This is a genomic window from Acinetobacter sp. 24-47-64 (assembly GCF_057737055.1).
The window spans coordinates 806,435-864,105 of sequence record NZ_CM173215.1; the positions used below are offsets into that span (position 1 = coordinate 806,435).

The 57,671-nt window shown below is 38.9% G+C and carries 51 protein-coding genes and 1 pseudogene (2 of these 52 running past the window's edge); 26 read left to right on the forward strand and 26 right to left on the reverse strand.

All coding sequences use genetic code 11. The features are described from left to right. The 4 genes in view from AC1M85_RS03890 to pcaG are tightly spaced (at most 47 nt apart) and all read left to right on the forward strand, a layout consistent with a single transcriptional unit that may run on beyond the window. Positions 1-458, forward strand: partial view of an alpha/beta fold hydrolase gene (locus AC1M85_RS03890; RefSeq protein WP_488213848.1) — the 3' portion only. 325 nt of this gene lie to the left of the window's left edge; the window shows 458 of its 783 coding nt (coding positions 326-783); its start codon lies off the left edge, out of view; it ends in the stop codon at positions 456-458. A 47-nt stretch (positions 459-505) separates the two neighbouring features. Then, the gene (pcaC, locus tag AC1M85_RS03895; protein ID WP_488213585.1) at positions 506-904 is read left to right on the forward strand and encodes a 4-carboxymuconolactone decarboxylase; all 399 of its coding nucleotides are present in this window, start codon (positions 506-508) and stop codon (positions 902-904) included. 35 nt (positions 905-939) lie between these two features. Next, positions 940-1,665 carry a protocatechuate 3,4-dioxygenase subunit beta gene (pcaH, locus tag AC1M85_RS03900; RefSeq protein ID WP_092766916.1) on the forward strand — a complete coding sequence of 242 codons (726 nt, stop codon included), beginning with the start codon at positions 940-942 and terminating at the stop codon, positions 1,663-1,665. A gap of 14 nt (positions 1,666-1,679) precedes the next feature. Further along, positions 1,680-2,309, forward strand: coding sequence for a protocatechuate 3,4-dioxygenase subunit alpha (pcaG, locus tag AC1M85_RS03905; RefSeq protein ID WP_092766915.1), 630 nt, complete (start codon positions 1,680-1,682; stop codon positions 2,307-2,309). 119 nt (positions 2,310-2,428) lie between these two features. Here pcaG and AC1M85_RS03910 read toward each other — a convergent pair whose 3' ends face one another. The 8 genes from AC1M85_RS03910 to AC1M85_RS03945 all read right to left on the reverse strand — a co-directional run bounded on the left by AC1M85_RS03910 (position 2,429) and on the right by AC1M85_RS03945 (position 11,601). Continuing rightward, positions 2,429-3,778, reverse strand: coding sequence for an MFS transporter (locus tag AC1M85_RS03910; protein WP_488213586.1), 1,350 nt, complete (start codon positions 3,776-3,778; stop codon positions 2,429-2,431). Positions 3,779-3,792: 14 nt separating this feature from the next. Continuing rightward, positions 3,793-4,179, reverse strand: a complete 387-nt coding sequence (locus AC1M85_RS03915; protein WP_481595796.1) for a PaaI family thioesterase — start codon at positions 4,177-4,179, stop codon at positions 3,793-3,795. A gap of 22 nt (positions 4,180-4,201) precedes the next feature. Continuing rightward, positions 4,202-4,735 carry a DUF3237 domain-containing protein gene (locus AC1M85_RS03920; protein WP_488213587.1) on the reverse strand — a complete coding sequence of 178 codons (534 nt, stop codon included), beginning with the start codon at positions 4,733-4,735 and terminating at the stop codon, positions 4,202-4,204. A gap of 52 nt (positions 4,736-4,787) precedes the next feature. Further along, positions 4,788-6,041: an OprD family outer membrane porin gene (locus AC1M85_RS03925; protein ID WP_488213588.1), complete on the reverse strand. Its 1,254-nt coding sequence runs from the start codon at positions 6,039-6,041 to the stop codon at positions 4,788-4,790. Between the two features lie 48 nt (positions 6,042-6,089). Next, entirely contained in the window at positions 6,090-7,229 is a 1,140-nt protein-coding gene (locus AC1M85_RS03930) for an acyl-CoA dehydrogenase family protein (RefSeq protein ID WP_481590586.1), read from the reverse strand. Positions 7,230-7,301: 72 nt separating this feature from the next. Next, complete coding sequence (locus AC1M85_RS03935) at positions 7,302-9,188, reverse strand: feruloyl-CoA synthase (RefSeq protein ID WP_488213589.1); 1,887 nt, start codon at positions 9,186-9,188, stop codon at positions 7,302-7,304. Between the two features lie 78 nt (positions 9,189-9,266). Next, positions 9,267-10,718: an aldehyde dehydrogenase gene (locus AC1M85_RS03940; RefSeq protein WP_488213590.1), complete on the reverse strand. Its 1,452-nt coding sequence runs from the start codon at positions 10,716-10,718 to the stop codon at positions 9,267-9,269. A gap of 49 nt (positions 10,719-10,767) precedes the next feature. Continuing rightward, positions 10,768-11,601: a p-hydroxycinnamoyl CoA hydratase/lyase gene (locus tag AC1M85_RS03945; protein ID WP_035270071.1), complete on the reverse strand. Its 834-nt coding sequence runs from the start codon at positions 11,599-11,601 to the stop codon at positions 10,768-10,770. A gap of 271 nt (positions 11,602-11,872) precedes the next feature. Here AC1M85_RS03945 and mhpT point away from each other — a divergent pair, with 271 nt between their 5' ends. The 3 genes from mhpT to AC1M85_RS03960 all read left to right on the forward strand — a co-directional run bounded on the left by mhpT (position 11,873) and on the right by AC1M85_RS03960 (position 14,444). Beyond that, positions 11,873-13,105: a 3-(3-hydroxy-phenyl)propionate transporter MhpT gene (gene mhpT / locus AC1M85_RS03950; protein WP_481953836.1), complete on the forward strand. Its 1,233-nt coding sequence runs from the start codon at positions 11,873-11,875 to the stop codon at positions 13,103-13,105. A gap of 64 nt (positions 13,106-13,169) precedes the next feature. After that, complete coding sequence (locus AC1M85_RS03955) at positions 13,170-13,628, forward strand: MarR family winged helix-turn-helix transcriptional regulator (RefSeq protein WP_092766907.1); 459 nt, start codon at positions 13,170-13,172, stop codon at positions 13,626-13,628. A 126-nt stretch (positions 13,629-13,754) separates the two neighbouring features. Continuing rightward, positions 13,755-14,444 (forward strand): GntR family transcriptional regulator, encoded by a 690-nt coding sequence (locus tag AC1M85_RS03960; protein WP_180028003.1) that lies wholly within the window; start codon positions 13,755-13,757, stop codon positions 14,442-14,444. A gap of 50 nt (positions 14,445-14,494) precedes the next feature. Here AC1M85_RS03960 and AC1M85_RS03965 read toward each other — a convergent pair whose 3' ends face one another. From AC1M85_RS03965 to AC1M85_RS03975, 3 genes are all read right to left on the reverse strand, one after another. After that, complete coding sequence (locus AC1M85_RS03965) at positions 14,495-15,436, reverse strand: PDR/VanB family oxidoreductase (RefSeq protein ID WP_481612901.1); 942 nt, start codon at positions 15,434-15,436, stop codon at positions 14,495-14,497. A gap of 51 nt (positions 15,437-15,487) precedes the next feature. Continuing rightward, complete coding sequence (locus tag AC1M85_RS03970) at positions 15,488-16,552, reverse strand: aromatic ring-hydroxylating dioxygenase subunit alpha (protein ID WP_035269112.1); 1,065 nt, start codon at positions 16,550-16,552, stop codon at positions 15,488-15,490. A gap of 268 nt (positions 16,553-16,820) precedes the next feature. Next, positions 16,821-17,021: a hypothetical protein gene (locus tag AC1M85_RS03975; protein WP_035269110.1), complete on the reverse strand. Its 201-nt coding sequence runs from the start codon at positions 17,019-17,021 to the stop codon at positions 16,821-16,823. A gap of 353 nt (positions 17,022-17,374) precedes the next feature. Here AC1M85_RS03975 and AC1M85_RS03980 point away from each other — a divergent pair, with 353 nt between their 5' ends. Next, complete coding sequence (locus tag AC1M85_RS03980) at positions 17,375-17,824, forward strand: hypothetical protein (RefSeq protein WP_488213591.1); 450 nt, start codon at positions 17,375-17,377, stop codon at positions 17,822-17,824. An 8-nt stretch (positions 17,825-17,832) separates the two neighbouring features. Here AC1M85_RS03980 and AC1M85_RS03985 read toward each other — a convergent pair whose 3' ends face one another. Then, positions 17,833-18,729 (reverse strand): alpha/beta hydrolase family protein, encoded by an 897-nt coding sequence (locus AC1M85_RS03985; RefSeq protein ID WP_481591916.1) that lies wholly within the window; start codon positions 18,727-18,729, stop codon positions 17,833-17,835. Between the two features lie 22 nt (positions 18,730-18,751). Next, entirely contained in the window at positions 18,752-19,543 is a 792-nt protein-coding gene (locus tag AC1M85_RS03990) for a crotonase/enoyl-CoA hydratase family protein (protein ID WP_488213592.1), read from the reverse strand. A 173-nt stretch (positions 19,544-19,716) separates the two neighbouring features. On the opposite strand from AC1M85_RS03990, the gene pnuC reads away from it, so the two are divergent. The 8 genes from pnuC (at position 19,717) to AC1M85_RS04030 (ending at position 27,125) form a co-directional block, all read left to right on the forward strand. Continuing rightward, positions 19,717-20,298: a nicotinamide riboside transporter PnuC gene (gene pnuC, locus AC1M85_RS03995; RefSeq protein ID WP_488213593.1), complete on the forward strand. Its 582-nt coding sequence runs from the start codon at positions 19,717-19,719 to the stop codon at positions 20,296-20,298. A gap of 101 nt (positions 20,299-20,399) precedes the next feature. Continuing rightward, entirely contained in the window at positions 20,400-20,666 is a 267-nt protein-coding gene (locus AC1M85_RS04000) for a hypothetical protein (protein ID WP_481591919.1), read from the forward strand. A 358-nt stretch (positions 20,667-21,024) separates the two neighbouring features. Beyond that, positions 21,025-22,158, forward strand: coding sequence for a GGDEF domain-containing protein (locus tag AC1M85_RS04005; protein ID WP_488213594.1), 1,134 nt, complete (start codon positions 21,025-21,027; stop codon positions 22,156-22,158). Between the two features lie 151 nt (positions 22,159-22,309). After that, positions 22,310-22,798, forward strand: coding sequence for a peptide deformylase (gene def / locus AC1M85_RS04010; protein ID WP_488213849.1), 489 nt, complete (start codon positions 22,310-22,312; stop codon positions 22,796-22,798). Positions 22,799-22,854: 56 nt separating this feature from the next. Continuing rightward, positions 22,855-24,015: a GGDEF domain-containing protein gene (locus AC1M85_RS04015; RefSeq protein ID WP_488213595.1), complete on the forward strand. Its 1,161-nt coding sequence runs from the start codon at positions 22,855-22,857 to the stop codon at positions 24,013-24,015. A gap of 227 nt (positions 24,016-24,242) precedes the next feature. After that, entirely contained in the window at positions 24,243-25,460 is a 1,218-nt protein-coding gene (locus AC1M85_RS04020; protein WP_488213596.1) for a GGDEF domain-containing protein, read from the forward strand. A 41-nt stretch (positions 25,461-25,501) separates the two neighbouring features. Continuing rightward, positions 25,502-26,761, forward strand: a complete 1,260-nt coding sequence (locus AC1M85_RS04025) for a glutaminase (RefSeq protein ID WP_488213597.1) — start codon at positions 25,502-25,504, stop codon at positions 26,759-26,761. A 70-nt stretch (positions 26,762-26,831) separates the two neighbouring features. After that, entirely contained in the window at positions 26,832-27,125 is a 294-nt protein-coding gene (locus tag AC1M85_RS04030; protein WP_481586536.1) for a cold shock domain-containing protein, read from the forward strand. 72 nt (positions 27,126-27,197) lie between these two features. Here AC1M85_RS04030 and dhaK read toward each other — a convergent pair whose 3' ends face one another. Further along, positions 27,198-28,928: a dihydroxyacetone kinase subunit DhaK gene (gene dhaK, locus AC1M85_RS04035; RefSeq protein WP_488213598.1), complete on the reverse strand. Its 1,731-nt coding sequence runs from the start codon at positions 28,926-28,928 to the stop codon at positions 27,198-27,200. A 318-nt stretch (positions 28,929-29,246) separates the two neighbouring features. Here dhaK and AC1M85_RS04040 point away from each other — a divergent pair. Then, a pseudogene (locus AC1M85_RS04040) lies at positions 29,247-29,608 on the forward strand (endonuclease domain-containing protein). 91 nt (positions 29,609-29,699) lie between these two features. Here AC1M85_RS04040 and AC1M85_RS04045 read toward each other — a convergent pair. Beyond that, complete coding sequence (locus tag AC1M85_RS04045) at positions 29,700-30,530, reverse strand: TIGR02391 family protein (protein ID WP_488213599.1); 831 nt, start codon at positions 30,528-30,530, stop codon at positions 29,700-29,702. Positions 30,531-30,784: 254 nt separating this feature from the next. After that, positions 30,785-34,471: a methionine synthase gene (gene metH / locus AC1M85_RS04050; RefSeq protein ID WP_488213600.1), complete on the reverse strand. Its 3,687-nt coding sequence runs from the start codon at positions 34,469-34,471 to the stop codon at positions 30,785-30,787. Between the two features lie 458 nt (positions 34,472-34,929). Here metH and AC1M85_RS04055 point away from each other — a divergent pair, with 458 nt between their 5' ends. After that, positions 34,930-36,552 carry an inorganic phosphate transporter gene (locus AC1M85_RS04055; RefSeq protein WP_035269616.1) on the forward strand — a complete coding sequence of 541 codons (1,623 nt, stop codon included), beginning with the start codon at positions 34,930-34,932 and terminating at the stop codon, positions 36,550-36,552. Positions 36,553-36,626: 74 nt separating this feature from the next. On the opposite strand, the gene AC1M85_RS04060 is transcribed toward AC1M85_RS04055, so the two are convergent. The 3 genes from AC1M85_RS04060 to AC1M85_RS04070 all read right to left on the reverse strand — a co-directional run bounded on the left by AC1M85_RS04060 (position 36,627) and on the right by AC1M85_RS04070 (position 40,055). Next, complete coding sequence (locus AC1M85_RS04060; protein ID WP_488213601.1) at positions 36,627-38,168, reverse strand: hypothetical protein; 1,542 nt, start codon at positions 38,166-38,168, stop codon at positions 36,627-36,629. 159 nt (positions 38,169-38,327) lie between these two features. Continuing rightward, positions 38,328-39,281 (reverse strand): ABC transporter substrate-binding protein, encoded by a 954-nt coding sequence (locus tag AC1M85_RS04065; protein ID WP_488213602.1) that lies wholly within the window; start codon positions 39,279-39,281, stop codon positions 38,328-38,330. Between the two features lie 156 nt (positions 39,282-39,437). After that, positions 39,438-40,055 (reverse strand): rhomboid family intramembrane serine protease, encoded by a 618-nt coding sequence (locus AC1M85_RS04070; RefSeq protein ID WP_179997692.1) that lies wholly within the window; start codon positions 40,053-40,055, stop codon positions 39,438-39,440. A 159-nt stretch (positions 40,056-40,214) separates the two neighbouring features. Here AC1M85_RS04070 and nfuA point away from each other — a divergent pair, with 159 nt between their 5' ends. From nfuA to AC1M85_RS04085, 3 genes are all read left to right on the forward strand, one after another. Beyond that, a complete protein-coding gene (gene nfuA, locus AC1M85_RS04075) occupies positions 40,215-40,853 on the forward strand; it encodes a Fe-S biogenesis protein NfuA (protein WP_481591928.1) in 639 nt (212 codons plus the stop codon). Between the two features lie 222 nt (positions 40,854-41,075). Beyond that, a complete protein-coding gene (locus AC1M85_RS04080; RefSeq protein ID WP_488213603.1) occupies positions 41,076-43,334 on the forward strand; it encodes a TonB-dependent receptor domain-containing protein in 2,259 nt (752 codons plus the stop codon). A gap of 91 nt (positions 43,335-43,425) precedes the next feature. After that, positions 43,426-44,676 carry a class I SAM-dependent methyltransferase gene (locus AC1M85_RS04085; protein WP_488213604.1) on the forward strand — a complete coding sequence of 417 codons (1,251 nt, stop codon included), beginning with the start codon at positions 43,426-43,428 and terminating at the stop codon, positions 44,674-44,676. Between the two features lie 28 nt (positions 44,677-44,704). Here the strand turns inward: AC1M85_RS04085 and AC1M85_RS04090 are convergent, their stop codons facing one another. Then, complete coding sequence (locus AC1M85_RS04090) at positions 44,705-45,706, reverse strand: hypothetical protein (protein WP_488213605.1); 1,002 nt, start codon at positions 45,704-45,706, stop codon at positions 44,705-44,707. A gap of 17 nt (positions 45,707-45,723) precedes the next feature. After that, positions 45,724-46,734: an alpha/beta fold hydrolase gene (locus AC1M85_RS04095; RefSeq protein WP_488213606.1), complete on the reverse strand. Its 1,011-nt coding sequence runs from the start codon at positions 46,732-46,734 to the stop codon at positions 45,724-45,726. A 321-nt stretch (positions 46,735-47,055) separates the two neighbouring features. Here AC1M85_RS04095 and AC1M85_RS04100 point away from each other — a divergent pair, with 321 nt between their 5' ends. Further along, positions 47,056-47,670 (forward strand): carbonic anhydrase, encoded by a 615-nt coding sequence (locus AC1M85_RS04100; protein ID WP_035266649.1) that lies wholly within the window; start codon positions 47,056-47,058, stop codon positions 47,668-47,670. Between the two features lie 76 nt (positions 47,671-47,746). Here the strand turns inward: AC1M85_RS04100 and AC1M85_RS04105 are convergent, their stop codons facing one another. Next, positions 47,747-48,391, reverse strand: a complete 645-nt coding sequence (locus AC1M85_RS04105) for an arylesterase (RefSeq protein ID WP_481586523.1) — start codon at positions 48,389-48,391, stop codon at positions 47,747-47,749. Between the two features lie 41 nt (positions 48,392-48,432). Between AC1M85_RS04105 and AC1M85_RS04110 the strand changes: the two genes are divergently transcribed. Together AC1M85_RS04110 and AC1M85_RS04115 are read left to right on the forward strand one after the other, a co-directional pair. Next, positions 48,433-49,146: an ABC transporter ATP-binding protein gene (locus tag AC1M85_RS04110; RefSeq protein WP_481590640.1), complete on the forward strand. Its 714-nt coding sequence runs from the start codon at positions 48,433-48,435 to the stop codon at positions 49,144-49,146. After that, positions 49,143-51,629: an ABC transporter permease gene (locus tag AC1M85_RS04115; protein WP_488213607.1), complete on the forward strand. Its 2,487-nt coding sequence runs from the start codon at positions 49,143-49,145 to the stop codon at positions 51,627-51,629. Before AC1M85_RS04110 ends, AC1M85_RS04115 begins: the two co-directional genes overlap by 4 nt. Positions 51,630-51,660: 31 nt before the next feature. On the opposite strand, the gene AC1M85_RS04120 is transcribed toward AC1M85_RS04115, so the two are convergent. Continuing rightward, positions 51,661-52,473, reverse strand: coding sequence for a rhomboid family intramembrane serine protease (locus AC1M85_RS04120; protein WP_481588885.1), 813 nt, complete (start codon positions 52,471-52,473; stop codon positions 51,661-51,663). 76 nt (positions 52,474-52,549) lie between these two features. Here AC1M85_RS04120 and mtgA point away from each other — a divergent pair, with 76 nt between their 5' ends. Together mtgA and ppk1 are read left to right on the forward strand one after the other, a co-directional pair. Then, positions 52,550-53,224 carry a monofunctional biosynthetic peptidoglycan transglycosylase gene (gene mtgA / locus AC1M85_RS04125; protein ID WP_035266660.1) on the forward strand — a complete coding sequence of 225 codons (675 nt, stop codon included), beginning with the start codon at positions 52,550-52,552 and terminating at the stop codon, positions 53,222-53,224. 124 nt (positions 53,225-53,348) lie between these two features. Further along, complete coding sequence (gene ppk1 / locus AC1M85_RS04130; protein WP_035266707.1) at positions 53,349-55,427, forward strand: polyphosphate kinase 1; 2,079 nt, start codon at positions 53,349-53,351, stop codon at positions 55,425-55,427. Between the two features lie 51 nt (positions 55,428-55,478). On the opposite strand, the gene oxyR is transcribed toward ppk1, so the two are convergent. From oxyR to AC1M85_RS04145, 3 genes are all read right to left on the reverse strand, one after another. Then, complete coding sequence (oxyR, locus tag AC1M85_RS04135; RefSeq protein ID WP_035266662.1) at positions 55,479-56,384, reverse strand: LysR family transcriptional regulator OxyR; 906 nt, start codon at positions 56,382-56,384, stop codon at positions 55,479-55,481. 16 nt (positions 56,385-56,400) lie between these two features. Continuing rightward, a complete protein-coding gene (locus tag AC1M85_RS04140) occupies positions 56,401-57,336 on the reverse strand; it encodes an alpha/beta fold hydrolase (protein WP_488213608.1) in 936 nt (311 codons plus the stop codon). Between the two features lie 61 nt (positions 57,337-57,397). Beyond that, positions 57,398-57,671 carry the 3' portion of an NAD(P)/FAD-dependent oxidoreductase gene (locus AC1M85_RS04145; RefSeq protein ID WP_488213609.1) on the reverse strand. 905 nt of this gene lie beyond the right edge of the window, so 274 of the gene's 1,179 nt are visible here — the last part of the coding sequence; the start codon falls outside the window, past its right edge; it ends in the stop codon at positions 57,398-57,400.

Here is a 57,671-nt window from a genome sequence, read left to right on the forward strand (position 1 = left end):
CACCAGAGCGTTTTAACTCTATTACGATTGCAAATTCAGCAGCAAAAATTGGAAATGCCGAGGCATGGTTGAGTCGTGCAGATGCGGTTGAACAAAATGGTTTGGCTGATATCGTCAGTACTACACATACGCGTTGGTTTAGTGAACAGTTTGATTATTTACACGATGTGACAGCTCAAAAAACCATTCAGAGTTTGTCTGTCACTCAGCCTAAAGGCTATGCAGCCTCTTGTCGTGCTTTAGCTCAGACGGATTTACGCAATCAACTTGGAAAAATTATTGTGCCTTGTTTGGCATTATGTGGCGGCTTAGATCCTGTGACCACAGTGAATGATGGTGAGTTTTTAAAACAACATATACCTGACTGTCAACTTGCAGTCATAGATGCATCGCATTTATCCAATATTGAGCGACCAGTTGAATTTAACCAAGCATTGTTTGCTTTTATTCAGTCTTAAGCACATCTGAACATCAAATAATTTCAATTTTAAAGAGGAACAACCTCATGAATGATGAAGAACGTTATAAGCAGGGGCTAGAAGTCCGTACTGAAGTCTTGGGTGAAGCCCATGTCGGGCGTTCACTTGAAAATTTAAATGAATTTAATGCTGATTTTCAAAACTTCATTAGTCGTTTTGCATGGGGTGAGGTTTGGTCACGACCAGGATTGCCAAGACATACACGTAGTTTGGTGACGATTGGAATCTTACTTGCATTGGGGCGTGAAGCAGAGCTCAGAATGCATATTCGTGCTTGTTTCAACAATGGCGTTACTAAAGATGATCTTAAAGAATTATTTTTGCATGCGGCTTTATATGCAGGACTTCCTGCAGCCAATGCTGCAATGCATATGGCAGAAGAAGTATTTGCAGAGTTAGGCATTTCGCCTGAGAAAATTAAATAAACGGACGATATTTTAAATTGAATAAGGAGAGATTCATGTCTCAAATTCTGATGGGTGCTTATGCACAGCGAAATACAGATGATCATCCACCAGCATATGCACCGGGATATAAAACCAGTGTATTACGTTCCCCGAAAAATGCACTGATTTCGATTGCGCAAACATTAACCGAGGTTACTGCACCTCACTTTAGCGCAGACTTATTGGGTCCTAAAGACAATGATTTAATTTTAAATTATGCAAAAGATGGTTTACCTGTTGGTGAACGCGTCATTATTCATGGTTATTTACGTGATCAATTTGGTCGTCCTGTTAAAAATGCTTTGATTGAAGTATGGCAAGCGAATGCCTCAGGACGTTATCGCCATCCAAATGATCAGTATGTGGGAGCTATGGACCCTAACTTTGGTGGTTGCGGTCGAATGCTCACAGATGAAAATGGATTCTTCATTTTTAGAACGATAAAACCAGGACCTTATCCGTGGCGTAACCGTATCAATGAGTGGCGTCCAGCACATATCCATTTTTCTGTGATGGCAGATGGCTGGGCACAGCGTTTGATTTCCCAGTTTTATTTTGAAGGCGATACATTAATTGATAGCTGTCCAATTTTAAAAACTGTTCCTTCAGAACAACAGCGAAGAGCTTTAATTGCGCTCGAAGACAAGAGCAACTTTATTGAAGCAGATAGTCGTTGCTATCGTTTTGACATTACTTTACGTGGTCGTCGTGCGACATATTTTGAAAATGATTTGACTTGATAGGGAGCATCAGGATGAATGGCTGGAAATTTGAAGAATTACATGAAACACCATCTCAAACAGGTGGTCCATATGTCCATATTGGATTAATGCCTAATCAAGCTGGTATAGAAGTATTTGAGCATAGCTTCAATAATCAAATGGTGAAAGATGGCACTCAAGGTGAACGTATTCGCCTCGAAGGGCAAGTTTTTGACGGTTTGGGTTTACCACTTCGCGATGTACTCGTAGAAATTTGGCAAGCTGATGCCAATGGTGTTTATCCAAGTCAGCAGGATACGCAAGGGAAGCAGCCAGATCCAAACTTTTTAGGTTGGGGTAGAGCGGGTGCGGATTTTGACACTGGTTTTTGGAGCTTCGATACGATCAAACCAGGTGCTGTTCCTGGACGTAAGGGTTCACAGCAAGCACCACATATCGCGCTGGTTATTTTTGCGCGTGGTATCAATTTAGGTTTACATACTCGAGTTTACTTCGAGGATGAAGCTGAAGCGAATGCGAAAGACCCAATTTTGAATGGTATTGAGTGGGCACCACGTCGTCAAACACTCATTGCTAAGCGTGAAGAGCGTGATGGTCAGATCGTTTATCGTTTCGATATTCGTATTCAAGGTGAAAATGAAACTGTATTCTTTGATATTTAAACTTTAAACAAGAAATTAAAAAGGTCAGTGATTTCACTGACCTTTTGTTGTTTCTATCAATAGATTTTGATGAAACAACTTATCTTAACAATACAAAGTTATATATTCGTGAGCATAAATTATTGAGGCTCTTTTTGTAAAACGACATATGGTGTATTTACTACGGATCTTTGTTTTAACTTATAGATGATCAAAATGGCAATAGCTGCTAAAACAAATGCAAAACCAAAATTTCCGTACAATTCTAAAGGCGAGTTTCCTAGGTCTAAAAAGTATCCCGCAATAATTGGAGAGAAAATACCACCAAAACGACCAACACCAGTTGCAATCCCCACGCCTGTTGATCGTACATCTGCCTCATAGAGCTGTGTAGAAATGGCATAGATTCCAGCTAAACAGCCATTAATAAAGAATCCTAGCGTTGTGGCAACGATGATTAATATATTTAAATTATCTGTATTGTTCACAAACAATAAAATACATACGTACGTGAGGATTAAAAAGGCAATTTGATTGATGTATACGCTGACTTTAGAACTAAGAACACCAATGATAAAACTACCTAAAATACCACCCACGCTGATCATCATGGCAGTTTTAATAGATAATGAGTTATCTAGACCAGAACTATTTAGAATTTTAGGTGTCCAGCCCATCACGAAATAAAAACCAAAAAGAATAAAGAATATAGAAACCCATAATACAAGGGATTTAACTAAATACTTGTGGTTAAATATTTCTACGTAAGAAGACTTTTGATTTTCTACATATGCTTTGGGGAGTGTGAGAATTGGTTTTTTATGCATTTTAGAGAAAATTTGATTCAATTTTTCCAAAGCATGTTTTGGTTGTTTCAGCAACAAATAATCGATCGATTCTGGTAAAAATTTCAATGAGCACAGAAAAGCAAATGTAGTAACGAATCCACCAATTAGAAATACTTGTCTCCAACCGATACTTTCTAAGCTATATACAGCAAGTAGTGCTCCGCTAATTGCTCCAATCCCATAACCGGCAGATAATATCCCAACACTAAAACTTTTATATTTAGTCGGAGAATATTCACTGGCCAAAATCATAGCACTGATTTGAACACCACCAATACCAACACCAGTGAAAAATCTGCACAGAACCAATTGCTTAAAATCGGTGGCAAATGCAGATGCAAACATGCTCAAACCACAGATTAATAGACAAAGGTTAATTAAATTACGTCTACCGATTTTATCTGCGAGAGGTGCAAGTAAAAATGAACAGACGGTCATACCAATTAAACCAGCACTAATTAAAGTTCCTATATTAGTACCAGTTAATGAAAACTCATTGGCAACTGAACTTGCCAAATAAGCCATTATCATGAAATCGAATCCATCGATAATGTATAAAATAAAACAGAAAAAAACGACGAATTTTTGATATGAACTTATTTTGTCGTTATCGACACAGTCCTTTAATTTTAAGATATCCATTCTTTTTTTAATCCTTATAGAACCATAAATGCAGCACTGGTTTTTGCCACTAACTTTCCATGCTGCCAAGCTTCACTTTCAATGCTTAAAATTTTACGTCCTTCTTTGATGAACCACGCTTTTGCCAATACTTCACCAACTTCACATGGTCTGAAGAAATCAATTGTTAAATTAATTGTGGCAGCTGGTTTTTCTGTTTGATTTAAGGCAGCTAAAATGCCCATTGCATCATCAAGCATGGCACAGACCATGCCTCCTTCAACACTTCCCCTAGGATTAGTAAAACTTTCAAGAGCAGTATATTGAACTGAAATTTCTCGCTTTTCCTTGTCCCAGTGAAGTTGATGACCACCCAATAAATGATGAATAGGAGGTAAATTAGATAAAACTTGTTCGTCCATTGAAAAGTACTCCTTTTAATATTTATTTCACTGCAAATGCATCATAGATCACGGCTTTTCCGAGACGCATTGCACTTCCAACTGCAATTGTCTGATTTAACCATGCATATTTTTCTGAGCTAGTTTCAAACTGCATGGTTAACTTGAAGTAATATTGAGTGGGATTAACATCTTCACCACGACTTAATTGTTCTAGTACTTGTGGTGAAGCATGGCGATAACCTTTAGTTTGTAAATAAATCAGAGCACCATCATCAGTTTCTAATAAATAGCGCGTATCTATATATGCCAAACCTTTGCTATCGACCTTTTGCCAATCTGCACCATTGTTAAGAATACGCCCCTTCAAACTTGGTCCAGAAAAAGTTCCTCCAGTGATTGGGATAATGCGTCTTTGCCCTAAATCTGAAGTTTTACCGAGTTCCCAAACTGGGGATGTGAGTTCAACATTGAATGTCGCAAGGGGTTCAAGTTTTATGGGTTGTGGTGAATATTGGGTATTTGCCAAACTTAATGTAGTGGTGGTATAGACCAATAAGCCGATTAAATATTTCATACTTATTATCCTTAGAGAGGGTAGGGTTCCTCAGTAAAGAACCCTTTTGTTATTATTTAAATTTCCACGTGTAATCAATATTGATACGAGTTTCATTGGCCGGCTTAATATTGGCGGTAATTGGCATATCATTATCGTAGATCGCGTAACGCGCGCGTAAACCTAAATTTTTTAGTGGGCCATTTTGAACTATGTAAGCTAGATCAAAATCCAATTCATCTTCCGAAAAATCTGTACCACCCAACTGTGGTGCGTAAATATTGCTACCATGGGTATAGCGGGTCATAAAACGAAGACCTGGGATATAGTCTTTAAAATCGTATTCATAACGCAGGCTATAAACACGCTCTTTCGCATTCAAAAACTCACCAGTCCAAGTATCAATTGCTAGTCCAGTTTCTCCTCCAGTTAAGTATGGAAAAGCAGTATCTCCAAAGTGGTGAAATGTAGAAAAGATAAACTTATGGTTTTGGTGTTGAAGTTCTGAATGGCTATGAAGTAAATTATTGTCAACTAAACCCGCTTTAGCAGTCCCATCTTCATCGCTAATGTAGTAACGCAACTGTGTTGTAAAAGTGGAGTGATTTGAGATTGGATATTTATAGGTTATGCCTAACAACGATTGGCGATATAAGTCGTTAACATCCATATGAAATGCAGTCAACCGCAATGGATTATGAGTCAAGTCATAATGTCCACCTAAGTAATACAAATAATCTGTTTCTTCAGAAATATAACGACCATTTACTCCAGAGATCTTTATAGCTTCATAATTTGTAGAATCACGTTGATTGACTTCATCAATATAGGATGCTTGGAGATCCAGACCTTGAATATCTTTAGATTGAACTGCAACACCTCGATACGTTTGAGGTAAAAGTCGTGCTGGAGAGCCGACTAAAACAGGGGTCATGGGTTGAAGAGTCCCTATACGTACCTCGGTTTCAGAAACTTTAGCTTTTAAAGTGACTCCAACTTCACCATATTGATCTGCAGGCTCATTGGTTGCCAAGGAACGAATTAAGTTTCCTGTGCCTCCATATTTAGCATCAGCATCCAGTTTAAAACCTGCGGTCGCTAATAGATCTAAACCAAAACCAATCGTTCCATCGGTGAATCCAGATTGCGCTTTAAAGATAAATCCTTGTGTCCAGTCTCTTAATGCGGGGTATCTATTCTCAACTTTAAAGTCACGGTCAAAGTAGAAGTTACGTGCAGTTAATTCGACTTTACTTTGGTCGATAAAATTATTTGCAAATACTGGAGCGGTACATAATAGAAGTGGTGTGATCCATAATTTTTTCATCTTTATTTCATCCTGAAATAGTATTAATACATAGAGGTAATCTTTGTGTTATTTTCCTAAAAGTTCTCTTGCAACGATTTCTTTCATAATTTCATTGGTTCCCCCATAAATTTTTTGAACACGTGCATCGACATAAAATCGAGATATTGGATATTCCCGCATGTATCCATATCCCCCGAACAATTGCAGAAGTTGATCAATGACTTCACATTGGGTATCAGTGATGAAGCATTTCAATGCCGCAACTTCGCTTACATCCAATACTCCCTGTTGATAAAGCGACTTACATTTTTCGACAAAGGCTTCGGCTGCTAGAGTTTTAATTTTGGCTTGAGCGATTACAAAACGAGTATTTTGAAATTGTGCAATTGATTGTCCAAAAGCTTTACGTTCGAGGACATATTCTTGAGTAATTTCTAAAGCACCTTGCAAAGCGCCTAATGCCATGAGAGAAATACTCAAACGCTCACGTGGAAGTTCTTGCATGAGATAGCTAAAGCCTTGACCTTCCTGACCTAATAATTGGTCTTTAGGAACTCTGACTTGGTCAAAAAATAATTCGGCAGTGTCTTGAGATTGAAGTCCAATTTTTTTTAGACCACGACCTTTTTTTACTCCATCTAAATGAGCATCCACCAATAAAATCGAAATACCTTTAGCTCTTGCTTGAGGATCAGTTTTAGCAATTAAAACTATGAGATCTGCATGTTGACCATTCGATATAAACGTTTTTGAGCCATTTACCACATAATGATCGCCATCTAATAAGGCTTGAGTGCGGATGGCTTGTAGGTCTGAACCTGCATTGGCTTCAGTCATTGCAATAGCTGTAACAACTTCACCGGATACCATTTTAGGTAACCAATATTGTTTTTGATCTTCACTTCCAATATTCTGGATATAGGGTGAAACAAGTTCACTCTGACCACCGATTGCAACGGCTAACGCAGAGAAGCCCGCTCGAGCCGTTTCTTGAACGATCATTTGTGAATAATATATCGGTGCGCCGTAACCTCCATATTGTTCAGGCACATCGACGCATAAAAATCCATTTTGTCCAAGTTGATCCCAAACTTGTCGAGGCATGAGTCCTTGCTCTTCCCATGACTCATAATATGGGGCGACAAACTCTGCTAGGAAGCGTCGATAATTGTCCCGAAACAGCTCAAAATCACTATCTTTCTGCATAGCGTTATCCTAATTTTGAATGCAACTGTCTAAGCAGCGTTTGACTAAACGCTGCTGAATAAAAAAGTTGAGTTAATTTCTAAGGGTTGGAATGCGAATAATGAGAGGATTATTAATGTTTTTTTCGTATAACTCTTCCACCATTGCTATGCGACGTTTCAAGATACCACTTTGATTGAGATTGCCTTTATCAGTGGTTTCTCCTGCATCAAGAAATGGAGGTTCAATCATGAGGTAAAGCATTGAAACAGTGTTTGAACTACCTGTCGCATCTTTGTTGAAATCAATTAAAAACTGCTTAAACCACTGTTGAACTTTAGGGTGTAGAAGCACCTCTTTAGTATCCACTAGACTTAAATCTAATCCTGCATACTCAGCGCAATCTGCAATTTTGGGAAATATTAAAAATCCAATCGCACTTAAATTAGAACCGGTGATACATACATCTTGAATAAGTCGATTACCTGTAATGAGAACTTTATTGCGTAAAGTTCCAACATTGACAAAGGTACCTGTATTCAACTTAAAATCTTCAGCTATACGGCCATCATACATGAGTCCTTGACTCGGGTCGGATGGATCCACTAACTTCACTGCATCCCCAGTGCGATAAAAGCCTTCATCATCAAAGATATTAGCTTGTTGTTCCATAGGCAGACGCCAGTAATGTTTCATGACATTTTTACCACGAACACAAAACTCAAGTTTGTCACCATAAGGAACTAATTTCACTTCACAACCTGGAGCTGGATATCCAATGAACCCAGCCATTACTTTGGGACCAGTTGTAAACACACATGATGGTGCAGTCTCAGTCATCCCCAAACCGCTCATGATACGAATACGTTCTCCACAGTGTGACTGCGCGATTTGATCAAGTCTGTTCCAACCAGCTTCTGATAGTGCAGCACCAGCAAAAAACAAAATTTTAACTCGACTAAAAAATTTTTCGCGTAACTCAGCATCTCGTTCAAGAGCTACGGTTATTTCTTCCCATCCTTTAGGAACGTTTAAATACACAGTAGGTGCAATTTCCTTAAGATTCCTGATGGTTTCTTCCATCTTTCCTGGAACTGGCTTGCCGTCATCAATATAAATTGTGCCGCCGTTATATAATGCGATTCCTACATTATGACTGCCACCAAAAGTATGATGCCATGCTAACCAATCAACTAATACTGGGGGGGTCTCTTCAAACTCAGGGAAGGTCTGAAGCAGCATCTGTTGATTGGTACATAGCATTAGATGCGTTGTAGGTACCGCTTTCGGCATTTTAGTTGAGCCAGATGTAAATAGAAATTTCGCTATTTGATGTTCATCAATGGTCTCATAATGATCTTTAATATCACTAATTTCAGAGGAGAGGAGTGAAGAGAAAGCAAGGCAATTTTTCTCACCAAATTTTCCAGAATTCGTAACGATCACAATATCATCTGTATCACAGCAATGTTCAATCGCTTTAGCAAAAGCTTGACCATCATTAGCAAAAACCAAACCTGGTGTTAGAACATCAAACACATGTTTGAGCTTGCCAAAATCTTTAGAAATAAGTGAATAGGCAGGAGAAATTGCGGAGAATGGAATCCCTGCAAGCATTGCTCCCATTGACAAAGTAAGATGCTCTAGATCATTTCCAGATAGAATGACAATAGGACGTTCAATTGAAAGATGTGAATATTGTTTCAAACTTTGTGCAATACGCCATGCTCGATCTAATGTTTCTGCGTATGTAAGCTTAATCCATTCATCATCATGACCACGTTTTGCTGCGAATACACGATCGGGATGTGTTTGAGCATATTGAATTAAACGGTCAGTAATTTTTTGTGGGTATGGTTTAAGTTGTTCTTTTGGGGAAATATACAAAGTGCCATTTTTAGATTGAAACTCAATCTCGTGACTGCCTAATTTAACAAATCGCTCAGGGTATTTATGCGTATGAACCGTCATATTCGACATTGTTTTCACTCCATGTATTTTTAGCTATTCTTTTCCAACGAAAAGAGCTGACTTCATGTCAACTCTTTGAAATATTCGTTAAATAGGGTAGTGACGAGTTTTGGTTTGCATGGTGATCCAACGCAGCTCAGTGAACTCTGCAACTGAGACTTTACTCCCAAATCGTCCATAACCACTTTGTTTCACGCCACCAAAAGGCATTTGCGCTTCATCATGAACGGTTGCACCATTAATATGACAAATACCTGATTCGATACGTTTAGCAACATCTAGAGCTAGGGATAAATCTTGACTAAAAACTGCTGCAGATAATCCAAATTCTGAGTCATTTGCTAAATCGATTGCTTCATCAACAGTTTTAAAACGTTGAACGGTGCACACAGGACCAAAAGACTCTTCGGCATAAATCTGCATATCTTTAGTGACGTCAACTACGATAGTAGGTTGCATCATAGCACCATCAATGCTTAAACCTAGTGGTAAATATGCACCTTTTTCACGTGCATCTTCAATTAAATTTTTGATTCTTGTTGCAGCTTTTAAACTTTCTAGAACGCCCAGGGGTTCTTCACTCTCAAGTGGATTTCCTGCTCTGATATTCTGAACTTTATTGATCAATTTTTCGATGAATTGGTCTGCGATTTTTTCATCCACAAGAACACGCTCTGTCGACATACAGATCTGTCCCTGATTGAAAAAAGCGCCGAAACTGATGGCATTAACGGCTTCGTCCAGGTCCGCTTGCTCCAATACAATGACCGGTGCTTTGCCACCAAGTTCCAGCAACACTGGTTTGAGGTATTTCGCTGCAGTTTCTGCAATTATTCGTCCTACATGCGTTGAACCTGTAAAATTAATTCTTTTAGTCAATGGATGACTGATTAAACGCTCTACAATCTGTGGAGCATCTTGCGGAGCATGAGTAATGACATTGACAACACCATCGCCAATACCTGCTTCATGAAGTACTTCCCCAATTAATCGATGCGTTGCAGGGCAAGCTTCAGATGCTTTAAGTACGACTGTATTCCCACAAGCCAGAGGCATCGCTAAGGCACGAGTGGCTAAGATAACAGGAGCATTCCACGGCGCCATACCAACGATGACACCACATGGAACGCGAACACCCATAGCGATATTGCCAGGAACATCTGATGGAATAATATTTCCATCAATTTGTGTAGTCATGGCTGCCGCTTCTCTCAGCATATTGGCAGCAAGATGAACATTAAAGCCATACCACGTCGCAGTTGAACCTATTTCATGTATTGCAGTTTGAATAAACTGTTCAGTTTTTTGATCCATCAAATCTGCAGCTTTAAGCAATTTTAAACGTCGGTCTGTTGGTGATAGAGCAGACCAAGTTTTGAATGCTTCATGCGCTGACTCAATTGCACGATCAACATCGCTTAAAGTCGCTGCTGCACTCGTTGATGCGATTGAGCCATTAATTGGACTGATTCTTTCAAAAGTTTGTCCTGAACTTGCTGCAACAGATTGGCCGTGAATAAGTAACTGTACGTTTTGCATGGTGAATGTTTCCTTACATGTCCATCATGACGAAAAAAGTAGATTCTGCTTAAGCAGGACGTTTATAAGTTTGAAGACCTGGTTTGATTGTTTTGTCATCCAAGAATTGCTTCATACCTTGTGCACGACCACCTTCATCATCACGGTAGTTGCATTGATCCAGTTTGGCGTATAAGTAATCTTCGTTTTGCTCCCAAGTCAGCTCACGACAGCGTTTAAAACCATTCTTCGCTGTACGCAGTACAACTGGATTCTTTTCAAGCAAATTATTTGCCAATTCAGTTACTTCTGCACGTAATTGAGCAAGTGGAACACTCTTGTTCACTAAGCCCATATTTGCAGCCTCAACACCAGAGAAGGTTTTGCCTGTCATGATGTAGTACATAGAAGCACGATGACCAACTGTATCAGCCATAGCTTTGCTCACTAAGTTACCTGGAGGAATTCCCCAATTCACTTCAGACAAGCCAAATGTAGCTTCATCTGCTGCAATGGCTAGATCACATGCGACTAGTGGTGAGAATCCACCACCGAAGCACCAGCCGTTTACCATTGCAATCGTTGGTTTTGAATAAAAACGAAGTAAATGCCATTGCCAACGTGATGCATCACGACGAATTCGCTCTTGGAAAATTTCTGGCTGGCTGTCAACCTCACGGAAGTACTCTTTCAAGTCCATACCTGCTGTCCAAGAATCCCCAGCACCAGTGAGTACCAAAACACCTGCTTCTGGATCGAGTTCAAGCGTTTCAAGTACATCAATCATTTCTTTATTTAAGGTTGGACTCATCGCATTTTTCTTTTCTGGGCGATTTAAAGTGACCCAAGCAATGCCAGCTTCAACTTTTACATCAACAGTGGACCAGCGATTTTGATAAGACATGATAAGCTCCTTAGTGTTTGTTTTATGTCCTGTTGGAATTAAGATAATATCAGTTAAACTTACATACAAGTGTTTTTTTGAATTTTTTATAGAATTTTTATAATATATTGATATTTAATAAAATAATATTTTAAATGAATTTTATTTAAAAAAAAATATTGATTATTTTATAAGTTTGGGTGATATTTTTTGGGTTGCCTGGACGGAGGCAATACATAGGATGTGTATTTTTTTAAAAGTATTTTAAAAGCTCTAAAAGGGACAATAAAAAATGGAACAAAGTGTAAGTAGTAAGACTAAAGCTACGCTTACACTCGTACTGTGTTTCGCTATCGCTGTATTTGAAGGTTTCGATCTTCAATCAATGGGCGTAGCAGCACCACGGATGCGAGCAGAGTTTGGCTTAGATAATACTCAAATGGCATGGGCATTTAGCGCGGCAATCTTGGGTACTTTACCTGGTGCATTATTAGGAGGTCGTTTCGCTGATAAAATTGGGCGTAAGGCAGTTCTATTGACCAGTATTTTAATTTTTGGAGTGATGTCAGTTCTAACGGCATATGCTTCTGATTATACACTGCTTTTAATCATTCGTTTCTTAACTGGCTTAGGGATGGGTGGCGCTTTACCAATGATGATCACCATGGCATCTGAGGCAGTATCAGAGAAACATAAAGGCATTGCAGTCAGTATTATGTATAGCGGTATTCCATTTGGTGGAATGTTGACATCATTCGTGGCAATGGGTTTAGCTGGTGATGCGCAATGGAGACATATCTTCTACATTGGTGGCTTCGCTCCAATTCTTTTAATCCCTTTGCTAATGAAGTATTTGCCGGAGTCTAAAGACTATTTAACAGCGACGAAGAATAAAACTTCTACCCCATTCTTTGAAGTGTTGTTTGCAAAAGAACGGCGTTTTTCCACGATTCAAATTTGGATCAGTTTTTTCTTTACGTTAGTTGTTTTATATTTTTTACTCAACTGGTTGCCACTATTGATGGGTGCACAAGGTTTAGGAAAAACAGAGGCGAACTATGTTCAAATTGGTTACAACATCGGTGGTATCTTCGGGTCGATTCTCATGGGAACTTTACTTGATAAGATTCGCATGAGTACTGTAATTAAATTTATATATATTGGCATCTTGTTATCACTGTGCTGTCTTGCAATGTCTCCAACTGTTGCTTTACTTGTATTGTCTGCTGTGGGTTGTGGTCTATTTATTGTAGGTGGCCAATCAGCGCTCTATGGATTGGCAGCGATGTTCTATCCAACAGAAATGCGTGGCACGGGTGTAGGCGCTGCAGTCGCAGTAGGGCGTATAGGATCTTTTGCAGGGCCCCTATTTGCTGGCATGCTACTGTCGTTAGGTTCTAGTTCAGCAATGGTCATTGGTGCAAGTATTCCACTGATTTTATTTGCAGCTGTTGCGGCATTAATGCTTGTACGCAAGCCACGAGCAGAGCAGTCTGATGCTGTTCTAAATATAACTACACGTTAAACATATGTTAAAAGTATGATTACGACAGTAGTCATACTTTTGTTCATCTATTAAGGAATATAAAATGTCAGAAGTTAATCATTCGATTCCGACACTGAGCTATATAATTGCAAGGGTTGATCGTATTGTGAGTAAACTTTTAACTGAACGTTTAAAAGACTTAGATATCACCTTATCTCAGTTTACAGCATTGTCAGTTATCGCTGCGAAAGGCAATCTATCTAATGCAAAACTTGCAGAACGTTCATTTATTAAACCGCAATCTACCAATAAAATTCTACAAGATTTACAAAACCAGGATTGGATCAGTAGAGCTTCAGATCCCTCACATGGACGAAGAATTTTAATTAATGTAACGCCTAAAGGATTTGAAAAACTCGAACAATGTCGAAACATTGTTAATGAGATAGAACAAAAAATGTTAGATGGGGTAGATATCCATTTAGCTTATTTAATTCGAAACAATCTAGAGTTAATGGCAACCAATCTTCAAAAAATAAATATTGATGATACGAACTCATAATCACCTCAGTTATTAAAAATAGAATAGTGAATTTACGGCCTAAAAGAGTCCTTTAAGTCAACAGAGATTGATATTCCAAATCTGACTCGTTAGGATCAATCATGATCAAAAAAATTGAGTAGTTATATGTCTTCAGGGCAGCAAGTGTTAATTGAACTTCGCAAAATGATTATTTCTGGGGAGATTGCAGGAGGTTCTCGTTTGGCTGAAATTCCGACTGCTGAAATGCTAGGTGTATCACGTCAACCCATTCGAATGGCTTTTCGGCTTTTAGAGCAAGAAGGCTTACTCGTTAAAAATCCAACTCGAGGCTATACTGTTCGAGAAATTTCATCCAAATTAGTTCATGATGCTTTGCATGTACGTGGCGTTTTAGAAGGTCTTGCTGCAAAAACGCTTGCTGAAAAAGGCATGACGATAGATCAACATCAAACACTTTTGAATTGTATTACCCAAATTGATTCCATATTCAATAAACCAGAATTAACAAGTGATGATTTAGAAACCTACCATCATTACAACACTATTTTTCACAATACTATTATTCAAGGCTCGGATAATATCGCAATTGTGCAAGCACTCAGTAAAAACAATCAGTTACCTATGGCATCTGCACAAGCACTGACTTATGATAAAAATAATGCGCTGTCTGAAATTCGTCGTTTGCAATATGCGCATATCCAACACTGCTCAATATTCAATGCATTAAAGCAACAAGACTCAGCACGCGCTGAAAGTTTAATGCGTGAGCATAGTCATGTGGTTACTTTAGGGGAGACTATGCGTTCAATATTTCATACAGATGGGTCTATATAAAAAACCCTTCAATTAATGAAGGGCTACACTTGAAAATCTATCGATCCAAATTAAACATCAATGATAATTCGTTGAGATTTGGCTCTTGAGCAACAAGGTGTGAATTGATCATTTGCAGCTTGTTCCTCTTCAGTTAAATACATATCTCTGTGATCAATTTCACCTTCAACAACATTTACTAAGCAAGTGCCACAAATACCTTGTTCACAAGATAAAGGGATACAGATTCCAGCATGTTCTAAAGCTTGTGCTGCAGATTGATCAGCTGCGACATGAATACGTTGCCCTGTTTTTAAAATCTCAATTTCAAAACTGCCATCTTGACTGGTATCAATAGCTTGTGCGCTGAAATGCTCTTTATGTACTTGATGACTAGGCCAAGAGAGCGTATCTGCGGTATGGATCACATAGTTCATAAAACCATCTGGGCCACATACATAAATATGATGATCGATATGAGGAGAGGCAAAGACTGTATTCAAAAGAATATGTGTTTCAGGTTCATCATCAATATGGATGTGGACGGAATCTCCTAGACCCTCTAAATCTTGTTGGAATGCAATAGAAGCTCTCGTTTTCACAAAATACAGTAATTGGAAGGACTGATTATTGCGTTTAAGCTCTTTAGCCATTGCTAAGATAGGAGTGATACCGATTCCACCTGCACACAAATATGCATATTCTGTCTCAGGAACCAAGGCAAACAAATTTCGTGGTTCACTAATCTTGAGCTGCTGACCCTCACTAAGTTGTTCATGAATAAATTTAGAACCACCACGTGATAAAGGATCATTCAGGACACCAATGACGTAACGGTGCTGCTCTGAACTACAATTTGCCAAAGAATACTGTCTAATTAATTGATTACCTAAGTGCACATCAATATGTGCACCGGCTTGAAAAACTGGTAATAATTCACCATGGGTGTTTACCAGTTCGAAAGATAAAATGTGTTCATTATGACGATAAATCTTCTGAATAGTCACATCCATGTGAGTATCGCTCCTTGGTAAAATGAAAAACTGATAAAATGTGGGTTTACTTTAAACAACATTCAAAGTTGTAATTTTCTGCTCATCATTCGTTTGCTCTAAGCTGATCAAGCGGTCAATTACTTTTCGAGATTGAACACCGCCTGCATCAATATTCAGCATCAGCAATTTACGATCAGGATGTCTCAATAAATTCTGTTGCTGTTGTTCAAGCATATCTAAATCTTCCGAGAAAATTTTGCCCTGTCCCTCACGAATTTGGTTAGTTAATTCGATGTTGTCAGGTTGGAAGTGTCGAGCCATTCCCCAGAAATACCAGTGAGACGTTTCCGTTTCGGGGGTAATAAAATCTACAACGATTGAAGACACTTTTTTATTTTCCGGTGCGTTGTAACCACCATGTCCTGCGTGGGCAACACCAACTTCAATATGAACATTACTAGGTGCATGAAAGTGACAAATTTGCCAACGGTCTACTAGAACATCTGCAGCGAGATTATTACCTTTTAGAGCCATTTGCCAAAATGGAGGTGCATAAATGTTTTCCATATGGCGTTCAGTCACAACATGGTCACCATCAACACGAGTGGTTGGTGCAGCTTCATCAATTTCTTTTTGACCAATGCTGTTTGCATGAACATATGTTTCATGGGTGAGATCCATTAAGTTATCAATCATCAAACGGTAATCACAGTTGATGTGGAATAGTCCACCACCATAGGCCCATTCTGGATTTTCAGCCCACTCTAAAGTTGGGAGTTGATCTTCACTTGCAAGCGATTGGTCTCCTGGCCATACCCAAATAAAGCCAAATTTTTCAATTGCGCGATAGCTTTTATTGCAAGGAAAGCCACGTACACGTTGCCCAGGCATTGAAACCGTTTTGCCGTCACATCCCATCACTAACCCATGATAACCACAGACCAGTTGACCATCTTCAACAAAGCCTAATGACAAAGGTGCACCGCGATGTGGGCAAAAATCTTCAACGGCATGTATTTGGTTTTCTTTTCCACGATAAAAAACCATTTTTTCACCGCAAATTTGTCTTCCTAGAGGCTTATCTTGTACTTCTTCAGGTCGTGCCGCCACATACCAAGCATTTTTTACAAACATGAGTTGATCTCCTTATCAATTGGATCCAATAATTCTATTTTTTAGATAAAAAGTCAATAATAATCTTTAAAAATAAATATTTTGGATCCATTTTTGAGAGAGCATTTAAATAATAATTATTTTTGAGCAAAAATGATGGCAAATCACCATCCAAGAATATGGCGAAATTGATTCATTGTCAGAGAGGGCACGAGGGGTTAATTTATTAAACAAAAAATACTTAAACTTGATGGATTATTGGGATTTTATTTTTAGCTTCATTAGAAAATTAAAATTGACCTAATTTTTTCATTTGACGACGACGTCTCGTGAGCCCCAAGATTTCTTGGCGATCTTGAATTTCTTGAGCAGAATAAGGAAGCGTCTGTTGCAATGCTTCGAGTTGAAGATGACTGTTTTCAATGAGGAAGCAATCATGCTCAACTGGCCATGCACTGGTAATGGGTTTGCGTTTACGGGAATAGTTCATGGTTAAATTATAAAATTTGAGAAAAGAATAGTGTAGATGGGTATCAAGTTAAACGACAAAACATGTCGTAATGATTTAGAACACTAAGATTTTAAACCCTATTTTAATGAGAATCTTTCAACGTACTTTTAAGTCATATTAATTGAATAAAATTACCTAGATTTACACGGTTTACATAACATGTGGATTTTGAAATGAGTTGTTACGTTTCGTGCCATCCCTCTACTGGTTTTTAAGTTAATATTTTAAAAGTTAAAACTTAATAACACCAAGAAAATTAACAATAAAAATAAAGAAATAATCATTTCTGTAATGAACGATTCAATGAATAATCATCGGAATGAGTAAAAAATATGATGCTAATCGTGGTGTGTTTTGCTTTGGTCAGTTGCTATGCCGTATGGCGACTATTATTACAACCTAAATTGATTATGGGGAATACGCAGAGGCACTTTGATTTAACAAAACTCCTCAAGCCTACTGATCTCAGCCAGCCGGCGCGCTTGGTGTATGATACGGATTCTGTCGAAGATATTCGTATGTTTGATGAGGTTGCAAAATTACTGTTTGAGAAACGTGTAAATCATCGTGATATCAAGTTTGCTCAGCAAATTCAATATGAGTTTTTGAACAAGATGCCATCACGAACTTTATGTCAGATCAATCAATTTGATTTAGGTGAGTGGTCGATTTTATGGGAATATCGTAATCAATCCCTTGAATACTATGTGAGTCAATATGGCATCATGTATCGACATACTGACGCACAAGGGGTAGAGCATCAATTTGACTTTATTCAGTAATTTAGAATTTAATCATTAACTAAATTGAGATAATTTTGGAGCATGTCATCCCAAATTTTTTCTGCGCCTTTTTTGAAATATCCCATGTGTCCAATTGCAGGCATTTGATACTGTTTGGCTGTGATATCAATGTAGCGCATATCAGCAGAATGATAATGTTGCATAAAGGCTTGCCTCGAATTTGGGAGAGCCCAATCATCATCTAATGCTGAAACAGCATAAATTTTGGTTTTAACACTTGCATATTGTGCTTTTAAATCTTGTTGCTCGGGGTCAGCGAAAAAATATAACGGATTTTTGCACCAACGACGCCACTGTTGATATACCCCTAAAGGCAGATCAGAGCCCATATTGAATTTACTCCAAGGTAAATAACCTGTGACTGCGACAATGGGTGGAAACACAATACTCCACATCACGGATACTTTGAATCTTTCTTTGAACGGCATATATCCTGCCCAACCTGCACCTGTACCGTAGCAACACATGGCACTGACTTGATGATGATTAGGGGTAAGTCCCAAGGCTTGACCACCATAAGAGTGTGCAGTCACAAATAAGGGGAAAGTATCGCTAGAAAAGTATTCAATGGCACCAGCGAGATCAAGTTTCCCCCAATCCAAATAACTCATTTTAAAACCTTTGAGTTGTGCTGGAGATGATGCCCCCACACCACGATAATCAAAGGTTAGCACTTCAAAACCACGTTCTGCAGCATACTCTGCAAATCTGCGATAAAAAGGTTGGGGAACCGCTGTCGCTGAAGCCACAATAATACGTGCAACAGTCTTCACACCAGATGATAGGTAGCGAGTGCCGGTGAGCATATAGTTATCTAAGGCAGGAAACTGAACTTGAGTTTTATTGATGCTCGGCATCTGGTTCACATTTGGAATAGCTTGCATGTCTATATTTCCCGATATTGAACTATTGACCTTTAAAGCGAGGTTGACGTTTTTCGCTCATTGCTCGCATACCTTCGACTGCATCTTCAGATTGTATTAGTGGAAGAAGATGAGTCTTTAATTGATTAAAAGCGTACTGTTCATCATGTGAAATTGCTTCATGAGCAGCCGTCAATGTGGCCTGAACAGCGAGTGGAGCAGCTGAAGCGATGGATTCGGCGAGTTCAATGGCACGGTCAAGCGGATCTTGTTCTGTTACTTCGGTAATTAAATGAAGTCGATATGCAGTTGCAGCATCAAAAAAATCCCCCGTCAATAAGTAGCGCATTGCATTAGACCAACCTGCAGTTTTAACGAAGCGTGAAGTTGCTCCGCCAAAGGGGAGGATGCCACGTTGCACTTCAAGTTGAGTAAATTGGGTATTTTGATGGGCAATACAGATATCGGCATTCAACATCAATTCTATTCCAGCAGTAAAACAATACCCCTTCACAGCGACAACGACTGGTTTTTTTCGTTTACGACCAGTCGTGCCCCATGGGTTAATCAAGTTCATATCTTCCGAAAATATACCATCTGACATACGCGGCTGAAGCTCAACCAGATCTAATCCTGCCGTAAAGTGCTCTCCATGTGCATAAATCACAGCACAGCGTAAATCGGACTGGTCTTCATAGGTGGTAAGTGCTTGTGAAAGTTCATCAATCATATGACTGTCGAATGCATTGCGCTTCGCAGCACGGTTTAAACCAATCAACATCAGATGATTGCGAATTTCAATGGTTATTCTGGTCGTTTGAGTTGTATTCATCATTATTATTTTCCATTGAGGATATTCTATTTTTAGAGGAGTTTAATGGTTAGGTCAAAACTGTGCAGTTCAAATTGAACAGCGCTAAGTCGTGTTCGTTAAGAATCATGTATGGTGCCATTCAATATGCGTTAGGATAGGCGTATCAAATAAACCACGATCATTTTACGTAGTGTATGAGCCTTTTAGAAATTATTTCAGTATTGATGAGTGTATTGGGTGTAACCCTCACGATTCGCCGTAATATTTGGTGTTGGCCTGTGAATCTCGTGGCTTATGGCTTATATGCAAAGTTATTTTATGACTATCAACTCTATGGTGAAACGATATTGCAATGCGTGTTTATCGGTTTAGGAGTGTATGGTTGGTGGATATGGAAAGCTCAGTTTAAACAGCAAGAGCAACTTGGCATCAATCGTATTCAAGGGTTGAGAATTATCAAACATGTGTTTTTTACAATGTTGGCAGGATTTATTTTTGGTTTAGGTTTGGATTATTTTACGGATGCTTCCATTCCTTATTTAGATGCTCAATTGGCGAGTTTGAGTTTGCTCATTACATATTGGACGTCTAAACGATATTTGGAAATTTGGCCTGCTTGGATCGCGGTGGATATCATCTATGTCATGATGTTTATGTATAAAGATCTATACTTGACGGCTGGTCTTTATGGCGCATTTATTGTTTTAGCCTTATTAGGTTATCTTCAGTGGAAGAAAAAATATCAAGTTCAACAGCAAACCGTCTACTCACTCTGAAAAATTTACATCCTTGGACATTGATTTGAATGATTCGATCTGCAAAATAAAGCAGATCGACGTAACAATGAAATTGAATTTAACCAGTAGACTTTAGATCTATGATTATCCACTTTTGGGAAGCTCGATTTCTGCAATTTGTAAAATCATTACAACAGCATCCTCATCGTTATCTTAATTTTGAATCCGTTGCCGATTTTTATCAAAGTCAGTGGTTAAAAACGCTTCCTCCTCATACTGAATATTTTTGTACTGGATTAGACGATGGTGCAGAGCAGTTTGATATTTTGATTCAATATTTGCATCATCGAGTCAGTATTCACATTGCACAAGAAATTAAAGTTATTTATCGAGAACTCGATCTCTAAGAGTTAGGAGTGTACTTAGCAATTTTTAGCTGAGTCAAATTAAAATGCTTGAGCGTATCGCTAGCTGGATTTAAGCAAAAAAAGCTTTAAAAAAAAAATAGAATAAATGGTAAAAAAACCTTGATAAATCCTAATCTTAAGGTTAGATTGTGATAATAAGTGCAATTATAATAAAAAATATGTGATTTTATTCACTATATTTTGTAGGGGTGAAATAGATTTAATGATTACAGAGTTAAATGAAAATAAAGTTTATTTTGATGAGCTGTTTCTATTGAGTTAGTTCATTATGTTAAGACTATTCAATCGGATTTTTCGCCCCTATACACTTCATTCATTTATGAATCAAAGTGTCTTGATGAATTGGAGTAACTTAAATAAATGTATTCTGGTCATGGTATTGGGCGGACTTGCACATATCACCTGGATCGCATGGTATTTATTTTCATTCCATCATCCTGCATTACATCATTGGCTCAATCCTGACTATTATCATTTTCACCTGTCACGAATGTTACTGTGCTGTGCATTACAGTTTTTGCTGATTATTCCTTGTGTCATATGGCGTCATAAAGAGTGGGTGAGACAATATTTACCCTATTTTATTATTTTAGTATTTTCCGTGAGTTTCATTTATGGGGGCTATTCTGTTGGTGTCAGTAGTCCTGCTACCGTTGCGGGATTTATCAGTATTTTAACAGTTGGTCTGGTTTTGTTTGAACGCAAAATTGTGTATCTGCTTTTTTTACCTGTCACTATATATATGCTCATTGCAATTGTCAGCAGTGCTTTGGGGTACATGACCTACGCACCAGTCTTTAGTGATCAGCTCAATTATTCAGTCATGGTATTTAATGAATTCTGGGTTTATTCACAACTTTATTTTTACGTGCCTATTTTTTTTGCGACTTTTGTATTGTTTGAGATTTTGTTGACGCAATGGAGAAATCGTGAAAAACAAATTAATTTAATGAGTCAAATGGACCCGCTTACGGGGATTTATAACCGTCGAAAAATAGGTTTAGAACTCAATGAAATTCAATTACAAGAACGAAAATTTGCTCTCATTCTGTTAGATCTTGATCATTTTAAGAGTATTAATGATAACTATGGTCATGATATCGGAGACAACGTCTTAAAGCGTGTTGCCAATGTACTACGTCAAAATATACGTGATACAGATATTGTCGGGCGATTTGGTGGTGAAGAGTTTGTGATGCTGTTGCAGAATAAAAACCTCAGAGCTGCGATGGAGGTCGCAGAGCGGTGTCGCAAAGAAATTGAAAATGAGCTCTTTTATATCGATGAACGTACGACGATCAGAGTGACAGCAAGCTTCGGTATAGCCATTTCTGAATTTAATTTAAATAAAGAAGCGGTGATTCGTCATGCAGATCAAGCATTATATCTGGCAAAAAAACGTGGTCGTAATCAGGTTAGACACTACTACGAACTTCAGGATGCTGATGTCATACAAAAAAGTGAAACTTGAGCCGTAAAATTATCAGGTCACAAATTCGTCATTTAAATCAGTTTTACTTCATCTTGAAATGCTTTAAGATTGGTTGACTATTAATCAAATATTTGATTTAAAATTTAAAAAATTATGAAGATCAAATTCTTATCATAATTGAGATGAACGTATTATGACGATACTACCCGTTGCTCAAAAAGGTGAAGTGATCCTTGAATTGGTTGCATCGCCGGTAAGTGAACTTGAGTTTAGTAGTAGCTGGTTAACGCATCTGGTTGAAGCAATGAATTTTACGATGCAACAGCGCAATGGTGTCGGTATTGCTGCACCACAAGTTTATGTCTCTAAAAGGATTATTATCGTCGCTTCAAAACCCAATATACGGTATCCCGATGCGCCTGAGATGGAGCCTATTTACATGATTAATCCTGAAATATTGGAGCGTTCTGATCATGTTGTTTTAGGAGAAGAGGGATGTTTAAGTGTAGAGAATCGACGTGCGGAAGTAGCTCGAGCTTCATCAATCCGTGTCCGTTATCGTAATATGCAAGGACAGGAAATTACTGAGACTTTTTCAGAATTCCCTGCACGAATCATTCAACACGAAATTGACCATCTTGATGGGATCTTGTTTGTAGAGCGAGTTCACGCTGCTTAAAAAGACAATATAAAAGATAAAAGGACAGAATGAAGTTAATCAGGAAGATTCAACATATGATTAAGCGATTGTATCGTGTGGCCAATACGTACATCCTTGATCCTCAAAATATGCTGATCAATTGGAGTGATTTTAAAAAGGGACGGCTTATCCTCTTTTTTGGAATTCTAAGCCAACTTGAGGTCGCTCGCTGGTTAATTGTGGCTTTTTATAACCCTGAAAAAGCACAGTGGTTAAATCCTGACTATTTTGAATTACGTGTTACCCAATTGTTGGTGACCTCCGTGATTTATCTTGTCCTGTTTTGGAGTTGTTTCAAGTTTCAGCATATCACTAAGTTTCAAACCTTCATTGCTTACTTTGCTCCTAGTTTCTTTGGAATGACCATGATTTATTCAGGGTATTCGATTGGAATTTATAGCCCTGCAACGATGGCAGGGTTCATCAGTATTGTATTGGTCGGGTTGGTATTTTATAGCCGTAAAATTATTTATGGGATTGCAATTCCAATTACGATATACACGTTATTAACGTGTTACTTGACGCATATCGATCGAATTCGTTATGCACCTATGTTTAGTGATGAGTTGAATAAAAGTATCGTTTACCAAAATGATTTTTGGGTCATGAGCATGGTACAGCTCTACGTGCCCATTTTACTTATGAGTGTTTTATTCTTTGAGATTTTACTCACTCAATGGCGCAGTCGTGAAAAACAATTCGAAACCAGCAGTAAATTTGATGCGCTGACGAACGTTTATAACCGTCGTCAGATCAATGAAGTGTTATCACATTTTCAGCTGGATCGTGCTGATTATGCTGTGATCTTATTGGATTTGGATCATTTCAAACAAATTAATGATCAATATGGTCATGCAGCAGGAGATGAAGTCCTGAAACAGGTGGCGACGCGTTTGGAATATCATGTTCGTATTGGTGATACGGTTGGACGTTATGGCGGTGAAGAATTTATATTAATTCTGGACAATCTCAGTCGTGATCAAGCGGTTGATATCGCAGAACGTTGCCGTAACGCAATTGCACAGCAGCCGATTGTGCTGGATGATGGAACCTCGTTAAATGTGACGGCAAGCTTTGGTATTGCATTATCCCATGAGTTATCTGATCAAGACGTCATCACGCATTGTGCAGATCACGCTTTATATATTGCCAAAGAAAGCGGACGAAATCAGGTACAGTTATATCAACCAGCTTAGTTGAATGATTAAATTTCGGTTTTGGTACTACTAACTATAGAGAAACATACGCTTAGGTTTTTTTATAGCAATGCTTTTGTTTTGGTCAGTGATCATCAAATCCATACCATAAATTGATCTGAACGATAAAGCAGTCTTTTTAATGCTTAAAGCGCATTGACATGATCGCTGAATACATCCAAATTTTAATAAAAATAAATATGAATATTCGATAATACAATTAGATGATGACTCGAGAGAATGAAGTACAACAACAGCGCAGTTTATTGCAAGCTATCAAATATGTCTTGTTAGAATCTGATCGTTCTATTATTAACTGGTCCAACTTTAATAAAGGGATTCTGTTACTTATATTTGGGCTGTTGATGCTCATCGGTCATTGGTTGTGGTACTACCTAACTTTCCATTCAGAATATCAAATTTGGTTAGATCCAGAATATTATCCTCATCGGACATTGACCACATGTTTACAAGTGATTTTGACCATGTGTTTTCTGATAATCGCTTTAATGCTTCGTAAAAATGCTACTGCTCGCCGAATCTTGGGCTATTTAATCCCCTTATTTTATGGATTGATTGTCATTTTTTCAGGATACACGGTTGGGATTTATAGTCCTGCGGTGATGGCGGGAACGGTCAATATTGTATTAATTGGTTTTGTGTTATATGAACAGCGCATCATCTATAGCGTCTCTTTTATTATTGCTTGTATTATCTTGTGGTTGGCAGTACTGACGGCCAATGGTCAACTGACTTATGCACCATTATTTAGTGATGCACTGAATCAATCTAATTTGTATGCCAATCCTTTTTGGCTGAAAAGTATGGCGGTACTATATTTACCCATACTGTTGTGCTCAGCAGTTTTTTTTGAGTTGATCTTGTCGCAGTGGAGACGACGTGAGCGTAAGATTGAAATACTAAGTCAGAAAGATGCGTTAACCAACCTCTATAACCGTCGTTACATCAATCAGTTTACTAGTAAGTTAATTCAACAAAATCGCAGCTTTGCTTTCATCATCTTAGATCTCGATTTCTTCAAGCAGATTAATGACAATTATGGTCATGATGTTGGTGATCTTGTACTTAAACGTATTGCTCTCATTTTAAAACAGCAAACACGAGAAGAGGATATAGTGGGACGACTCGGTGGTGAAGAGTTTGTTCTAGTACTTAAAGATGGTGATATCGACGAAGCATTAATCATCGCAGAACGCTGCCGTCGAACGATCGAAAGTGAAAAAATTGAGATTAGCCCAGCGACTTTTATTCAAGTGACCGCAAGCTTTGGCGTGGCGATGTCACAAAATTTACCACATCTATACACAGACGAAGTAAAGCAAAGGATTTATAGTGCAGCGGATAAAGCACTATATCTTGCAAAGCAGAATGGTCGTAATCAAGTCAGATGTGACACGATATCGACAGCTGAATTTAACATTTGAGATCTTATTTTGGGTCTCCATTGATCACCAAGAGAATAAAAATGAAGACACCTGTACCTGATTATCTTGCCCATGTATTGGACCAATGTCATGCGAATACCGAAGGAGCATTGGCTGACTATATTCCAGAACTGGCAGCTGCCAATCCAAATCGTATCGCTTTAGCACTTTCAACCATTGATGGTACGATTTATTCTTCAGGGGATGATGAAGTTGAGTTCACAATTCAATCAATGTCTAAACCATTTGCTTATGCGTTAGCGATTCAAGAACATGGTTTGGCTCAGGTATTAGAAAAAGTTGGTGTTGAACCTTCGGGGGAAGCATTTAATCAAATCTCATTAGAAAAAGAACGATCGATTCCCAAGAACCCAATGATTAACTCGGGTGCGATTACGACACATTCTTTATTACCTCATAAAAAGACTGTTTCTCGTGCAGAACATTTACGACGTTTCTTGAGTGAACTGTGTGGGCGTGAATTAACCTTTGATGAGCAAGTCTATCAATCTGAACTCAAAACAGCATTTCGTAATCTTTCGATTGGATATATGTTGCGTACCGTCGGCGTGCTAGAAGAAGACCCAGAGCATATTGTTCATGGTTATATTCTACAGTGTGCGATTAAAGTCACCGTGAAAGATTTAGCGCGAATGGGCAGTGTATTGGCGAATGGTGGAAAAGATCCTGTTACGGGGAAATGTATTTTAGATCGTCAGGTATGTCGTCAGGTACTTAGCGTCATGATGACGTGTGGTATGTACGATGCAGCTGGAGATTGGTTGACCACCGTAGGTATTCCTGCCAAAAGTGGTGTGGCAGGGGGGATCATTGGTGTCTTACCAGGTCAGGTCGGAATTGCGGTTTTTTCGCCTAAATTAGACAGCCATGGCAACAGTGTTCGAGGTGTGGAAATCTTTGAACGTCTATCAAGTGATATGGGATTACATTTAATGGAGGGAACCCCTTCAGCACAAACCATTATCCAAAGTCGCCGTGAGTATGATGATGGCATGGTGGTGTATGAGCTACGTGGTGTCTTGCAATTTACAGAGACTGAAATGTTCTTGCGTGAGTTACAGAATGAGCCTGTAGGTAAAAATAAAGTAGTGCTTGATCTTACACATCTGACTTTAATCCATGATGTCGGTGCTCGAATGTTATTTGAAGGTGTGAAACGTCTACAGGATGATGGTCACAAAGTGGTGGTTTTAGATGCGGAATCATTGTTATCGGAACAACAAAGTAAAGGACACAAACGCGTCATTGTCCAACAGCACTTGCATGATTATTTAAAGTGATCAGCAAAGATGATGCACTTTAAGATGCGTGTATAATATTGAAAATTGTATACCGTTTTTTGGGAATGTTATGAAGTCTGAAGTCCAGCAAGGAAAAATTAAAATTTATCATGCCGATAAAGGTTTTGGTTTTATTGGTGGTGCAGGTGAGGATATTTTTTTCCACATTTCTGACTTTCCTGCAGATGAAGGTGAGCCAAAACGCAATGACCGAGTCAAATTTCAGGTTGTTGAAAATCAAGGTAAATTAAAAGCTGTCAAAATTCAACGTGTAGCTGACCAGTCAGCGAAAGCGAAGAAGTCTCGTGTGGCATCACATAATCAGGCGATTACCAGCGCATTATTATCAAGTTTTAAAAAATAAAAAGCAAAAAAAGCCCTGAATCATCAGGGCTTTTTTACATAACTAATCAATCATTTATGTCATGTGTAGATGTTATTTTAGATGATCAGCAATATCGGTAAAAATCACGCCTAAACCATATGCACCTGCATCAGGATAGCCTAAGCTACGATCCCCGACAGTACCTGCACGACCCATACGTGCAACAATCTCTTTGGTCGATTCAGCACCTTGAACAGCAGCTTGAGCACCTAAGATAAAGTTTTCCTTAAAGCTTTTGTCGGTGTTGGCTGACCATGAATCTGCGCATGGCACGAGCGCATCAATGAGAGTTTTATCTCCCACTACCGCGCCACGTCCAAATGAACGTTCACCTGTGGTTTGAATACCTTTTACTGCGGCTTGCAGCATATCGGCAAAATCTGCCACGCTTAACGTGGTTTTACCTTGAATGGCTTTACTTGCGGCACGAAATGCAGAACCCCAGATGGGACCTGATGCACCGCCACAATGTTCCATGATGATCATGGAGCTATTGAGTAAGAATTCATCCATCTGCTGTGCTTGGATCAAGCTTTGCCATTCTTTCTTGAGTTGTTTAAAGCCTTTAGCCACACTCATGCCGAAGTCACCATCGCCTGCGTGTGCGTCTAACTCACAAAATGGCACTTCATTTTTAATAATACAGGCAGCCATGACATCGACCACATAGCGCATGTTTTCAATGGTGAATTGCTCATTTTGAATTTCAGCATGTTCTGCTGCAGTTTCAACTTCGCTATTGCCTTGATGTTGGGTAGCCGTATCTTTTATCGCAAACTCAATGGCTAAAGCAGGTGAACCATCAAGTTTAAAGGCAGGGGTGTTAGCTTCTGCATCTAAGTATGTTTTGAGTTCATCATCCAATTCAAGTAATGAAATGGATGCACCATTCATGTCGATACTTGTCATGTAGTTGCCGACAAAGGTACGGTAAATTTTAATGCCCTTATGTGCAAGGTGTGCGCATACATCATGGTCAAACAGATACAGTTCTTGCATTGGGATAGAACCAAAGCCATTGATCAATACTGCAACTTCTTTCATGTCTGGACGATCTAAAAACAGGTCATCGACCATACGTTGTGCCAGTTCTTTTGCTGGCAAGATTTTTTCACGACGGATCCCCGGTTCACCATGAATACCCACGCCGTATTCCATTTCATCATCGGCAAGGGTGAAGGTTGGTGTGCCTTTAGCAGGAACAGTACATGAGCTATAGGCAAAACCTAAACTGATGACATTGTCAGCCGCTTTTTGAGCGACTGTTTTAACTTCACCTAATTCTAAGCCTTTAGATGCTGCTGCGCCTGCAATCTTATGAACAAAGATTGTGCCTGCGACACCACGACGTCCGACGGTATATAAACTATCTTTGACTGCAATATCATCTGCCACTTTGACGTAGTCGACCTTGATGCCATCTTCAGTTGCTAAAGCTGCACCGTTCTGGAAATTCATCATATCACCAGAATAGTTTTTGATGATCATCAGCACGCCTTTGTCAGTTGCGACGTGTTGTAGTGCTTTATAGACCTGAATTTGCGAAGGTGATGCAAAGACATCGCCACATACGGCTGCGTCTAACATGCCTTGACCGACAAAGCCCGCATGTGCAGGTTCGTGACCGCTACCGCCACCACTGATGAGAGCAACATTATTGTGTTTTTCTTTTCTTGAAATGATTTTGTGAGACTCAGTGAATGCAAGTTCTGGGTGTGCCAAGACAAAGCCTTTGCACATGTCGACAACCAAGTTTTCAGGGTGGTTGATGAGTTTTTTCATGGAAATATCAAACTTTTGGTAATTTCATTAATAAGTATTAATTATTCACTAAACTTGAAACATTTGCTGATCTAAAAATGTTAAAACGGATGATTAGAGGTTTGGTTGTTAGAAAAGGGGCGGTTTTTAATGTATATATTGGTGAAAAGAATCCCCCTAAATCCCCCTTTCTTGCGCTTCTACATAAAGCAGTGCTTAAGTCTCGCTCAGGGGGACTTGCGCGAATTTGATTGCGGTTTTAGATGCGTGAAATTTCCCTCTTTTCCCTTGCGCCATATATGGCTCAGGGGTAGGGGAGATTTTAAAAAGAGAATAAAAATGAAGCCCTACAATCAAAACTTAAAACAAGCCTCACGTGTTTTACGCAATAACATGACTGATGCTGAAAAGCTGTTATGGTCACGACTTCGCAATAAGCAAATTTTAGGTTTGCAGTTTTATCGCCAGAAACCTTTATTAAATTACATTGTGGATTTTTACTGTCCTGCTACCAATTTGGTGATTGAGTGTGATGGTAGTCAGCACTTTACGGTTGTAGGTTTAGAAGTAGATCGAATTCGAGATGAGCTTTAGCTCATCTTGGATTAAAGGTCTTGCGGTTAGATAATGGGCAGGTGATGGAGCAGATTGATGATGTGGTGGAAGTGGTTTATCGGTATTGTCTGAAACAATCCCCCTAAATCCCCCTTTGTTAAAGGGGGACTGCACGCGAATTTAATGACGGTAGCAGGTTCGTGGTGTTCCTCTTTTTTAAAGGGAAGGTAGGAGGGATTATATTTTCCCTTCATACAGCTTTTTTGCTTCGATAGCTTTGTCTAATTTTCTATGAATCAAGGATACAGTAGATAAAATATCTAAGGCATCTTGTTCATCTATATTCCATGTGATTTTTGGAGCATGGGCTGTAGTATTTCTGAATGTTCCAAATATACCTTTGAGTAAATGCATAAAACCATTTTGTTCACTTTGATGACTTGGTGTAGTTAAATTGTTTAAAGCTAAATAAGGGACTTTATTTTTATAAGCAAAAGCTTGGTCAACTAGTTCGGCTCCGTCATATGTGAGTTGAGTCTTAACTCGAATTTTTTCAGCGATACTTTTTGTAGCCTCGAATACGGCATGAAAATAATTATCTACTAATAGTTCTGCTTTGCAAAAGGTTAGAACATCAGGATGAATTTTTCTATCGGATAAAGATTTTCTTAAATTTTGAGCTCTTGCTTCAGCTTCACTGAAGGTATGAACTTTTTCAGCGTATCTGAGTTCGCCACTTTCAGCTAATTCAAAACCTTCGAAAGATAAAGCAAAATTTAACTGAGTTCGTATATGTTCAAACCATTCTTTTCTATTTATATGTCTTGAAGGGCGCATAACATGTTTAATGAAAGCTAAAATATTATTTGAACAACAGTCAATATTCTGCTTCATGCTAAGAGCTTCGTAGAGACGTTTCCATTTAGTTAGATTGGGTTGAATATCTTGAATATGACATTCTGTTAAATATTTTCCTATTTCAGTTCCAGAAAGCCCATCATTTGTTTCACCAAGAATTTTACAGATGGTTTCTAAGCTTCCTGAATCTAAAATTTTTATGTTAGACATATTTTAATTTTCTATTTTTTTGCTTGTATATATTTTAAGTAATTGTTTTATTTATATCAATTAATCTCTCTTATCATCCTTTTTAAAAGGTATCAGCTGTCACGTACTCAATTTGACACGCGAAATTCCCCTCTTTGAAAAAGAGGGGTTAGGGGAGATTAAAAACGAAAATCCCCTCACTTGACGGGATTTCCATTCCCTCCTTTATCAAAGGAGGTGAGAAGCATTTCTTCGTAAAGAGGATTCAAAATCAATTAAACAATCGAATCATCCAAATTCGGTGCTAACCAACGTTTCGCCTCATCCAATGTCCAACCTTTACGCTTCGCATAATCTTCCAACTGATCACCAGAGATTTTACCCACGTTAAAGTATTCCGTTTCAGGGCTTGCATAATAGAAACCGCTCACTGATGAAGGTGGCCACATTGCAAAGCTACTGGTTAAGTAAGTTCCGATCTTATCAGTCGTACCTAACCAATCAAACAGCGGCGCTTTTTCAGAATGTTCAGGACAAGCAGGGTAGCCCGGTGCAGGACGAATACCCACATACTTCTCTTTGATCAATTCTTCATTCGAAAGCTGTTCATCGGCTTGGTAGCCCCAAAACTCTTTACGAATACGTTGGTGCAAGTGTTCTGCAAATGCTTCTGCAAAACGGTCACCCAAGGCTTGAACCATAATCGCGTTATAGTCATCACCTTTAGCTTTATATTCTTGCGAAAGCTCTTCTGCACCAAAGATCGAAACGGTGAAACCACCTAAGTAGTCTTGCGCTACATCTTTTGGTGCAACAAAGTCAGCCAATGAGAAATTGGCTTTACCTGTGACTTTGTCAGACTGCTGACGAATATGCTCAAAGGTATGCGTCACATTGCCGTTTTCATCTGCAACAGCAACTGTATCGGCTGCAACACGGTTCGCAGGGTAAATGCTAAAGGTTGCACGCGCATCAAAGCGTTTATTTTCAATAATGTCTTTGAGCATCGCTTGTGCTTGTTCAAACAAATCACGTGCAGCTTCACCCACCACTTCATCTTCAAGGATTTTCGGGTATTTACCTGCCAAACTCCAAGAAATAAAGAATGGTGTCCAGTCGAAGTATTCAACCAACGTTTCTAAAGGATAGTTGGTGAATGTTTCAGAACCAATAAAGTTTGGTTTTACAGGTGCATGCTTTTCAAAGTCAATTTTGAAACCATTTTCAACGGATTCAGCATAAGACAGTTTTGCAGCTTTCGGTTGCTTATTCGCTAGACGTGTACGGATTTTTTCATAATCCGCTGCATAATCCGCTGCCAATTGCGGCTTCATATCAGCAGATAAAAGCTGTGTTGCAACACCCACCGCACGTGAAGCATCAGCCGTGTAGTACACACCATCATTGTGATATTGCGGCGCAATTTTCACGGCAGTATGCGCTTTCGATGTTGTTGCACCACCAATCATCAATGGAATGTTAAAACCTTTACGTTGCATTTCTTTGGCAACAAAGACCATTTCATCCAATGACGGTGTGATCAAACCTGATAAACCGATGATGTCAACTTTTTCATCAATCGCAGTTTGTAAGATTTTCTCACAAGGTACCATCACGCCAAGGTCAACGATGTCATAACCGTTACAGCCCAGTACCACGCCGACAATGTTTTTACCAATGTCATGTACGTCGCCTTTTACTGTTGCAAGCAAGATTTTACCTTTGGCTTCGCCTTGGGTTTTTTCTGCTTCAATGAACGGGTTCAACCAAGCCACAGCTTGTTTCATCACACGTGCAGATTTCACCACCTGAGGTAGGAACATTTTGCCGGCACCGAACAAGTCGCCAACCACGTTCATCCCTGCCATGAGTGGACCTTCGATCACATCAAGTGGACGAGCTGATTTTAAACGTGCTTCTTCGGTATCTTCATCAATATAAGTCGTAATACCTTTTACAAGCGCGTATTCAAGACGTTTTTCAACAGGTTCATTGCGCCATTCAAGGTTTTCTTCGGCTTTTTGCGCACCCGCTTGACCACGATATTTTTCCGCAACAGCGAGTAATTTTTCAGTCGCTTCTTGACCGCTTGCGCCTTGGTTACGGTTCAGCACCACATCTTCAACAGCTTCTTTCAGCTCAGCATCGATATCATCATAAATCGCAAGCTGACCTGCGTTGACGATACCCATGGTTAAGCCTTGTTGAATGCCGTGATATAAGAACACCGCATGAATCGCTTCACGAACAGGCTCATTCCCACGGAATGAGAACGATACGTTTGAGATCCCGCCTGACACCATGGCATTTGGCAGGTTTTGCTTAATCCAACCTGTTGCTTCAATGAAGTCCACGCCATAGTTGTTGTGTTCTTCAATACCTGTTGCGACCGCAAACACGTTTGGGTCAAAGATAATATCTTCAGAAGGGAAGCCCACTTCATTCACAAGCACATCATAAGAACGTTTACAGATTTCTTTTTTACGTTCAGCAGTATCCGCCTGACCATTTTCATCAAACGCCATGACAATGACTGCCGCACCGTACTGACGGCAGAGGCGAGCACGTTCTACAAACTCGTCATAACCTTCTTTTAAGGAAATCGAGTTAACAACTGCTTTACCTTGGACGCATTTCAAACCTGCTTCAATGATCTCCCATTTAGAAGAGTCAAGCATGATTGGCACACGTGAAATATCAGGCTCAGACGCGATCAGATTCAGGAAATGCACCATCGCTTCTTGCGAATCCAGCATCCCTTCATCCATGTTGATGTCGATGATTTGCGCACCGGCTTCAACTTGTTGACGTGCCACATCTAAAGCTTCGGTGAAGTTACCTTCTTTAATTAAACGAAGGAATTTTTTAGAACCTGTCACGTTGGTACGTTCACCGACGTTGACGAATAATGAATCTTTAGTGATGTTAAATGGCTCTAAACCACTTAAACGACATGCAGGTTCAATTTCAGGGATTTGACGCGGCGCAATACCTTCAACTGCTTGCGCAATCGCACGAATATGATCAGGCGTCGTACCACAACAACCACCGGTGATGTTGATCAAACCACTTTCAGCGAATTCTTTAATAAATGCTGCAGTTTCTTCAGGGGTTTCATCATAACCACCAAACGCATTTGGTAAGCCTGCGTTTGGATGCGCTGAAACAAAAGTATCCGCAACGTCAGACACGGTTTTGACGTGTGGACGCATCGCATCTGCACCCAGTGCACAGTTAAAGCCAATCGATAAAGGCTCAGCATGGCGCATTGAGTTCCAGAATGCTTCTGCGGTTTGACCTGTGAGTGTACGCCCAGATGCATCGGTAATGGTGCCCGAAATCATAATTGGCAGTTCGTAACCAATTTCTTTAAACACTTCTTTCACTGCAAAGATCGCAGCTTTCGCATTTAAAGTATCGAATACCGTTTCAATCAAGATGATATCTGCACCACCTTCAATCAACGCTTTAGTCGCTTCAATATAGTTAACTTTTAACTCATCAAAGGTGATGTTACGGAATGCCGGATCATTTACATTTGGTGAAATTGAAGTGGTACGTGACGTTGGTCCTAATACGCCCGCAACAAAACGTGGCTTTTCAGGTGTTGAGTATTTTTTGCATGCTTCTTTGGCAATTCGAGCTGCTTCACGGTTAATCTCAGGAACCAAGTCTTCCATATGGTAGTCAGACATTGAAACACGCGTTCCATTGAACGAGTTGGTTTCAATAATATCTGCACCAGCTTCAAGATAAGCTTCATGAATGCCTTGAATAATCTGTGGCTGAGTTAGAACCAATAAGTCGTTATTACCCTTAAGGTCGTAGGCCCAATCCTCAAAACGTTCACCACGGTAATCAGCTTCTTCCAATTTGTGGCGTTGGATCATGGTACCCATTGCACCATCAATAATCAGGATACGTTTGGCAAGAAGCGCTTTTAAGGTGGCGAGGGTAGACATCAAATGACTCTCACAAAAATCTGCACAAATAATGGTGCAATATTTTAGCAGAGTTACGTCCACTTTTCTGATAAATAAAAATTTATGAACCTATTCCCAAAAAATTAAGGATGAATTTCATCCATCGACTACGATGATCAACCTATCAAAACTGAAACTGTCTATATTTCATCATGTTGTCATAATCTAATGTAATAATAACTGCCGTTGTAACAAATGTGACAGTGATGTCATCTTTATTTCATCTATTTAATTACCGATTGAAATAAAGATTAAAGACGAGGCTTTTGTATTAACTATATGATTATTATTGATAAATTTTGAATATTGGTTGTTTTTAAAGTTTAATTTTCTTAAATAAGTGTCGTTTGGATGACTTATATGACAGCTCTTTGTCATATAATTGTAATAATTAAATTGAACAATAGAGGGGATATTTATCCTCTTTCTCTGCTTGCATGAATTCTAATCAAACTCCAGTTTCAGATTCAGCACAATCGTCAACGCCTATGCAGTCGACGAATGTTCACGTGCCAACGCCGAAATTCTTTATGCCAGTGTTCCTTACACTGATTGTTTCAACCTTGATTTACATTGGTTTTCAGTTGGCTGCTGATTTATCTCATGTGCCTGCTTTAAATCTTTATGCTGTGATCATGTTGGCCACGGCATTGTTTATCGCATTGGGTTTCGAGTTCGTTAACGGTTTCCATGACACGGCCAATGCTGTGGCAACGGTCATTTATACCAACGCTTTATCTGCACCTGTCGCTGTAATGTGGGCAGGCTTCTGTAACTTCCTTGGCGTAATGGTCGCAAGTGGTGCAGTTGCCTACGGTATTATCGCGCTATTGCCTGTTGAATTGATTATGAACGTCGGTTCAGGTGCTGGTTTTGCCATGGTCTTTGCCATGTTGATTGCCGCAATCGTATGGAACTTAGGAACTTGGTTCCTCGGTATCCCTGCTTCTAGCTCTCATACACTGATCGGTTCGATTTTAGGTGTGGGCATCATGAACTACATCTTAAACGCAGGTAATGGTGCGTCAGGTGTAGACATGGAACAGGTGATGAAAGTGGGTAAAGCACTTTTATTCTCACCATTAATCGGTTTTGCATTTGCGGCTGTATTGTTCTTATTGGTTAAAAAAATCTTTAAGAAACAAGTGGAATTATTCCAACCACCAGAAGGGAATAAACCGCCGCCGCCACTTATTCGTGCCATTTTGATTTTCACGTGTACCGGTGTAAGTTTTGCACACGGCTCAAATGATGGTCAAAAAGGTATGGGTCTGATTATGTTGATTCTGATCGGGATCGTGCCATTGGCATACTCTTTAAACAAGAGTCTAGATCAACAACATATCCAAACGTTTGGTCAGTTATCTGCTCAAACTGCTGATTTGATTTATCCAAATCACCAAGATATTCCAGATGAAAAAGCGCGTGAAATTATCACGTCATATATCCAAACCAAAGAAATCACGCCTGAAGTTGTGCCAGCTTTGGCAAGTTTAACGGATCATTTAGGTGAAAAAGTAGGAAGCTACACATCCATTAAAGATGTTCCTGAAGATCAAGTGGCTGAATTCCGTAATGATATGTACCTCAGCACGACTGCATTCAAGCGTTTAGATAAAGCAGAAGCTTTACCTGCCATGACTGAAGCGCAAGAAAAAACAGTGGACAATTACCGTGATAACTTAGATTCATTCCTTCAATACATTCCAACATGGGTGAAAGTTGCGACTGCATTGGCATTAGGTCTAGGGACGATGGTAGGCTGGAAACGTATTGTTGTTACCGTTGGTGAGCGTATTGGTAAACAACACATGACTTATGGTCAGGGGATGTCTGCAGAGTTAGTTGCAATGTCAACGATTGCTGCTGCTGATGGCTTTGGTATGCCAGTGTCAACAACACACGTTTTAAACTCTGCTGTAGCAGGTACGATGGTTGCGAATAAGTCGGGCTTAAACTTCCAAATGGTTCGCACAATCTTATCAGCGTGGATTTTCACACTGCCAGCAACAATCTGTTTATCAGGTGGTTTATTTTGGTTGTTCCTTCAGTTCACCTGATGGAATTCAATACTTAAAGACTAAAAAAGCGCTGAACAATCAGCGCTTTTTTTATGATCAATTGTTTATGACGCTTATTTTTGGAATTTAGACCAAAGTTTTTTCAAGGGGAGTTTTTCCTCAGCAAAACCATATAATGCGGCAAATGGTAGGGCGGTGCGTGCGAGATATGCTACACGCCATAATCCACCATGATTAGCACCATGCATGATTAAGTCTAATGGATGATTGAGGGCGATGTCAGGATTGGCAACCGACTGTGGGTTTCTCAAATCATGAATCCACAACGCAGCCATAATCGCATTGGTCGTCGCGGGTTCAAATGCTTCAACATCAAACAAATTGGCACCATTGAAAGCAGCTTTTAATAATGGGTTTTTGGTTACCGAATGTGTAGTGGTCGATGGAGCAATATTAATGCTGACACGTTGACCTTGTGACCGTGCTAACGTAGCGCGCCATTGTTGAATCCTTTTCGCCAACGCATAATTTGGACCTTGTTCAACCACAAGACAGTCGCAGATCCCATACTGTTTATCATGACATTGGAATAAGCGTTCTTCATTTTGTTTGAAAAAATAATCACGAGAGACAGTCGAAATACTCTTGGACAGAATATTTTCAAGTTTAGAGCGTGATTTAAACTTATCTAATCCAGCTTGAATCACTTCCTGTGGTACAGCGTAGACGTCAGTGGGCGTACACATATACATTAAACTGGTATTCGATTTTTGTTGGCTGACATGTTGCATAATGGCATCCATCGCCATAGAAACACGAACGTGCTTTTCGCCATCTAAATACGCAATCGCGGCAAGATCTAAGTCTCGATCAAACTGGGTGAGCCAATGTGCAATCTCAGGGGTATCTGTTAATAAGTTAACGCCTAAACGCTCTGCAGCTTCACGTATAGATGCAGATGAATCTATTGATTCGACACTTGGAGCGTATAAGGTCGCATTGCCTTGCAGAACAGTATTCAAAATCTTTGTCCATACTCGCTCATGATTTAAATCAAGCGCCACGATATTGGCTTTCCATTTCGCCAGCCAAGGTAAAGGTCCTGCTTCAGAAGCTGCACCAAACAGCACCATTGTTCGATCCGAAAGGTCAAACCACTCTGGATGCTGCACACACGCTTGTAGTGCCTGAGCATGTGATGCTTCTATAATACCTCGGTCTAACCAAAGTTGAATTTGGTCGAGTAGGGTTTGACCTTCTAAATTTTTACCCTGATAAGGTACAAACCATTGCGGCTCAGCAGTAGAGTTTCCTTGAAGTGTGTAGGTATTTAAATCTTTTGATTTAAGATTCATCACTTCATTCAATGCATGTGTATGTTGATCACGTTGAAAACTAAACTCTTCATAAGCTTGTTGAAGTCCATCTTGAGCGATGCGCAGCGCAGCTTCAGGTGATGAGAGCCCACATTCTACCAATCGTTTAAAATGAATCGGATAGGATTTGCGCCAATTCTTTTCATTGATAACTGCATCAGCGTATTCTGGCTGAATCTGTTGTAATGCCGCACTGACGATGCGTTGGCCTGATTTTGAACTGCTGGGTTTAGAGGACGTGTTAGAGGAAAATTGTAAACCATCAGGTTGATTAGACATGCAAAAAATCTCAAAAAAAAATGAATAAATTCGCGGATGCCTACATTATCCTGACAAAATTAATGATCTAGGTGGCATTAATTACCAGATATTGATTGAATTATTACGAGATATTTCTAAAAAAAGGAAGCCGAAGACTTCCTTTATAAACAAAATCAATTATTTAGTATTTTTTATACCATTGATCAATTCTTCTAACATAAATGCAGTGTTATCTAAGCCAGCGCCCGTTAAATACCAGGCATCGGCATCAACAAAGATGACACGATTCTCTTTGATTGCTTGACTATTCTTGAGTAATGGATGTGATTGAATATGTTGTTTCGCAGCATAGTTTTGCGTGTTTACAGCACCACGGTCTAACACAATGATGAAATCAGGATTTTGTTTTATTGCTTGTGCTAGACGCTCTAAATTGCGTTGCGCGGCAGCAAGAGCTTCTGGTGAGTTTGGAGCAGGTCGAGTACTTGAGGCTTGAGGTGCTGCAGTCGGCACCACTGACTTTAAGCCAGAAATATCATAGGCAAATCCAAATCTTTCATTCTTTGCATGCGGTATAAAATTATCACCCATGGCAAAAAGCATCAGGCTGGATTTACCTTTAGTAAGTTGTTTAAGTTGTGCTTGAAGGGCATAGACATGATCTAATTTAGATTGTGCGAATTGTTCCTTATTAAACATTTTTGCTAAAAAAAGTGTGCGATTTTTCAGGTCTTGATTGAAGTTTTGAGTATCAGGCCAGAGGTTGATTGCAGGTGCAATTTTTTTGACCTCATTTAATTTTGCAGCAGAACGCCCGCCGACAATGATGAGATCTGGCTTTTGTTCTTTTAATAAGGTTTGGTTGGGTTCAAATAAAGATCCAGCTTTTACATATTGTTTGTCAGTAAATTTTTTCAAAGCACCAACAAAAGTAGTTTCGGGTACGATTGATGCTTGAATACCTAAAGCATTCAGTGTATCCAACGTGGATAGTTCGTAAACAGCCAGCTTCTGTGGTGTATTTTGAAGTTGAATAGTTTGATCTTGATAAGTGAATTGAACAGGTTGAGCATATGAAACAAAGGCGCTGAATGAAAGAATGAGTGCCAATGGAAGTTTAATGTAAGTCATATCAATACCTCGAGGTTTGATAAAAGCTTAACATGAATATATAAATGATAATCATTATCATTTTTGAGTTTGTGTTTTTGATTTATTTAACAGCATCAATTTTGAATTTAAGGGTATTTGTGCGGAGTGTTTTAACCCTCCGCAATGATCAAAGGATTAGAAAGGTAGTTGAAGCAACTTGCTGAAGAAATGTGGAATAATTTGAGGTTCAATCAATATCGTAACTACGACACCGTAGGCTGCACCCCATAAATGTGCGCTGTGGTTGATGTTACTGTTTCCACGTTTACCTGACCAAATACTATAAGCAACATAAAGCACGGCAAAAATAATGGCTGGAACTGGAATAAAGAAGACAAATATCAGTTTCCATGGCTGAAATAAAATATAAGCAAACAAGACTGCTGACACTGCTCCAGAAGCCCCTAGACTTGCCCAGCGGTGATCATTTTTATGTTTTAAATAGCTTGGAATAATTGCCGCGATTAAACCGCCTAAATAGAACAGAACAAATCCGAGTTCATATAAGTATTGTCGATAAAAACTTTCAATTACACTTCCAAAGAAAAAGAGTGTGATCATATTGAACAGTAGATGTGTTCCATCTGCATGTATAAAACCATGCGTGATAAATCGATCGTATTGACCTTTCTGCATGGCTGGAGGCCAAAAAATCAAACGATTCATAATATTTTGATTGGAAAATGCAACCAGTGAAATGGCAACCGTAATTAAAACGATGGTGACAGTATGATTAAAAGGTAAATCAAGCATATGGATAAGATTGAATAAATTGCTTTAATTCTGTTCATCATGCCATTTTTTTAAATTTAATTGTTATTAATATAATAATTCTGACAAATTTAGTTGAATTTTAAATATTATCCCCGATCTTCAGTTAAAATAGAGTCTTCAGCTTGAGGAAAAATTGTTATGTCGACTGAGAACACCAGCACTGCAGTTGCTGAAGAAATTCCAAATTTATTAATTACACCAACTGCGCAAGAGTATTTGTTTGAACTTTTAGAGAAGCAAAATACTCCTGGTATCGCGGTACGTGTTTTCGTAGAACATCCGGGTACACCACGTGCTGAATGCTGCATGGCGTATAGTGCACCAGATGAAGTCGTTCCAACCGACTATAAACAAGAATATCCAAAATTTGCTGCATATATTGATACACCATCAATCCCATACTTATTGGATGCAGTGATTGATTACAACAAAGATCGCTTTGGTGGTCAGTTGACTTTCCGTGCACCTAACTCGAAAGTGCCACGTGTAGGTCCAGATGCATCGATTGAAGAACGTATAACCTATGTATTACAGTCAGAAATTAACCCTGGTTTAGCAGGGCATGGTGGAAGCTGTGCATTGGTTGAAGTGGTTGAAGATGCTGAGCATGGTTTAACAGCGGTCTTGAAATTTGGTGGTGGCTGTCAAGGGTGTTCAGCAATTGATGTGACACTTAAACAAGGTGTTGAAGTTACGCTAAAACAGCATATCCCAGAGTTACAACGTGTTGTGGACCAGACAGACCACAGCCAATCAGAAGGCGCTTATATGAAATAAGTTGCCTTTAAATTTACAAAAGTTGATTTGAAAAGCTCCCATTAAAAGGGGGCTTTTTTTTATGAAAACTGAACAAAATGAGTAATATCAATAAAATTGAAATGTAAAAACAAAACTATAAATGAGAATAGTTATCATAATCTATTGCAAAGTGATTATCATTTGTTACAATGCGACACAATTCGAACAAGATCTCTCCACACATTCTTTGGTAATTACACAATGCAAAAGACATTTTTAAAATCTAAGTTAGCGTTTGCTGTCTTAACCACCATGTCGGTTTCAAGTTTTGCACAAGAGCAAATTGGTCAAGATACTAATGCAAAACAAGATACAACTAAGTTAAAAACAATTGTCGTAACTTCAGCGAGTGGTTATGAGCAAAATATAGCGGATGCTGCTGCTACTATTTCAGTGATTACTGCCGAAGAATTAGAAAAAAAATCTTATAGTGATGTAACTGATGCATTGAAAAATGTTCCAGGTGTATTTGTACAAGGCGGTGGAACGAACCAGACGATCTCCATTCGGGGTATGGGATCAGCTTATACCCTATTTTTAGTAGATGGACGTCCAATGAATGATGGTAGTCTTTTAACAACAAATGGGGGGGTTCAAGGAGCATCAGTAAACTTCTTACCGCCAATAGAATCGATTGAACGTATTGAAGTGATTCGAGGCCCGTCATCCTCTCTATATGGTTCTGATGCAATGGGTGGTGTAATTAACATCATTACTAAAAAGCATCAAGATCGTTTGACTGCAAGTATTCGAACAGAATATATCAAAGCTGGTAAATCGAATGACGTTAACAACGACGCAACCAATACCAGCTTGTATGTAAATGCACCATTAATTGATAAGCTTCTTTCGGTTCAAGTTACAGCTGGTCTTCAAAAGATTGAAGAAAGTTCATTACAAAAAAATACTGCCGAAACAGGTGAGAGTGAACCAGATTTTCAAAAAACAAATCTAGGTACAAAGTTTGTTTTTACACCAGATGAAAAAAACACACTCACTGCTGAATATGTAAGAACTCAACAAGAGCGTACACACAACCCAGGTAAAAGTTATACCCAGTATGTTTCAGTAACGGGTCCTAAAGTTGATATTGATGGTAAAGATTTCGTTCTATCTAATGGAAATTATTATCCAGCATATAATACGAATAATCGTAATGATGATGGTGAGCTAATCTATCGTTCAGATGTCGTACCGAATACAGGGACTTACTCAGAATTAGAAAAAAATAATTTTAGCCTTACTCATGATGGTGAGTACGACAATCTAAAACTCACTTCTTACTTGCAATATGATAAAGATAAAAATAATGCAATTACAGGGCGTACTGTGGGTAAAGTTCAAAATCCAGGGGGGATTTTATTTGAGACTATCACAGCCAATACCCAAGGAACGTACTTTTTCGAAGATCATAGTCTGACCATTGGCGGGCGATATTTAAAAGAAAATCTTGAGGATGGTACAAGTAACCAAAATGCAGCGATGGCTGGTAAAGTCACTAAAATGGATCGATATCAATGGTCTATTTTTGCAGAAGATACTTGGAATGTCAGTGATAAGTTAGCACTAACCTTAAGTGGTCGTTTCGATGAAAATGAGTTTTTTGGTGATAATTTCAGTCCAAAGGCATATGCAGTTTATAAAGCTACAGACAACGTGACTTTAAAAGGAGGTGTAATTTCAGGCTATAAAGCGCCGAGCTTACGTAATTCTTCTCCAGATTACATGCTGAACTCAATGGGCGGGGCAATTATGCCAAACCCAAATTTAAAGCCAGAAACCAGTTTAACGTATGAAACAGGTTTTGCATTCACTCATCCTGAATTGGGTTTATCTGCAAGTCTTATGGTCTATCAAACTGACTTTAACGATAAAATTACTCGATCTGGTCGTTTAGATGGTAGTCGACTTCCCCCAAAAAATGACGGTGAGCCGCCTTACACTCAATCTGAAATTAATCATTTCGTTGATAGCAGTGCTTTCTATCAGTCCAACCCTAATCTGCCATATAACGCAAATGGTTATACACTCAACTATAACATTGATAAGGCCGAAATTAGAGGGCTTGAACTGACCACAGATTACAACATTACAGATTACTTAAAATATAGACACTCTTATACATTCACAGATAGTGAGCAAAAATCTGGACAGTATGAAGGTAAACCATTGAATAATTTGCCTAAACATATGTTTAATGCAGGCTTGGATTGGGACTTTAATGATCAATTGTATTTATGGACTCAATTGAATTATCGTGGCAAAACAGTGGGTGATACCGATGGAGATAAAACACCAGCTTATACATTTGTAGATGTTGGAGCTGTGTATAAGTATAGTGACCAATTCCAGCTATCTACTGGTGTATATAATGTTGCAAACAAAAATGTACTGAAAGATGGAAATGATTGGGTGCTTGATGGTCGACGTTACAGCTTTGCCTTGAATTATAAGTTTTAATGTCTTGTGCTTGGAGTGAGAGCGAGAATCTCACTCCAAGCTTTGAATAGTCGAGTTTAGAAGGAAAATAATGAAGCGCGTCGATGGCTATGTGGTTGACACCATCTATCCTATGTTTTTTTATCCAGAGATGCAGCCAATTTGGCTGAGTACAATCAGCCAATTTCAAGGTTATATAGCGCCAGATATATCTCAAAATTTTCGATATTTAGAGTTAGGTTGTGGTTGTGGTCTTAACTTGATTGTGGCAGCAATTGCAAATCCGCACGCTGAGTTTGTCGGAGTGGATTTTAATGACAAACACATACAACGAGCTACAGAGCTTGCTCAATCCTTACAGTTAAGCAATATAAGATTCTTAAATATAGACTTTGAAAAATTTAACAAAAATAATAATGAAGTGTTTGATTTCATTGTCTGTCATGGAGTGTATTCTTGGGTTTCTGAACACAATCAATATTTTATTAGGCAGATTCTAGATAAATCTTTAAAGGACCAAGGGCTATTCTATTTACACTATATGTGCTTTCCTGGATCCGCTACTTTACAGCCTATTCAAAAAATCTTTAACTTGGTTGATAAAAATACGTCTCAGCAATCTGCTCAAAGTATTGAATTGTCTACAGCACTAGTGAGTGAATTAAATCGGAGAGGCGCTTTTATTGGATATGACAAAATACAAGGAATTGTGAATACATTAAAAAATGATACCAATTATCTCGCTCACGAACTTTTAACTAATTATTGGCAACCCCTTTATAGTGTAGATGTACATGAGATTTTAAAGATCGAAGCTGATCTATCATATATTGGGAGTGCAGTTCCAACTGAAAACTTAGATTCGCTTAGCATTCCAATCGACTTGCAACAGTTGATATCAGATGTGAATATTTCGAATACAAAAGAGTATCTAAAAGATATTGCTCGGGATTCAAAGCAGCGTATGGATTTGTTTCAAAAAAAATCAGTGAATTACCGTTTTGAAGACCATTTAGGAATTTTACATAAGATTAGATTAGATCTTATTCTTAACAATGAGCGATTGGATAATATTAATTTAAAAACATCAATTGGCCCAATTCAAGCTCCGAAGGAGGTGATCAGTGCAATTATTGAAAGTTTAAGAACAGGTTCTAAAACTTTTCAACAGTTACATCACCTTCCTTGTTTTCAGCAAAATTTAAAACTACTTGTTGAGAGTATATTTTTATTGATGAATTGCCATTATATCTACCCTATAAGCGAGCATAGAAAATCAAAGGACCTACGTAAAATAGAACGTCTCAATTCATTGCTGAGTGAGCATCAAATTGAGATTCAAATACCGACGACATATTTCTAATAAACCGCTCTAAGGAGCGGTTTTCTAATTAAGATGTGAGAATACTTAGTGCTGGTTCAGAATAGTAGAATTTTTCAAGATATACACGTGCACGGTGTTTAAGGTGTTCACTAGAAATCATATGCTTGATTACGGGGCAGAGTAGAGCACTTAATTCATTTTGAACAAGGCTTTCGTTGATATTGATATCTTGCATGATCAGATCAAAAGAGCGGTCTTGATTATGGCAATACCAAGTGTAAATACCATCGTGTACTTGTTGCTTTAGATATTCAGTTTGACGGAGGTTGTCCCAAATATCATGTCCCATTGCCACAGTATTTGGTAGATCATTGATTTCAACATAGTTTTTAACAGCAGAGAGTGGGACTTGCTTTATTTTGTGCCAAAGATTGGCTTGAAAGTGGTATAGCTTATTATCATCAAAGTGTTGGTTAATCACTTGTTCGCTAATTTGACTGATCTTGATAATATTTTTTTGAAGATAATGTTTGACCGTATCATCAAGATTTGAATCAGTGACACTTTCAAGAACTGATTTCCCCATTTTCATAAAGCGGCCGACACCGGGTACTTTTTTATTCATCACTGAATTATCAATATAATCCTGAATAGAATGATGGATTAACTCGGTGAGCATACTCGAAAATGCGGGATTGTTCACAATACGTTTAATTAGAGCTTGGCGGTGAGCACTTTTAGATGAAATATAAAGTGCAATTCGATCAATGGTGTGAACCGAGATAATATCTTCGATTTGAGTCGTTTCATTAAGCGGGTGAACCAACGCAAATCGAATATGCTCCGCAATCTGTTGAACGAGAGAATCAGTTGCAGGTGTATTTAGAATTTGTTTTTGAAGCAGTGCACTAATCACCTCGAAAGACCAAATTTGCTTTAAAGGTTGTTTTCGAAACCATTGATAAAAATATAAAAATTCATTTTCAATGGTGTCATCTTGAGAAAATTCATGATCAAGAAATGCCAAATGTGCCTCAATCAACTGTTCGATTTTAGGATTTTTTTCCATGAAAATTCTCAATATCCTTAATTTGACGATGACGTTTTAACGGCATTCATCTTATTTAAAAAACTTAAGTAATGTTGCGCCACAAGATCAGGTGTTTCTACGATAGGTGTATGACCAATTTGATCTAATAGAATAGGGGGATGTGCTTTTTTTAAGGCGGTCCCTAATTCATGTGCAACTTCAACATTTACTATCTGATCTTGTTTTCCCCACAAAATCAATGTTTCAACCTCAATATTTTTTAACAATTGAGCAAATGATTCAACGGTGTACTGTTGATTAAGTTTAACAAGCTGATGAATCAACTCAGATGTATCCGCCGCGCGTTGAATAAGTGCTTGCTCTTGTTGTTTCTTGATTAAACTGGGTACGAAGGGAGCTTTATGCATGACTCTCCTAGAAACATAATTCAAGTCTCCAGGTTGTGAGATTAAAAGCTGCTTTAAATAAATTGGGTTATTGAGGAAGAATGTTTTGTTACTTCTGAATAATCCACCGGCACTGATCAGAAATAAACTTTTCATTTCTTGAGGATATTTAGCAGCATACATCAGTCCGATTGATCCACCGACAGAGTGACCCGCTAGATTAAGCTGGTTTTCAATGCGTAATGCTTCTGCAAAACGACGTAACTGTTCAGTCAGATGAGGAAGTGATAAGTCAAATCCCTTTGGTGTTAACGTTTGTCCACTTCCAGGCAAGTCAACAATAATGACACGATGTTGCTGTGTGAGATTCCGAGCTACATGATTCCAACTGTCTCGATTCATGCCTATACCATGAATTAGCAATAAGGCAGGTCGATCAGCAGGACCACCTTCGCTATAAGACCACACAACATCTCCGACGCGAATCGTTTTAGTGGATAGTCCTGCCCAAGCACGTTCTTCATTTAAAACTTTTTGATAGTCGATAAATTCAACAGTATTTGCTCGAGTAGATGAGATACCGAGGCTGAGCATTAACGCGAGAAAAATGGAAAATAAATGTTGATGCTTCAATGTGGGTAAAGGAAGATGAACAAACATGCAGGTGAAATCCCTTAAAACAGGGCGACATTATAATCAAGTGACTTTTATAAAGTAGTAGTTAAAAGTAAAAAAATAAATCCTATTTTTGTGATAATTGGATCTCGATTTAAATAAGTTTTGCTTCATAAACATAGATTTGAGCATTGAGTTAGGTGCAAAAGTGTTTCAGTAAGGAATGATCATAATCATCAGATTTGAAGAAATTGAAGATATTTTTAGCAATTAACAAAAATTGTAACAGAGTTTAAATTTTGTCAGTGACAATCAAAAAGCACAGTATTAAAATTACCTCAAACCTTGATAAACCATGGATACAAGATGCTAACTGCACAAGAAGCTTTAGAACGTTTAAAAATTGGTAATCAACGTTTTGTTGAAGGTCAAACCAAGCATCAACGATTATTGACGCATCATGAGCGTGCTCAGATGGCTGAAACTCAAGAGCCATTTGCGATTGTATTAGGATGTTCTGATTCACGTGTTCCAGCTGAAATGGTTTTTGATCAGGGCTTAGGTGATTTATTTGTTATTCGTGTAGCAGGCAATATCGTAGCTCCATCTCAAGTTGGAAGTGTGGAGTTTGCAGCCGAAAGTTTTAACTGTCCTTTAGTGATTGTATTGGGTCATACACATTGCGGCGCAATCGACTCAACGATTGAAGCATTACGTAATCCTCAACAACCGCCATCTGTTAATTTGATGTCTATTGTCAATCGCGTACGTCCATCAGTCGAAATTTTAATGCAAACTGAGTTAAAAGATGATTTGAAAAAGCTTTCAGTACACGCGGTTCGCTCAAATGTTTTTGCTTCAGTTAACCAGTTGCGCCATGGTTCTGCGGTGTTGGAAAACTTGATTGCACAAGGTAAATTAAAAGTTGTAGGTGCAGAATACTCACTTGAAACAGGTGAAGTTACATTCTTTGACTTCTAATATCAGCATTTTAAAAAAGCCAGCTTAAGCTGGCTTTTTTATTGATTGGGATTTATGGATCTCTATGTCTATAACTTTATAGAGCGCCTTTAATGTAAGGATATGCATTATTTAAGAGTTTAGGTTGAGCTTGTTCATTAGGATGAATCAGATCTTTTTGCATGAGTTTATTATTTCCAGCAACACCTTCTAGAAAAAAAGGGAGCAACTTCACATTAAATTGCTGGCTCACAACTTTATAATTATTTTCAAAGGCTTTGCTATACGCTGAGCCATAGTTTGGAGGAATCTTCATGCCAAATATGAGGACTTTGGCATTAGATTTTTGGCTCAATTGAACTAATCGAGTGAGGTTTTGTTGAATCATTTTTGGAGGTTGACCTCGTAAACCGTCATTACCTCCCAATTCAATTACGACAATATCTGGTTTGTGTGTTTGTAGCAATTTAGGCAAACGTGCTAATGCACCACTGCTTGTTTCACCACTGACACTTGCATTGACCACTCGATGTTGTTTCGGATACTGTTGATCAAGACGTTTTTGCAAAAGATTGACCCAACCTTTCTCGGTGGGTACGCCGTAACCAGCACTTAAACTATCACCAAGAATAAGGATAGTTTTTGCAAAGCTATTGATCGGTAAAAGAAACAGACAACTGCAGATAAATAAAAAGGCAGTTTTTCTCAACGTAACAATATTTAAACTTTGACTGATTTGCATAAAGGCTTTCTATGGTTCGTAATGACTCAACTTCTTCAATCATGCCACAAGCGTTAATTTCTGCACAGCAATTGACACAAACGATACAGATCCAACAAAAAAAGTTGACGATTTTTGAGAATCTAAATCTACAAATTTATCCTGGCGAGCAAGTCGCAATCACAGGCAGATCGGGTTCTGGAAAATCTACACTCTTGGGAATTCTGGCGACATTAGATCAGCCAAGTTCAGGAACATTGTCGATTAATGGTATAGCAGTTGAGCAATTAAGCGAAGAGAAACGCGCTCAAATTAGACTTGAAAATATTGGTTTTGTATTTCAATCCTTTCAGCTTTTACCTTCTTTATCTGCGCTTGAAAATGTCATGTTACCGCTGAGAATTCAAAAGAATTTTGATTATGCCAAAGCAGAACAACAAGCCCTTTATTGGTTGAACAAAGTGGGTTTAGATCGTCAAAGTACTCAAACACCTAAAGTACTGTCTGGGGGAGAACAACAACGCGTAGCAATTGCACGCGCTTTAATTGCTGAGCCCAAAATTGTATTTGCGGATGAACCAACGGGAAATTTAGATGGGACGACAGCCCAGGAGATTGAACAGCTTTTATTTGATTTGAATCGGGAGCTGGGCACTACATTGGTTTTAGTCACCCATGATCAAAAGCTAGCACAAAAATGTGAGACGCATTATGAATTGATCGATGGTCAATTAGAAAAAGTGCAAGGCGCTTCAGCTTCTGGAGAGCGTGTATGAGTGCGCTATTCAAACCTTTGTTGAAGCAAAGTTTTGCTAGCACAGGGATTTATTTGCTCATTTTTGCATTGAGTCTCGCGATTAGTGCGACAACCGCTTTAAAGTTCAGTAATGATCAGATTCAACAAGCTGTTTCATTGCAGGCTGCTAAGCTTCAAGCTGCAGATCTAGTGTTGAGTGATCAATATCCGCTCAATGAAAAATTTAAACAGAAGGCGAACCAACTCAATCTACAACAGTCCCAAGTGACGGTTTTTGGTTCAATGGCACATACTGATGAACAATTTGTCATGGTGAATGTCAAAGCGATTGAGTCCAATTTTCCGCTACGTGGTGAACTCATTATTCAACCTGATCAGACTGCTATTCGGTCAGAAGAGGTATGGCTGAGTCAACGTGCTTTAGATTTATTAAATGTCAAAATAGGGGAGAGGGTTCAAATCGCAGATGCGAGTTTTACAGTCACAGGAGTCATTGAAAAGGATTCTAACCAAGAACTCGGATTTTCAGCCTTTTCACCTACAGTGATCATTTCACAATCTGATGTTGCGGCAACCAATGCGATTCAGCCTGGAAGTCGTATCGAATATCGTCTGCTTATGTCTGGTGAGCCGAATAGACTTAATGAGTTTACGGCTTATTTTGATCAGCTCTATCCTAAAAAAATGATTGAACCAAATGCAGATGATCAGCAAGCAATGGAAACCCAAAGCTCAATTCGCTTGAGAACTGCGGATGAGGCGAATACCCGCTTGATGCGTCCAATTGAAAATCTAGATACTTTTTTACAGCTTGCAAACATTCTTACAATTTTACTGTGCGGTATTGCAATTGCGTTGACCAGTCAACGGTACGTTCAACAAAATCAAGATCATGTTGCTTTAATGAGATGTATGGGGGCTGCAAAGTTCCAAATTCTTAAGAACTATATTGCATTGCTTATGATTGCCGTCGCAATTGCGATGTTCATCGGTACTGGATTGGGGATTGGTCTAGGCTATATTTTATTGCAGTTTATGTTGCAACTAATTCCGCATTTAGACATCCAATTTAGCTTGTTTGATTTGGTTTTGGGTCCTTTGCCGATTGCAATATTCACCAGTGTCATTGTGATGTTTGGATTTATTGTCCCAAGTTTGATGCAGCTCTTAAATACGCCTCCAATTTGTGTTATCCGTGAGGATGTTAAATCTACGCGTTCTCTCTTGACCTTATTGGGAGCGGGAGCTGTAAGTCTTATTTTATTTTGTATTTTGCTCACTCAAAATATACAGCTCTCATTGCTCGTTATCGGTACGATCCTCGCATTGTGTGCAAGTATGTTCAGCATAGTTTGGTTGCTATTAAAGATGATCAAATCTTTGAAAAATAGATGGTCAGCCTATGTACGTGTACCTAATCAAACAGCACTTCAAATTACTGCACTTGCATTAGGTCTGAGCCTGATTACAGTTCTTGTAGTATTAAGGACGGATCTATTAGATCGTTGGCAGCAACAGTTACCTGAAGGTACGCCAAATCAATTTATTTATGGTCTTCCTCCATTTGAAGTTGAGCAATTTAAAGCTCAGATCGAAAAAGAAGGTTGGCCAAGTACACCCTTGTATCCGAATATCCGCGGACGCCTAATTAAACATAATGGTCAGCCATTTTCGGAATCATTAAGAGCGCAAAATAACTCACTCAGACGAGAGTTAAATTTGACTCAAGCTCAAGGCTATCCAGAAGATAATGTCATTGTCAGTGGGCAGCCACAATTGCAGCAGGTGGGAGATGTTTCTGTTGAAGCAAATCTTGCTGAAGAGTTAGGGATAAAAGTGGGTGATCAACTCAGCTTTAGCTTGCCAGAAGGTGAACTTCAAGCCAAAGTTGTAAATTTAAGAACAGTCGAGTGGGAAAGCTTCAGTCCAAATTTTTTCTTCATTTTTGCACCGAATACGATGGATGAAAATGCTGGAAGTTATTTAGGAAGTTTTTTTGTACCTCAAGATGAAAAATCCAAGTTGGTCAATCTGATTCAGCAGTTCTCAAATACTGTATTTATCAATGTTTCCTTAATTTTAGAGGAAATTAAAAACTTAGTATCTGTTCTGGTTCAGATTATTACCATTCTTGCGCTTCTCGGCAGTGTTTCAGGTTTTTTGGTGTTGATTGCTTGCATTAATTTATTGATGGATGAGCGAAAGCGAGAAGTCGCAATTTTAAGATCATTTGGCAGCTCAAAATCCAATTTGAAAAATATGCTGAGTTTAGAAATTGGATTTATCGGCTTTATGGCTGGCTTAGTATCGTGTTTTTTTGCTGAGGTCATCAGTGCGATCGCCAGTTATAAAATGGATCTCGCAATACAACCGCATTGGGAAATCTGGGTGATTCTACCTATGAGCATGATGATCTTATGTGCGCTGATTGGTCGTTATCGTTTAAGCTACTTAACTGAGATTCCTCCATTAAAAAGCTTGCGCGAACTCAATCAATCATAAAATTTATGAGGTCTAAAAAATGCAATTGGAATTAATACGCCAATTGCATTTTCATTTGCTGCAACATTTCAGCCCAAATGGGTTGTATTCCGCTCACTAAGCCTAAGTTATATTGATACATGAGCCAACATAAGAAGATGCCTAGAGGAAGTACCACGATGGTAGTGGTGAAGCCTAGTCTAAATCGTTGACCGATGTACCAACATAAAGCCATGACTGCACCCATCAACATTCCACCAATATGCGCTGCATTATTTATTCCAGGGATCATGAATCCCATACCAATATTTAATGCCAAGATGATCAGCAGCGATTTACGATCAAAGAGAAATTGTTGTTGTGGTAAAGGGGGAAAAAGAGATAAGAGCGTTAAAGCACCACCTAAACCCATAACGGCACCTGATGCACCTGCGGATACACGTGGAAATAAATCATGGTTGACATGCTCCAATAACTCGTAACTATTCCGAATATCAATCAGTCCACTGATCAAGCTTCCCATAATGCCTGCTAATAGATACAAGCCTAAAAAATAAACGTGTCCAAGTGTTTTCTCAGCGACATTGCCAAAGATATACAATGCCCACATATTGAGCATTAAATGAATAAGACCAAAATGAAAAAATGTACTGCTGAAGATTCGGAGGGGTTCCTCTAAATAAGTCAGCGGTGCATAATCAGCACCCCAGCGCAAAGCATCTATTGTTGCTGGGTTTGATATATCCACCCCGCTAAAGATTTGCCAGATAAAAAGTCCAACATTCAGTGTAATGATTAAAAACGTAATCTGACTTAAGGGTAGACGTGATTGGCTTTGAAATTGGGGTGGTTGCATTTCCGTCATGTCATTGTATTCTGTGATAATGATATGGATTAAGGTCAAGCATGTACTACGCTAACAAAAGGAGCAACACACTGACATGAAAGCATTTATTGTTCGAACTTTATTGGTCATTGTCAGTATCATCCTTGTAATTCAACTATGGATTTTTTCAAGTCTTGCATGGTGGAGAACCAATGCTGTTGATACAACGATGCTCATGCGTTGGACATACTGGACCGACAGTTCGAAGCCTATTCAGCATCAATGGCGTGATTATGAGAATATCAGTGATCATCTGAAACGTGCGATTATTGCAGCTGAAGATGCTAAATTTATGCAACATCATGGCTTTGATTTTGACGGCATAAAACATGCTTTGGAAAGAAATAAAGAAAAAGAACAAGTGGTTGCGGGTGGATCTACCATTTCCCAACAATTATCCAAAAATCTATTTTTATTTAATAAGCGTTCTTTTTTACGTAAAGGACAAGAGGCGGTCGCTACTGTCATGATGGAGCGTATGTGGTCAAAACAACGCATTCTTGAGGTATACATGAACTCCATTGAATTTGGAGATCATATTTTTGGTGTGGAAGCTGCAGCACGTCATTATTTTGGAAAATCGGCAAGCAGTCTAACACGTGAGCAAGCCGCATTTTTGGCAGCGATCTTGCCGAATCCGCGTTATTATCAACACCACCGTCAAGATCGTAAACTCAAAAATAAACAGCGAATTATTTTGCGTTACATGAATGCTTCAAGAATTCCGTGAAATGTAATTGTCTAAAAAACTTTCGTGAGATCAAAAATGCACAGTGATCATGTGCATTTTTTATGAAATTGTCATAAATTTGAAGCATACTTAAGACAGATCTTTAGCATGCAGGTTTTGTGGTATGAATACCGCGATGACAAATACTCCAACTGAATATACTTATAATGAACGATATATCAATCGTGAACTTTCAATTTTAGATTTTCATCTTCGTGTTTTAGAACAAGCGGTTGATCCATTGCATCCATTGCTTGAGCGAATGAATTTCTTATTGATTTTTTCAAGAAATATGGACGAATTCTTTGAAATTCGTGTTGCGGGTGTTATGGAGCAATTGGAGCTCGGTAATGAAAGCCGTAGTCCAGATGGGTTAACACCAAAGCAAGTTCTTGAGAAAATTTCACAGACTGCGCATGCTGCAATAGAGCGTCAATATCGTATTTTGAATGATGAAATTTTTCCAAAATTACGTGAAGAAGATATCTGCTTCTTACGTCGTGGAGAGTTGACACCTGCTCAATCCCAATGGATTAAAAAATATTTTCAGGAACAAGTTGCGCCAGTACTTACTCCAATTAGTTTAGATCCAGCACATCCATTCCCGCGTTTAGTCAACAAATCACTCAACTTTATCGTCACGCTAGAAGGCAAAGATGCTTTTGGACGACAGATTGATTTAGCCGTTGTCCCTGCGCCACGTTCTTTACCACGTGTGGTTCGTTTACCTGACGAGTTAACCGATGGTAAAGAACACCACGTGATGCTGTCAGCGATTATTCATGAGCATGTCTCTGATTTATTCCCAGGAATGACTGCGACAGGTTGCTATCAATTCCGTGTGACGCGAAATGCGGATTTAGCCCTTAATGAAGATGTCGAAGATTTGGCAAAAGCATTAAAAGGGGAGTTAAACTCTCGTCGATTTGGACGTGCTGTCCGTTTAGAAGTGACAGAAAATTGCCCAAAACATATTTATGATTACCTTCTCAACGAATTCGACTTGCATGAAGAACAATTATATAAAGTTGATGGACCTGTGAACTTGGCACGTTTAGTGTCTAATTTTAAACGTCCGCATTTGAGATATGACTCACATACGCCGGTCATTCCTAAAGTATTAAAGAAGTCTGAAAATGTTTTTTCTGCGATGAAGAAACAAGACATTCTTTTACATCATCCATTCGAATCATTTGCTCCAGTTATTAATTTATTACGTGAGGCAGCACGAGATCCACAAGTTTTAGCGATTAAGCAAACATTATATCGAAGTGGGCCTGATTCTGAGATTGTTCAAGTGTTGGCTGAAGCTGCACGTAATGGTAAAGAAGTCACAGCTGTCATTGAACTTCGAGCGCGATTCGATGAAGAGTCAAATATTGCGGTAGCAAATGTTTTGCAAGAGGCTGGTGCTGTGGTGGTTTATGGCATCGTAGGCTATAAAACACATGCAAAAATGATTCTCGTTGTGCGCCGTGAAAATAATAAATTGGTTCGTTATGTGCACTTAGGTACAGGGAATTATCATGCAACCAATGCCCGGATCTATACCGATTACGGATTGATGACAACGGACAAAGAGCTTTGTGAAGATGTGCATCGTATATTCCAAGAGTTGACTGGAATGGGCAAAATGGCAAAATTGAAGAAATTACTTCATGCGCCATTTACGTTGCATACACAGTTAATTAGTTATATTGATGAAGAGATTGCTCACGCCAAAGCGGGTAAGCCAGCTCAGATTATTGTGAAAGTGAATGCGCTGACTGAAGTGCAACTGATTAATAAACTTTATGAAGCATCACAAGCTGGTGTGCAGATTGATTTAATCATACGTTCAATTTGTTGTTTAAGACCAGGTTTGCCAGGGCTTTCTGAGAATATCCGTGTGCGCTCTATCGTTGGACGATTCTTAGAGCACACACGTGTGTATTATTTTGGAAATGCAGGGCAACCACGACTGTATTGTTCAAGCGCAGACTGGATGGATCGTAATTTATTTAATCGTGTTGAAGTTTGTTTCCCTGTTGAGGATCCAACTTTGAGAAAGCACATTTATCAACATGGTTTATTGAATTATATGAAAGATAATCAACAAGCTTGGTTGTTAAATGGTGATGGAACTTGGTCACGTGCGCAATGCGATGAAGGTGAGACTCCTCATAATGCGCAACATAAATTGCTTGAACTCTTTAAATCTTAAATGATTTTTATAAAAAAAGGAGCCAAATGGCTCCTTTTTTGTGATGACTTATTAGCAAATATCAGCAGTAATGCGCTGTAGAATTTGTAAAAGGACATCAAATTCGCTTTGCAATGGCGTACTTTTACGCGTCACTAATGACAGAATGCGTGAAGGGGCATTCTCAATTGGTCGGATCACCAATTGATCATTATTTTTCAGCATATGTGTATTTACCGCAATCTGAGGTAGTAATGTAAAGCCCAGATTAGAACTCACCATTTCAACCAAGGTTGGTAATGAGCTCGCTTTAAGGCGATGATCATTCTTGCGTTCACCGATAGGGCATACACTTAAAGTATGGTCTCTTAAGCAATGACCTTCTTCAAGCAACATGAGGTGTGTCAAATCAAGGTCTTCTAGAGATTTAGCTTGCGCCGTTTTGTGGTCAGCTTTGTTTGCAACTAAGTACAAACTCTCTTTCGCAACTTCAGCGACTTTTAAGCCACGTGTGTCGAATGGGAGCGCTAACATGATCATGTCTAAATTGCCATGTTCTAGCTTTTCAACCAAATGTTCACTCTGTGCTTCATGAAGATGTAGTTGAATTTTAGGCAGCTCTTTATGAACTTCTTCTAACAATTGCGACAAAATAAATGGTGCAATCGTTGGAATAATTCCTAAATGAAGATCACCAGTAAGTGGTTCGCTCATCTCACGGCTCAGTCGCATGAGATCTTGAGCATCAGCAAGAAGGACACGTGCTCGTGCAACCACTTGCTCACCGAGAGGGGTTAAACGTACATTTTGGCGATCACGTTCAACGAGAACGCCACCCAATAAACGCTCGAGCTCCATAATCCCGCCAGAAAGCGTAGACTGAGTAACGAATGAGCGACGTGCTGCTTCTGTAAAATGCAACGTCTCAGACAGAGTCACGAGATATGACAGCTGTCTTAGGGATGGTAATGCAGCCATAGTGTCCTAGTGTTTATCATTTAAAATGTTTTGCAAACAAACCACTCAGTTGTGGGATGAAATGCGCAGGAATATCATGCCCCATTCCTTCGATTAATTCAAACTTTGCGCCTGATATTGCTTTTGATACTGCCTTGCCGTGGCTAAAAGGGAGTAGACGATCCTTTGAGCCATGTACAACCAGTGTTGGCTTTTGAATTTGCTTATCGATAGAAACTAATGAGCCTGTACATAATATTGCTAAAAACTGTTGAAGTACACCCGCTGGATGATAACTACGCTTATATAATTTACGCGCGTTTTGAATAACTTCCAATTGATTGACGTAACCAGGTGAACCAATCGTCTGAATGACTTTAATACTATGATTTACAATACCATCTTCATCATTCGATGCAGGGCGACCAATAAGACTAAATAATTGTTTTGGAAATGGTGGCGGAAGAAATGGCTGATTATTACTGGTAAATAATAATCCTAGTTTATCCACTTTTTCTGGATATTTTGCTGCCAATATCTGAGCGATCATTCCCCCCATTGATGCACCAATAATATGCGCTTTTTCAAGACCTAATCGTTCAATGAGTAACGCTACATCTTCAGCCATATCATATAAATTGTAAGGAGAGCCTTGATTTCCTAGACCAAAAGCAAATCGACCCATAAGTTTAAATGTATTGAGGCGAGGTCCCTTGTGCTTAATTTTTGTTGAGAGGCCAATATCTCGGTTATCGAAACGAATGACTCTGAAACCTTGGTCTATTAAAGATTTGCAAAAAAAATCTGGCCAAAAAAGCATCTGCGCACCCAGTCCCATGATGAGAATAATCGTAGGATGTTCAGCCTTGCCTCCAACTTCAATATGAAGGTCGATCCCATTGCCTATGCTCACTTTACTTTCTTGCATGAATGGAGCATAAGGTGAAACTTGATATTCTAGTGCGTTATTCATTTTTATTGTGTCCAAACTAAAAGGGTACTTTCATTTGAAAATACCCTAAATCTTTGAATAATTAAACGGCAGCTGGAATTAAATCTGGGACCAGTTTGGTCAATGTTAAACGTTGCTTCGCTGCTGTTGGTCCAAGTAGCACAAATCCACGAAGCGTTGTTTCTTGGTCAAGTGCTTTAGCAATCATTCCGTCATCGAGTTCTTCAGTTTCCCAAGTTGCCTCTACACCTTGAGGTACAGGTAATACAGTCAGTGGTGCAGCAGGAGTTTTCACTGCAACTGGCATCGCTGGATAATGAACTTGTGTATTTTCACCAGACAATGTTTTAGCTAAA

What these genes read in the sequence shown, in the direction of transcription:
- AC1M85_RS04070 (WP_179997692.1), bottom strand. Translation starts at nt 40,055, where the DNA reads ATGCTTGATTTACCTTTTAATCATACTGTCACCATCGTTTTAATTACG.
- AC1M85_RS03965 (WP_481612901.1), bottom strand. Translation starts at nt 15,436, where the DNA reads ATGGATGTGACTATTCAGAAGATTTATCGTCATAATGAACACATTTTA.
- AC1M85_RS04110 (WP_481590640.1), top strand. Translation starts at nt 48,433, where the DNA reads ATGCCACAAGCGTTAATTTCTGCACAGCAATTGACACAAACGATACAG.
- AC1M85_RS04015 (WP_488213595.1), top strand. Translation starts at nt 22,855, where the DNA reads ATGATTAAGCGATTGTATCGTGTGGCCAATACGTACATCCTTGATCCT.
- AC1M85_RS04065 (WP_488213602.1), bottom strand. Translation starts at nt 39,281, where the DNA reads ATGACTTACATTAAACTTCCATTGGCACTCATTCTTTCATTCAGCGCC.
- AC1M85_RS04140 (WP_488213608.1), bottom strand. Translation starts at nt 57,336, where the DNA reads ATGAATAACGCACTAGAATATCAAGTTTCACCTTATGCTCCATTCATG.
- oxyR (WP_035266662.1), bottom strand. Translation starts at nt 56,384, where the DNA reads ATGGCTGCATTACCATCCCTAAGACAGCTGTCATATCTCGTGACTCTG.
- AC1M85_RS03980 (WP_488213591.1), top strand. Translation starts at nt 17,375, where the DNA reads ATGATGCTAATCGTGGTGTGTTTTGCTTTGGTCAGTTGCTATGCCGTA.
- dhaK (WP_488213598.1), bottom strand. Translation starts at nt 28,928, where the DNA reads ATGAAAAAACTCATCAACCACCCTGAAAACTTGGTTGTCGACATGTGC.
- AC1M85_RS03960 (WP_180028003.1), top strand. Translation starts at nt 13,755, where the DNA reads ATGTCTTCAGGGCAGCAAGTGTTAATTGAACTTCGCAAAATGATTATT.
- AC1M85_RS03945 (WP_035270071.1), bottom strand. Translation starts at nt 11,601, where the DNA reads ATGTCTTATCAAAATCGCTGGTCCACTGTTGATGTAAAAGTTGAAGCT.
- AC1M85_RS04000 (WP_481591919.1), top strand. Translation starts at nt 20,400, where the DNA reads ATGATTATCCACTTTTGGGAAGCTCGATTTCTGCAATTTGTAAAATCA.
- AC1M85_RS03955 (WP_092766907.1), top strand. Translation starts at nt 13,170, where the DNA reads ATGTCAGAAGTTAATCATTCGATTCCGACACTGAGCTATATAATTGCA.
- AC1M85_RS03915 (WP_481595796.1), bottom strand. Translation starts at nt 4,179, where the DNA reads ATGGACGAACAAGTTTTATCTAATTTACCTCCTATTCATCATTTATTG.
- pcaG (WP_092766915.1), top strand. Translation starts at nt 1,680, where the DNA reads ATGAATGGCTGGAAATTTGAAGAATTACATGAAACACCATCTCAAACA.
- AC1M85_RS03910 (WP_488213586.1), bottom strand. Translation starts at nt 3,778, where the DNA reads ATGGATATCTTAAAATTAAAGGACTGTGTCGATAACGACAAAATAAGT.
- AC1M85_RS03970 (WP_035269112.1), bottom strand. Translation starts at nt 16,552, where the DNA reads ATGTTTGTAAAAAATGCTTGGTATGTGGCGGCACGACCTGAAGAAGTA.
- AC1M85_RS04100 (WP_035266649.1), top strand. Translation starts at nt 47,056, where the DNA reads ATGCTAACTGCACAAGAAGCTTTAGAACGTTTAAAAATTGGTAATCAA.
- AC1M85_RS04120 (WP_481588885.1), bottom strand. Translation starts at nt 52,473, where the DNA reads ATGACGGAAATGCAACCACCCCAATTTCAAAGCCAATCACGTCTACCC.
- AC1M85_RS04095 (WP_488213606.1), bottom strand. Translation starts at nt 46,734, where the DNA reads ATGTTTGTTCATCTTCCTTTACCCACATTGAAGCATCAACATTTATTT.
- AC1M85_RS04055 (WP_035269616.1), top strand. Translation starts at nt 34,930, where the DNA reads ATGAATTCTAATCAAACTCCAGTTTCAGATTCAGCACAATCGTCAACG.
- AC1M85_RS04080 (WP_488213603.1), top strand. Translation starts at nt 41,076, where the DNA reads ATGCAAAAGACATTTTTAAAATCTAAGTTAGCGTTTGCTGTCTTAACC.
- AC1M85_RS03990 (WP_488213592.1), bottom strand. Translation starts at nt 19,543, where the DNA reads ATGATGAATACAACTCAAACGACCAGAATAACCATTGAAATTCGCAAT.
- AC1M85_RS04105 (WP_481586523.1), bottom strand. Translation starts at nt 48,391, where the DNA reads ATGCAAATCAGTCAAAGTTTAAATATTGTTACGTTGAGAAAAACTGCC.
- AC1M85_RS04020 (WP_488213596.1), top strand. Translation starts at nt 24,243, where the DNA reads ATGACTCGAGAGAATGAAGTACAACAACAGCGCAGTTTATTGCAAGCT.
- AC1M85_RS04115 (WP_488213607.1), top strand. Translation starts at nt 49,143, where the DNA reads ATGAGTGCGCTATTCAAACCTTTGTTGAAGCAAAGTTTTGCTAGCACA.
- nfuA (WP_481591928.1), top strand. Translation starts at nt 40,215, where the DNA reads ATGTCGACTGAGAACACCAGCACTGCAGTTGCTGAAGAAATTCCAAAT.
- AC1M85_RS03925 (WP_488213588.1), bottom strand. Translation starts at nt 6,041, where the DNA reads ATGAAAAAATTATGGATCACACCACTTCTATTATGTACCGCTCCAGTA.
- AC1M85_RS04090 (WP_488213605.1), bottom strand. Translation starts at nt 45,706, where the DNA reads ATGGAAAAAAATCCTAAAATCGAACAGTTGATTGAGGCACATTTGGCA.
- mtgA (WP_035266660.1), top strand. Translation starts at nt 52,550, where the DNA reads ATGAAAGCATTTATTGTTCGAACTTTATTGGTCATTGTCAGTATCATC.
- AC1M85_RS03935 (WP_488213589.1), bottom strand. Translation starts at nt 9,188, where the DNA reads ATGTCGAATATGACGGTTCATACGCATAAATACCCTGAGCGATTTGTT.
- AC1M85_RS03930 (WP_481590586.1), bottom strand. Translation starts at nt 7,229, where the DNA reads ATGCAGAAAGATAGTGATTTTGAGCTGTTTCGGGACAATTATCGACGC.
- mhpT (WP_481953836.1), top strand. Translation starts at nt 11,873, where the DNA reads ATGGAACAAAGTGTAAGTAGTAAGACTAAAGCTACGCTTACACTCGTA.
- AC1M85_RS03940 (WP_488213590.1), bottom strand. Translation starts at nt 10,718, where the DNA reads ATGCAAAACGTACAGTTACTTATTCACGGCCAATCTGTTGCAGCAAGT.
- AC1M85_RS04025 (WP_488213597.1), top strand. Translation starts at nt 25,502, where the DNA reads ATGAAGACACCTGTACCTGATTATCTTGCCCATGTATTGGACCAATGT.
- AC1M85_RS03985 (WP_481591916.1), bottom strand. Translation starts at nt 18,729, where the DNA reads ATGCAAGCTATTCCAAATGTGAACCAGATGCCGAGCATCAATAAAACT.
- metH (WP_488213600.1), bottom strand. Translation starts at nt 34,471, where the DNA reads ATGTCTACCCTCGCCACCTTAAAAGCGCTTCTTGCCAAACGTATCCTG.
- AC1M85_RS03920 (WP_488213587.1), bottom strand. Translation starts at nt 4,735, where the DNA reads ATGAAATATTTAATCGGCTTATTGGTCTATACCACCACTACATTAAGT.
- AC1M85_RS03975 (WP_035269110.1), bottom strand. Translation starts at nt 17,021, where the DNA reads ATGAACTATTCCCGTAAACGCAAACCCATTACCAGTGCATGGCCAGTT.
- AC1M85_RS04005 (WP_488213594.1), top strand. Translation starts at nt 21,025, where the DNA reads ATGAATTGGAGTAACTTAAATAAATGTATTCTGGTCATGGTATTGGGC.
- pnuC (WP_488213593.1), top strand. Translation starts at nt 19,717, where the DNA reads ATGAGCCTTTTAGAAATTATTTCAGTATTGATGAGTGTATTGGGTGTA.
- pcaC (WP_488213585.1), top strand. Translation starts at nt 506, where the DNA reads ATGAATGATGAAGAACGTTATAAGCAGGGGCTAGAAGTCCGTACTGAA.
- AC1M85_RS04060 (WP_488213601.1), bottom strand. Translation starts at nt 38,168, where the DNA reads ATGTCTAATCAACCTGATGGTTTACAATTTTCCTCTAACACGTCCTCT.
- AC1M85_RS04030 (WP_481586536.1), top strand. Translation starts at nt 26,832, where the DNA reads ATGAAGTCTGAAGTCCAGCAAGGAAAAATTAAAATTTATCATGCCGAT.
- ppk1 (WP_035266707.1), top strand. Translation starts at nt 53,349, where the DNA reads ATGAATACCGCGATGACAAATACTCCAACTGAATATACTTATAATGAA.
- pcaH (WP_092766916.1), top strand. Translation starts at nt 940, where the DNA reads ATGTCTCAAATTCTGATGGGTGCTTATGCACAGCGAAATACAGATGAT.
- AC1M85_RS04045 (WP_488213599.1), bottom strand. Translation starts at nt 30,530, where the DNA reads ATGTCTAACATAAAAATTTTAGATTCAGGAAGCTTAGAAACCATCTGT.